General features: G+C 48.4%; 46 protein-coding genes (1 of these 46 running past the window's edge). 28 read left to right on the top strand and 18 right to left on the bottom strand.

Going from position 1 to position 50,221, the window contains the following annotated elements; all coding sequences use genetic code 11:
• Positions 1 to 233: 233 nt before the first annotated feature.
• Complete coding sequence (locus O9X78_RS13945; RefSeq protein ID WP_269620321.1) at positions 234 to 743, top strand: hypothetical protein; 510 nt, start codon at positions 234 to 236, stop codon at positions 741 to 743.
• A gap of 126 nt (positions 744 to 869) precedes the next feature.
• Entirely contained in the window at positions 870 to 2,678 is a 1,809-nt protein-coding gene (locus tag O9X78_RS13940; protein ID WP_269620320.1) for a hypothetical protein, read from the top strand.
• 261 nt (positions 2,679 to 2,939) lie between these two features.
• Here the strand turns inward: O9X78_RS13940 and O9X78_RS13935 are convergent, their stop codons facing one another.
• Positions 2,940 to 4,439 carry a succinylglutamate desuccinylase/aspartoacylase family protein gene (locus O9X78_RS13935; RefSeq protein ID WP_269620319.1) on the bottom strand — a complete coding sequence of 500 codons (1,500 nt, stop codon included), beginning with the start codon at positions 4,437 to 4,439 and terminating at the stop codon, positions 2,940 to 2,942.
• A gap of 374 nt (positions 4,440 to 4,813) precedes the next feature.
• On the opposite strand from O9X78_RS13935, the gene O9X78_RS13930 reads away from it, so the two are divergent.
• From O9X78_RS13930 to O9X78_RS13890, 9 genes are all read left to right on the top strand, one after another.
• The gene (locus tag O9X78_RS13930; RefSeq protein ID WP_269620318.1) at positions 4,814 to 6,358 is read left to right on the top strand and encodes a 2-isopropylmalate synthase; all 1,545 of its coding nucleotides are present in this window, start codon (positions 4,814 to 4,816) and stop codon (positions 6,356 to 6,358) included.
• Complete coding sequence (locus O9X78_RS13925; RefSeq protein WP_269620317.1) at positions 6,359 to 7,252, top strand: hypothetical protein; 894 nt, start codon at positions 6,359 to 6,361, stop codon at positions 7,250 to 7,252. It abuts the gene before it with no gap.
• Positions 7,249 to 7,698: a ribosomal protein S18-alanine N-acetyltransferase gene (gene rimI, locus O9X78_RS13920; protein WP_269620316.1), complete on the top strand. Its 450-nt coding sequence runs from the start codon at positions 7,249 to 7,251 to the stop codon at positions 7,696 to 7,698. Before O9X78_RS13925 ends, rimI begins: the two co-directional genes overlap by 4 nt.
• A gap of 42 nt (positions 7,699 to 7,740) precedes the next feature.
• On the top strand, positions 7,741 to 8,148 hold the full coding sequence (locus tag O9X78_RS13915; protein WP_269620315.1) for a hypothetical protein: 408 nt from the start codon (positions 7,741 to 7,743) through the stop codon (positions 8,146 to 8,148).
• Positions 8,149 to 8,240: 92 nt separating this feature from the next.
• Complete coding sequence (pbpG, locus tag O9X78_RS13910) at positions 8,241 to 9,152, top strand: D-alanyl-D-alanine endopeptidase (protein ID WP_269620314.1); 912 nt, start codon at positions 8,241 to 8,243, stop codon at positions 9,150 to 9,152.
• Positions 9,153 to 9,205: 53 nt separating this feature from the next.
• Entirely contained in the window at positions 9,206 to 9,706 is a 501-nt protein-coding gene (locus tag O9X78_RS13905) for a hypothetical protein (protein WP_269620313.1), read from the top strand.
• A gap of 212 nt (positions 9,707 to 9,918) precedes the next feature.
• The gene (locus O9X78_RS13900) at positions 9,919 to 10,554 is read left to right on the top strand and encodes an MOSC domain-containing protein (protein ID WP_269620312.1); all 636 of its coding nucleotides are present in this window, start codon (positions 9,919 to 9,921) and stop codon (positions 10,552 to 10,554) included.
• A gap of 70 nt (positions 10,555 to 10,624) precedes the next feature.
• Complete coding sequence (gene ylqF, locus O9X78_RS13895; protein WP_269620311.1) at positions 10,625 to 11,560, top strand: ribosome biogenesis GTPase YlqF; 936 nt, start codon at positions 10,625 to 10,627, stop codon at positions 11,558 to 11,560.
• Between the two features lie 31 nt (positions 11,561 to 11,591).
• Positions 11,592 to 12,065 (top strand): YehS family protein, encoded by a 474-nt coding sequence (locus O9X78_RS13890; protein WP_269620310.1) that lies wholly within the window; start codon positions 11,592 to 11,594, stop codon positions 12,063 to 12,065.
• 40 nt (positions 12,066 to 12,105) lie between these two features.
• Here the strand turns inward: O9X78_RS13890 and O9X78_RS13885 are convergent, their stop codons facing one another.
• Together O9X78_RS13885 and O9X78_RS13880 are read right to left on the bottom strand one after the other, a co-directional pair.
• Entirely contained in the window at positions 12,106 to 12,786 is a 681-nt protein-coding gene (locus O9X78_RS13885) for a Fe2+-dependent dioxygenase (RefSeq protein WP_269620309.1), read from the bottom strand.
• Between the two features lie 104 nt (positions 12,787 to 12,890).
• Positions 12,891 to 15,041, bottom strand: coding sequence for a TonB-dependent receptor (locus O9X78_RS13880; protein ID WP_269620308.1), 2,151 nt, complete (start codon positions 15,039 to 15,041; stop codon positions 12,891 to 12,893).
• A gap of 538 nt (positions 15,042 to 15,579) precedes the next feature.
• On the opposite strand from O9X78_RS13880, the gene O9X78_RS13875 reads away from it, so the two are divergent.
• The 4 genes from O9X78_RS13875 (at position 15,580) to efp (ending at position 18,794) form a co-directional block, all read left to right on the top strand.
• Positions 15,580 to 16,389, top strand: coding sequence for an enoyl-CoA hydratase-related protein (locus O9X78_RS13875; RefSeq protein WP_269620307.1), 810 nt, complete (start codon positions 15,580 to 15,582; stop codon positions 16,387 to 16,389).
• 154 nt (positions 16,390 to 16,543) lie between these two features.
• Positions 16,544 to 16,993, top strand: coding sequence for a PaaI family thioesterase (locus O9X78_RS13870; protein WP_269620306.1), 450 nt, complete (start codon positions 16,544 to 16,546; stop codon positions 16,991 to 16,993).
• A gap of 35 nt (positions 16,994 to 17,028) precedes the next feature.
• Positions 17,029 to 18,168, top strand: a complete 1,140-nt coding sequence (gene earP / locus O9X78_RS13865; RefSeq protein ID WP_269620305.1) for an elongation factor P maturation arginine rhamnosyltransferase EarP — start codon at positions 17,029 to 17,031, stop codon at positions 18,166 to 18,168.
• A gap of 53 nt (positions 18,169 to 18,221) precedes the next feature.
• Positions 18,222 to 18,794 (top strand): elongation factor P, encoded by a 573-nt coding sequence (gene efp, locus O9X78_RS13860; RefSeq protein ID WP_269620304.1) that lies wholly within the window; start codon positions 18,222 to 18,224, stop codon positions 18,792 to 18,794.
• A 115-nt stretch (positions 18,795 to 18,909) separates the two neighbouring features.
• Here efp and O9X78_RS13855 read toward each other — a convergent pair whose 3' ends face one another.
• Positions 18,910 to 19,443, bottom strand: coding sequence for a hypothetical protein (locus O9X78_RS13855; protein WP_269620303.1), 534 nt, complete (start codon positions 19,441 to 19,443; stop codon positions 18,910 to 18,912).
• 507 nt (positions 19,444 to 19,950) lie between these two features.
• Between O9X78_RS13855 and O9X78_RS13850 the strand changes: the two genes are divergently transcribed.
• Positions 19,951 to 20,604 (top strand): class I SAM-dependent methyltransferase, encoded by a 654-nt coding sequence (locus tag O9X78_RS13850; RefSeq protein ID WP_269620302.1) that lies wholly within the window; start codon positions 19,951 to 19,953, stop codon positions 20,602 to 20,604.
• A gap of 102 nt (positions 20,605 to 20,706) precedes the next feature.
• Here the strand turns inward: O9X78_RS13850 and O9X78_RS13845 are convergent, their stop codons facing one another.
• The 3 genes from O9X78_RS13845 to O9X78_RS13835 all read right to left on the bottom strand — a co-directional run bounded on the left by O9X78_RS13845 (position 20,707) and on the right by O9X78_RS13835 (position 24,504).
• Positions 20,707 to 22,989 (bottom strand): TonB-dependent receptor, encoded by a 2,283-nt coding sequence (locus tag O9X78_RS13845; protein ID WP_269620301.1) that lies wholly within the window; start codon positions 22,987 to 22,989, stop codon positions 20,707 to 20,709.
• Between the two features lie 149 nt (positions 22,990 to 23,138).
• Entirely contained in the window at positions 23,139 to 24,053 is a 915-nt protein-coding gene (locus tag O9X78_RS13840; RefSeq protein WP_269620300.1) for an NAD-dependent epimerase/dehydratase family protein, read from the bottom strand.
• A 40-nt stretch (positions 24,054 to 24,093) separates the two neighbouring features.
• The gene (locus tag O9X78_RS13835) at positions 24,094 to 24,504 is read right to left on the bottom strand and encodes a nuclear transport factor 2 family protein (protein ID WP_269620299.1); all 411 of its coding nucleotides are present in this window, start codon (positions 24,502 to 24,504) and stop codon (positions 24,094 to 24,096) included.
• Positions 24,505 to 24,603: 99 nt separating this feature from the next.
• Between O9X78_RS13835 and O9X78_RS13830 the strand changes: the two genes are divergently transcribed.
• Positions 24,604 to 25,452, top strand: coding sequence for a LysR family transcriptional regulator (locus tag O9X78_RS13830; protein WP_269620298.1), 849 nt, complete (start codon positions 24,604 to 24,606; stop codon positions 25,450 to 25,452).
• 64 nt (positions 25,453 to 25,516) lie between these two features.
• On the opposite strand, the gene O9X78_RS13825 is transcribed toward O9X78_RS13830, so the two are convergent.
• A complete protein-coding gene (locus tag O9X78_RS13825) occupies positions 25,517 to 26,032 on the bottom strand; it encodes a MarR family winged helix-turn-helix transcriptional regulator (protein ID WP_269620297.1) in 516 nt (171 codons plus the stop codon).
• Positions 26,033 to 26,372: 340 nt separating this feature from the next.
• Between O9X78_RS13825 and O9X78_RS13820 the strand changes: the two genes are divergently transcribed.
• Positions 26,373 to 26,606 carry a hypothetical protein gene (locus tag O9X78_RS13820; protein ID WP_269620296.1) on the top strand — a complete coding sequence of 78 codons (234 nt, stop codon included), beginning with the start codon at positions 26,373 to 26,375 and terminating at the stop codon, positions 26,604 to 26,606.
• An 87-nt stretch (positions 26,607 to 26,693) separates the two neighbouring features.
• On the opposite strand, the gene O9X78_RS13815 is transcribed toward O9X78_RS13820, so the two are convergent.
• From O9X78_RS13815 to O9X78_RS13770, 10 genes are all read right to left on the bottom strand, one after another.
• Complete coding sequence (locus O9X78_RS13815; protein WP_269620295.1) at positions 26,694 to 27,467, bottom strand: hypothetical protein; 774 nt, start codon at positions 27,465 to 27,467, stop codon at positions 26,694 to 26,696.
• 112 nt (positions 27,468 to 27,579) lie between these two features.
• On the bottom strand, positions 27,580 to 29,409 hold the full coding sequence (locus O9X78_RS13810) for an alkaline phosphatase family protein (RefSeq protein WP_269620294.1): 1,830 nt from the start codon (positions 29,407 to 29,409) through the stop codon (positions 27,580 to 27,582).
• Between the two features lie 11 nt (positions 29,410 to 29,420).
• Complete coding sequence (locus O9X78_RS13805; RefSeq protein ID WP_269620293.1) at positions 29,421 to 31,007, bottom strand: alkaline phosphatase; 1,587 nt, start codon at positions 31,005 to 31,007, stop codon at positions 29,421 to 29,423.
• A gap of 291 nt (positions 31,008 to 31,298) precedes the next feature.
• Positions 31,299 to 31,757 (bottom strand): Rv1443c family protein, encoded by a 459-nt coding sequence (locus O9X78_RS13800; protein ID WP_269620292.1) that lies wholly within the window; start codon positions 31,755 to 31,757, stop codon positions 31,299 to 31,301.
• A gap of 90 nt (positions 31,758 to 31,847) precedes the next feature.
• Positions 31,848 to 32,246 carry a GFA family protein gene (locus tag O9X78_RS13795; RefSeq protein WP_269620291.1) on the bottom strand — a complete coding sequence of 133 codons (399 nt, stop codon included), beginning with the start codon at positions 32,244 to 32,246 and terminating at the stop codon, positions 31,848 to 31,850.
• A gap of 271 nt (positions 32,247 to 32,517) precedes the next feature.
• Entirely contained in the window at positions 32,518 to 32,760 is a 243-nt protein-coding gene (locus O9X78_RS13790; protein ID WP_269620290.1) for a hypothetical protein, read from the bottom strand.
• Positions 32,761 to 32,788: 28 nt separating this feature from the next.
• Entirely contained in the window at positions 32,789 to 33,385 is a 597-nt protein-coding gene (locus O9X78_RS13785) for a hypothetical protein (protein WP_269620289.1), read from the bottom strand.
• A gap of 64 nt (positions 33,386 to 33,449) precedes the next feature.
• Positions 33,450 to 34,934, bottom strand: a complete 1,485-nt coding sequence (locus O9X78_RS13780; protein WP_269620288.1) for a DUF4034 domain-containing protein — start codon at positions 34,932 to 34,934, stop codon at positions 33,450 to 33,452.
• A 136-nt stretch (positions 34,935 to 35,070) separates the two neighbouring features.
• Entirely contained in the window at positions 35,071 to 35,430 is a 360-nt protein-coding gene (locus O9X78_RS13775; RefSeq protein ID WP_269620287.1) for a hypothetical protein, read from the bottom strand.
• Positions 35,431 to 36,632: 1,202 nt separating this feature from the next.
• A complete protein-coding gene (locus O9X78_RS13770) occupies positions 36,633 to 38,093 on the bottom strand; it encodes a flavin-containing monooxygenase (RefSeq protein WP_269620286.1) in 1,461 nt (486 codons plus the stop codon).
• Between the two features lie 489 nt (positions 38,094 to 38,582).
• Between O9X78_RS13770 and O9X78_RS13765 the strand changes: the two genes are divergently transcribed.
• The 10 genes from O9X78_RS13765 to O9X78_RS13720 all read left to right on the top strand — a co-directional run.
• A complete protein-coding gene (locus tag O9X78_RS13765; RefSeq protein ID WP_269620285.1) occupies positions 38,583 to 39,281 on the top strand; it encodes an energy transducer TonB in 699 nt (232 codons plus the stop codon).
• Between the two features lie 84 nt (positions 39,282 to 39,365).
• Positions 39,366 to 40,106: a MotA/TolQ/ExbB proton channel family protein gene (locus O9X78_RS13760; protein WP_269620284.1), complete on the top strand. Its 741-nt coding sequence runs from the start codon at positions 39,366 to 39,368 to the stop codon at positions 40,104 to 40,106.
• Between the two features lies 1 nt (position 40,107).
• Complete coding sequence (locus tag O9X78_RS13755; RefSeq protein WP_269620283.1) at positions 40,108 to 40,521, top strand: ExbD/TolR family protein; 414 nt, start codon at positions 40,108 to 40,110, stop codon at positions 40,519 to 40,521.
• 55 nt (positions 40,522 to 40,576) lie between these two features.
• On the top strand, positions 40,577 to 41,197 hold the full coding sequence (locus O9X78_RS13750) for a PepSY-associated TM helix domain-containing protein (RefSeq protein WP_269620282.1): 621 nt from the start codon (positions 40,577 to 40,579) through the stop codon (positions 41,195 to 41,197).
• A gap of 88 nt (positions 41,198 to 41,285) precedes the next feature.
• Positions 41,286 to 41,795, top strand: a complete 510-nt coding sequence (locus O9X78_RS13745) for a DUF2271 domain-containing protein (protein WP_269620281.1) — start codon at positions 41,286 to 41,288, stop codon at positions 41,793 to 41,795.
• A gap of 86 nt (positions 41,796 to 41,881) precedes the next feature.
• Positions 41,882 to 42,706, top strand: a complete 825-nt coding sequence (locus O9X78_RS13740; protein ID WP_269620280.1) for a DUF4198 domain-containing protein — start codon at positions 41,882 to 41,884, stop codon at positions 42,704 to 42,706.
• Positions 42,707 to 42,737: 31 nt separating this feature from the next.
• Positions 42,738 to 44,324, top strand: coding sequence for a sulfite reductase subunit alpha (locus tag O9X78_RS13735; protein ID WP_269620279.1), 1,587 nt, complete (start codon positions 42,738 to 42,740; stop codon positions 44,322 to 44,324).
• Between the two features lie 211 nt (positions 44,325 to 44,535).
• Positions 44,536 to 45,840, top strand: coding sequence for an efflux RND transporter periplasmic adaptor subunit (locus O9X78_RS13730; protein WP_269620278.1), 1,305 nt, complete (start codon positions 44,536 to 44,538; stop codon positions 45,838 to 45,840).
• A gap of 8 nt (positions 45,841 to 45,848) precedes the next feature.
• Positions 45,849 to 48,959, top strand: coding sequence for a multidrug efflux RND transporter permease subunit (locus tag O9X78_RS13725; protein WP_269620277.1), 3,111 nt, complete (start codon positions 45,849 to 45,851; stop codon positions 48,957 to 48,959).
• Positions 48,956 to 50,221: the 5' portion of an efflux RND transporter permease subunit gene (locus O9X78_RS13720; RefSeq protein ID WP_269620276.1), read on the top strand. 1,881 nt of this gene lie beyond the right edge of the window; 1,266 of the gene's 3,147 nt are visible here — the first part of the coding sequence; the start codon lies at positions 48,956 to 48,958; its stop codon lies off the right edge, out of view. Before O9X78_RS13725 ends, O9X78_RS13720 begins: the two co-directional genes overlap by 4 nt.

Here is a 50,221-nt window from a genome sequence, read left to right as displayed (position 1 = left end):
TCGCGGTCAAGCCCTTGCCATTCGCTAGTAGTTAACATCTAATAACGATCATAAATCGCTAAGGATGGTGACCTTCCTACAGAGGACTTTCACCTCATTAGTTCATGCCCATGCTGGGCGTACACAAGGTGTTCCTGTTGAAATTTTTTCCATTGCTCCTTTTGTGTTTGGTAACACAAAAGCATCCACTCCAAAAATTCAACAGAACACGGCGTTAAGCCTTAAGGGATGTCATGCAGCAAGAACCTGAAATGCGAGATCTGTCTGAATTTTTGAATGAGTTCAACAAAGAAAGTGACAGAGGTGCAGCCCTTAATGCCGCAGCTGTTTTGGATGATTGGCTGGAGAATATTCTTAGGTCTTTCCTTGCTGATAACAAATCAGGAAAAGAGCTTATCAGCGGGTTTAATGCACCCCTTGGTACATTTGCAGCGAAAGCAGCCGCCGCTCATGCGCTCGGACTTTTGCAAGATAATGAATTTCGGGAAATTACTTTAATCCGAAAAATTAGAAACGAATTCGGTCATAGCTGGAAAGGTGTCAGTTTTGAGTCAGAAAAAGTAGCTGGCCTTGTCAATCAGCTTCCTTGGTGCGGCCCAGTTGAGCTTGAGGAAGGATCAACGCTGAGGGCACGCTTTAATTTTTCCATTGCAATTTTATTAACAGATTTAATGTGGCGCGCCCGACTGGCAGCCAAAGAAAAGAGAGCTACTAAAACGTGGCCAAACAAATCAAGAGCTTAAGGTTTAACAAGGCCAGCCGCGGCGACGTCTTTTCCGTTGCGGCTTCCTGGGCGATAAAGCCGCGCAGCGACCATTAGCTCTAGGTCATAGCAATCTCGCAAAGTTGTAAAATTGAGGAAAATAAAATTGGCAAAGTTTAGGCGGAGAACTCTTCACGTATTAATTATATTCTTGCTTTCAGCTTTAGCCGCTTGCGGTGGCGGTGGCGGTGGTGGCGGTGGCGATAGTCAGGTTCCAGTTGTTTCGGCTATTGATCCATCGGATGTCAATTTTATTCCACATCTATCTTTTAGAGAAAAAATCGCACTAGTATTTCCTGAAGCATGGAATAGGCAGGATTCTTTATCTCTTGGTGAGCCTGATGTGATAGCTGCTTTTTCAGAGCCTTCAGAGGGGGAATCTGATCAGTTTTTAGAAAACGTTTTGCTTGTCAAATTAGACAGTATGGCAGAGGTAACAGGAGTAGATGTAAGCAATATACAAGAAATCTCGAGTAGACAAATTGAAGTGGCGGGATTTTCAGGAGAAGAATCCATATTTGATGCAGATGTGGAAGGCGTTGAGCAGTTGGATCTAAGGTTTATGTTGATTGCCTTTGAGTTCGATGACGCAGTTTACGGTTTACTCTACAGTGCGGAAAGGAGAGTATTTGAAAGGAATGTAGAGATAGTTCGACATATGGCATCTTCACTAAATATTGGCCAGGTTGTATTTGAAAATTTGAATCTAAATTCAGATTTATCTCAGCCAGCCAAACCCGCCGTAGCCAGTGATGGCTCGAACTTTCTTACTGTTTCATGCAGAGAATCTGAAGTTTTCCCTTACCCTTCCGAACTTATTGGCAGGATCGTATATGGCAACAGGACAATGGGGCCAGAATTCCAAATTCATGGCAAAGTAGATACAGGTAATACAGGTTGTAGATTCACTCGCTATAACGCAATTTTTGATGGCATGAATTACCTGGTTACCTATATGACAAGTTTGAACGGTGAGCGAAGTATAGTAGGGAAAAGAATAGCACCCGATGGGAATGTCGTAGACGACCTGCCGATTGATATTTCTCAAACTGTCGGAATATCAGCCTTCGAGCCAGATATGGTTTTTGATGGCACTCGAACCCTAGTTGTTTGGCATGAGTCAGGAGCAACTCATAGAATTAAGGGAGCCTTTGTTGATCAGCTGGGAGGAGTAACAAACAGTTTTATAGTTGTTGACAACCTTTCAGATACTTACCCAGATCCTAATAATCATGTGTATTCTCCCAGCGTTGCTTATGGAGAAAACGAATTTATGGTTATATGGAGCCCATATTTTTTTGAAGATACTCGAAGAAGTGTTGGAATGCCTATTTTCGGGCAGTTATTGGATCTAGAAGGAAATGTACTTCTATCTAACGCTGTGCAGATTAGAAGTGATAATGGCGATAATCCGCGTTACCCTCAAATTGCTTCAGATGGAAATAACTACGTTGTTGGATGGATAGAAGGGCTATTAGAAACAAATACGATAATGTCTGGTAGTTTTACAGTTTATGCTCGCCAAATAAACTCTTCAGGGGAATTGGTGGATGCTGCTGCATCTGATATTGGGATTATAATATCTCCACCAATCTTTGTTGGTGGCAACTCATCAGAAGAGGTTCCAAAAGACTTTCTCGATTTATCCTATGAAGACGGGAACTATCTATTTCTTTGGTCTTCATCAAACTTCGACCCAGAAACAGGAGTATATGGTGTTAAAGTATCGCGGGAATTAGAGAGTATATCCGCAGCCATACCTATATCGGGTCTTAATCGCGACACATTAAGAGATGATTTAGCTAGGCCATCGCAAGCCAATGTAGCATATTCTGATACAGCGAACTTTGTTCTTTGGCCATCACGGAGCGGTGTAGTAGAAGGCTGGTTTATGGATAAGGAGAAATTTGACTGAGCAAGGTAGTATTTGATTAGTTTTGCTATAACAAAAAAACGCAAGCGGACGGCTATGCCGCCGCTTCGCTTGGTGTTGAGATTGTAAAAACCCACCTGTTTCGGCCCGATTCGGGGTTTTTAACTGTTCGCTTATTACCAACATCAGCCATCAAGTTCCATGGCCCCAGAACTGCAAGCCCATAAACTGTCCAGCGATCATTGTTATCTTCAATTAGCCGTTTCGGACAGTTTAGGGATGAAACAATCTTTTTAGGTGCACTTACTCTGGGTGTTCCTCTAACTCATCATTCGGGCGGGGTTGGCTAATAGACTCTGGTGACTCTGCGCTTCCTTGTTCTGGCGGTGTATCGTCCGTTCTTTCGTTATTGAGCTTTTCAGCTTTTGGCTTATCTACCAGTTGAGTGGCATTTTGAGTCGCATCTTTTACCGCTTTGCGCGCTGCAGCAGCGACCGTTGCTGGGTCATCACTGGTTTTGGCTGCGGTTTGTGCGGCTTCTCTAGCAACTTCTTTCATGTTCTCGGCAACCGGTTCAAGTGCTTCTGCTACGACGTTATCCGCCATTTTGTCAGCGGCTACTTTTTTCTGGTCGGTGGCGATACCAACGTGGTACGCGGCGAAACCCGGCATGACCATTTGGTTGAGGGCAAGGCCAATAATCTGGCCGTCAACGTTACTTCGTATCACCGAGCTGCGGTTGGTAATTGGATCGGTTACGGTGCCCAAAATATCGCCTTTTTTGACTCGCTGGCCGAGCTTGGCTTCTGTTAGGAATACCCCGCTTTGGTCGGCACGTAGCCACGTCGATTTATAAAACACGTTTTGGTTGGGTGCTCGGCTCGGTTTTGAGCCAATCATGCCCATGTGGTACATGACGGCTTTAATACCGTTCACACTCTGGATGACCTCTTTTAGCTGGAGGCGCAGTGGTTCGCCAGCTTCTAGCGTGACGGCCGGGATACCCGCGTCAACGGCTGCGCGGCGGAGGGTTCCCGGCGCGCCAGCGCCGTCTAATACGGTCACGTCATGAAACATTTTGCTGAATTGCATTACGCTTTCTTTGCCGAGATTACCGCGCAATTGGGTGAGGTTGGTGCGGTGGAACGAGCCGGTATGTATATCGATCAGGCGGTCGCAGTGGGTAATGACTTCATTGAAGAAACTGTGGGCTATTCTACCCGCAGAGCTACCTTTTGGATCGCCGGGGAAATAGCGGTTGAGATCGCGGCGGTCGGGGAGGTAGCGTGAGGTACGACGGAAGCCATGCATATTTACAATCGGTACGCCGATGACGACGCCGTTTAATTTGTCGCTTTCGAGGCTAAACATCACGCGACGTATCGCTTCGACACCATTTAACTCGTCGCCGTGAACCGCAGCGGTCAGGCAGAGGGTGGGGCCGGGTTTATTACCTGCCGCTACCAGTATTGGGGTTGGCATAGCGAGCCCGGCGATGGCTTGCCCTGCGGTCCAATACAAACGCTCAAAACTGCCCCTTAAAATATCTTGGCCGAGTAGGGTAAAGGCGACTTCTGGCGTATCCGTGGCGACGGTGCTTTTATCAAAATCGCTATTTAGTACTGCGTTTCTGTGCCGGTTTGAGCTGAATGTTGTGCCTTCTTCATTGACCGTTTCGCTAGGGGTTGAGGCATTAAGGGCGTGTGACTCGTTCAGCGACTTTGGCGATTGTTCGTTCGCTGAGGCGGCCTGAGTGAGCAATTGAAAGCTCAGTGCTATGCAAAAAATGACGATGCGTCGCATGATACAGCGGATTACTCCGTTAATTGTGGTAAGCAAGTTGTAGTCTTGCCGGTGTGTTTGTGCTGCCTATTACATCCTATCAGGCCACAGCTGTGCGTAAATTGTATACAAAATCGCCAGTTTAAACGCCTTTAAAAGGATATTTCGTAAAATTCCTTTACCGTGACCGTTCCCAGTTTGACGTTTAAAAAGGCGTTAGTTCATTAGGCGCTGTTGGCATTTTTACCGAGTTTGAGCTGCGGTACGCATAAAAATCCATGGCGGATGATGAAAAGAGCCAAGAAGTCTCGCTCATGTCCGACTATAATTGCGGCATTGATTAGGCCGTCCGCAATAAACAGGATGGCAGATAATGATAATGGCGGGAGTTTGGCATGACTAAAGATAGGCTGATTATTTTTGATACGACCCTTCGTGACGGTGAGCAAAGCCCGGGCGCGTCTATGACGCGTGACGAAAAGGTGCGTATTGCTAAAATGCTCGAAAAAATGGGCGTAGATGTCATTGAAGCGGGTTTTGCCATCGCCAGCGTCGGCGACTTCGAATCGGTTAAAGCCGTAGCCGAAGCAGTGAGAGGCAGCACCATTTGCAGCTTAGCTCGCACTGGGTCTGAAGATATTGATCGGGCGGCAGAAGCATTGCGACCAGCGGAGTCAGGACGTATTCATACCTTTATAGCCACTTCGCCGATTCACATGGAATACAAATTGCGAATGACCCCAGATAATGTGGTCGAGCGCGCCGTGGCGGCGGTGAAGTATGCCCGTAACTTAATAGGCGATGTTGAGTTTTCCTGTGAAGACGCATCGCGTTCTGAATACGATTTCTTATGCCGGATTATTGAGCAGGTCATTGACGCTGGTGCGCGCACCATCAACTTGCCCGATACCGTTGGCTATGGTGAGCCGGGTGAATACGGTGCAATGGTCGCTCGGCTGATGAACACTATTCCCAATGCCGACAAGGCGATTTTCTCCGTTCATTGCCACAATGATCTTGGCCTGGCGGTGGCGAACTCGCTGTCCGCCGTTATGCACGGTGCTAGGCAGGTAGAATGTACAATTAATGGCTTGGGTGAGCGCGCGGGTAATGCCTCATTAGAAGAGTTGGTGATGGCCGTTCGCACCCGCGCGGACATATTCCCTGTTCAAGTGAGCGTAGACGCTACACAGATCGTGCCTACCTCGCGGCTTGTTTCTTCAATAACGGGCTTTCCGGTTCAGCCGAATAAGGCGATTGTGGGTGCGAATGCTTTCGCGCACGAGTCTGGTATTCATCAGGACGGTGTTCTAAAACACCGCGAAACCTACGAAATTATGCGTGCGCAGGATGTGGGTTGGAATGCCAATAAACTCGTACTGGGTAAGCATTCTGGCCGTGCGGCCTTTAAAGCACGCTTAGAAGAGCTGGGTATTACCCTAGATAACCAAGCAGCGTTGAATTTGGCATTTACCCGCTTTAAAGAGCTGGCAGATAAAAAGCATGAAATCTTTGACGAAGATTTGCAGGCACTGATGAGTGATGTGCAACCGGCAGAGTATGAAAAACGTTATCACTTTGTTGGCTTGGAAGCTGTGTCGCGAACTGGCTCTAAGCCCCGCGCAGATGTTCAGCTGACAATCGACGGTGAGGCCAAAGAAGCCAATGCCGAAGGCGATGGGCCAGTAGATGCGGCATTTAAAGCAGTAGAGTTATTGGTTGATAGCGGCGCCAAACTTTTACTCTATTCTGTGAATGCGATTACCCGTGGCACCGATTCTCAGGGCGAAGTGCAAGTACGCCTAGAAAAGCAGGGCACTATTGTGAATGGCAATGGCGCAGACACCGACATTATTGTGGCGTCGGTGAAGGCCTATCTTGATGCCTTAAATCTCTTGGATGCAGGTGTTTTAAAAGCGCACCCTCAGCGGGGCGTGTAAGTGAACGAAGCACTGCGCTTAGACTATTTGCAGGCAATGGGCGTGGACAGTTATGTGCCGCGCTTTGTGCTTGACGGTGCGGCGAGTTCGCCACTTTGCGACATTGATTTTGCACCACTGGATGATGGTGACGAGGAATCAATCGCGGCAGATGGCTATGAAAACGGTGCGCCGTATACAGACGACCGTGACGCAGACAGTCACGATATTCAAAACGAGTATCAGAATCTAAGTGCCGAGCGAGATCGTGATAGCGCATCCGGCCGACCTGCCTCAAGCGCAAGCCAGCAAGTACCTAGTGAGAGTAGGGCGCGTATTGCCTCTGATTTAGATGCTTTAAACCTTGATGGCAAGGCATCTAAACGTCCGCCGGTTTCGTCGACCACTACGCCAACTGCGGCTGAAGGTGAAAACGCGACGCCAGTGGCAAATCCTGCATTCAACGTTGAAATAGTTGGCACCGGTATAGGCGTTCTGTTTGTGGTAGACACCACTCATCAGCCACTTAATCCGGCTGAAAAACGCCTGCTGGCCAATATCGCAATCGCGATTACATCCCATCATAAACTTGAACTAGCGCCGTCTTTTTCCAGTGCACGTTTTCAGTGGCCGGTATTGAAAACGCCGAGTTTTGCACGAGACGCTGATGCGGCAAAAGATGCCCTATTAGGGAATGTGATGGCGCATGCAGAACGTCAAAATGCGCACTGCGTGATTGTGCTGGGGGATAACATAAACAGCTATTTTGATCGCGATTTGTTGGCATCGTCGGGTTTAACCGCCATTTTTAGCGTGCAGCCAGCGCTAATGCTGGAAGACGGAAGTAAAAAAGCCGAGCTATGGGCGCAGTTGCGCGGCGTTTCCTTTTTGACGAAGGGCACCGACGAAGCATGACACGCATTGCAATGCTAGGCATTCATCATCTAGAACAATGCCTGTTAATAGAAACTCGCTCTGACCCCCATCCGTGGGGGCGGGTAAATTGGCTGCGCAGTCTTCGCGATGATCACTGCCTTGGTTACTGGCAAGGCGATGAATTGCTAGCAATCAGCGCCTACACCCTAGTATTAGACGACGTTAGTTTGTTGAATATTGTTGTTGATAACGACTGTCGTGGCAGCGGAGTGGGACGGCGTTTACTGACCGAAGGTTTGGAGTGGATGCAGCAATTTGGTGGTGCCCGCTGTTTGCTAGAAGTGCGGGTATCCAATACAGTAGCGCGGGCCTTGTACAGCAAGTTGGGTTTTGTCGAAGACGGCATCCGTAAAAAATATTATCCCCTAGGCGATGGTCATGAAGATGCGATATTAATGTCGGCGGATCTTCCTTTATTGGTTTAAAAATAAATTCCAGCGCTTAGCTAAATTACTGAGATAGATGTTATGCAAGAAGTTGAGTCTGACTGGTGGTTTATCGGTTTACCTGAAGAATGGCGTACCGAGCAGGATGAGGACAGTATTCTGATCTTTGATCAGGACGAATTAGGCTGTATCAGTTTAAGCAGTTTGCAGGCAGAGCATGGCAAACCAGCGAGCGAGCAAGACGTAAAATCCCTAATAAAAGAAGTTGGTATGGCTATTGCTGACGGCAAAGTATGCAAAATAGGCGACGATTATCGTGGTTGGGAATTTGAAACTGTCGAAGAAGGGGATTATATTCGCGAATGGTTTCTACACGGTGGTGGTCACTTACTGTTAGTGAGCTATGCTTGCGCGGAGGATGATCGCGATATGGACCGCGCCGCCGTTGATCAAATTTTAGATACATTGCGCTTAAAGATTAGTGAATAGTTCGCTGTTTGCTTAAAAATTGAACAAGTTGGCAGTTTCGCTGTAAAAGCCATGATAGCCTCCACATAGTTTGTTAGTTAGACGGTGAGTTAATGAAAAAAATAATGATTGCACTGCTTGCTTCACTTGTTTTTTCGCCGGTTATGGCGGCCGAAGTGAAACGTAATCCTGCAAATTTGCAGTTGGCCTCGGTCAGTGCGATTGTGCTCGACGCGAACAGTGGTGAAGTGGTTTATCAAAAATATGCTGATATTGTTAAACCAATTGCATCATTGACCAAGGTCATGACAGCGATGGTGGTATTGGACGCACGGCTGCCATTGCGTGAAGAAATCCGTTTTTCACAAGCAGACCGTAAAGCAGTTAATAACTATTACTCACGTATTCGTATGGATTCGGCATTGCCACGGGGTGAAGCACTGCGTTTGGCTCTGATGTCCTCAGAAAATCTCGCAGCGGCGGCATTGGGGCGCAACTATCCCGGTGGTATGACCGCCTTTGTCGCCAAAATGAATGCGAAGGCGCGCGCTCTTGGTATGAAAAACACCCATTTTGACGACAGCAGCGGCCTGTCACATAAAAACGTGTCTACCGCTGCGGATATGGCTAAGTTAGTTGCCGCGGCGGCGAAGTATCCAGAAATTTCTGAATACTCAACGACGGCAACGCACACCGCTAATTTCAAATATCCGGCTTATCGTTTAGCCTATGTGAATACCAACGCACTAGTTCGTTACAATCGTTGGGACGTAGCCATGAGTAAAACGGGCTATCTCAATGAAGCTGGTCGCTGTCTTGTAATGAAGGCAAAAGTTGACGGTAAGGATCTATTGTTCGTTATGCTCGATTCTTTCGGGAAAACTAGCCCTGTTGGCGATGCCGGTCGTATTAAGCGCTGGTTAGAGTCTGGCAAGGGTGGCAGTGTTGCCACCGCGGCGCAGGTTTACCAAAAGAAGAAAGTGTCTGAATATCTTGCTGCGAGAACGACCGCAAGTATTCGTTAGACGCTAAATATATTGGAAACGTGAGGGCCTTCCTGTTCGCAGGGAGGCCCTTCTTGTTTCTGCTCTCCGTAAATAAACATGATGATAAGGGCGTTGTTTTAATGAATGTGAATTGGCAGCCAGATACTGGAACTGGAACTGAAACCAGAATCTCAGCTGAATATTGTTATGTGGCGGCAAGCTTGGCCAAAGCTGAGTCTGATTTTGATCCGCTGATCGTTGCCTGTGTTGATAAAGCGGTGAGTCAATTAGCCGACAATATTAACGATGAGTCCCGCTATTTGATCTTTGAGTTTGGTGACGGCGATATATTAAAGATTGTCGTAAGCGACGACAGTAAGACTCAGGACTCTGCCCATAGCGTGGTCTGTGATATGTCGGCAATGAGGCAATGCTTAGCGGAATCGACACACTGGAAGTTTAAAGATGAATCCTTTGCTGAGATTGTTAAGCACGGCATTCGCGACTATTTGACGACCTGTAGCGGGTTCATGCGCTATTCATTGGTTGCAATATTCTGTGAGACCGACCGGACGAAAACAGAGCTCATTTAAAAATCTAGGACCGAGTCGGCGCTGCGGATACTGCTAGGTAATTCACGGCGAGTAGGTGCTCCGGCCTGATAAACGGCAAGCTAAGGCCCGCGCTTCGGCTAGATATGTTGACTGACGTATATCATCCATGGCGCGACCTTTGGCATGCTTAGTCCTCACATTTGATCATTGTAAATGATTGAGTATAGGAAATTGTGAGGTGAGGGACGTGGATGAAGATTGTATCTATCAATCGAGCGCAATATAGGCAGCTGGAGTTCGACGGTAAATTAGTTGATACCGGTCTTTATAAGGAGCCAATAGATACCTCAGTATATGTAAGCAGCGCAGGTATTGAAGGCGACACCATCGCCGACTTGAGCGTTCATGGTGGCGCTGATCAAGCGGTATATCTTTACTCAACAGAAGATTATCAGTGGTGGTCTGAGGAATTGGAGCGACCATTAAGCCCGGGTACTTTTGGCGAAAATATCACCACCGAGGGCATTGAGCTGCGGGATCTGCTGATTGGCGATCGCTTGATGATCGACAATACCATTCTCGAAATTTCTGCCCCGCGTACACCCTGTTTCAAATTGGCGGTGCGTATGGGTGATACTGGGTTTGCCAAACAGTTTGTTCGTGCGTCTAGGCCCGGTGCCTATGTACGGGTGCTGAGACACGGCAATATTCGAGCGGAAGATCCGATTGTGTTGGTGAAAACTATCGAGGATTACGCGGGCGTCGTAGACGTGTTCGATCTGTGGCATGCAAAGGAGCGGTCGCGGCTATTAATCGACAAAGCGCTGTCATCGCCGATCTCGAATTATCACCGCAGTGTAATTGAGGGCTGGTCAATTACTGAGTGATTGCGCAGCGGTTACCCAAAGTCGCTCAGCTTAACGTACAATAGCGTCTTTCTTAAAAAAGGCGCGCTCGATGGCGATTCAGTGGTACCCGGGACATATGCACAAAGCACAAAAGGCGATTGCCGATGTGCTGCCTCAGGTTGATCTGCTGATAGAGGTATTGGACGCTCGGATTCCAAGTTCTAGCGAAAACCCAGCCATTGCAAAACTGCGCGGCGCCAAGCCCTGTATTAAAGTGTTGAGCAAAGCGGATTTGGCCGACCCCAAGGTGACCGCCGAGTGGCAGGAATACCTGGATCGCGACCGTGGTGTAAAGTCGTTTACCACTACTACTGATGAGCCCGCAAAAATTAAGCAGCTTATCGACCTCTGCCGAAAAATGTTCCCTGCCAAAGACGCCAGTTTAAAAACCATTAATACCATGATCGTCGGTATTCCCAATGTCGGTAAATCGACGCTGATTAATATTTTGGCTGATCGCATTATCGCAAAAACCGGCAATGAGCCAGCGGTCACAAAGAGTCAGCAGCGGATTAATTTGGGCAGCGGTATCGTCTTGTTCGACACTCCCGGTATTCTTTGGCCAAAAATTGAAAACCCCCATAGTAGTTACCGCTTAGCGGTAACCGGTGCTATTAAAAATACCGCGATGGAATTCGATGACGTCGGATTTTACGCTGCTGAGTATTTAATTAAGGCCTACCCCGATCTACTCAAGGCTCGCTTCCAACTAGAGAGTATTCCCGACACCGAGCTGGCATTTTTAGAGGCGGCAGCACGTCGGCGTGGCGCGCTTACGGCGGGTGGTCGCATCAATCTACATAAGATATGCGAATTATTGATTAATGAATTGCGTGCTGGCACCGTGGGGCGAATCAGCCTTGAAACACCCGCGATGCTGGAACGAGAAAATTTGGCCGTTGCGGAAGCAAAGGCTATTAAAGAGGCAGAAAATCAGGCTCGTAAGCAGCGCTTTAAAGATGGTTCGCGCCGTTCTGATGACTGAGTTAAGACCGTAATCGTAATAGGAAAGTAAAATGGTAAATAATGATGTGTTGCGCCGAGTGCGCTACATCTTTGATTTTAATGATTCAAAAATGATAGCAATTTACGGTTTGGCTGATCATCACGTCTCGCGTGAAGAAGTTAGCGCGTGGCTAAAAAAGGAAGGTGATGAGGGCTATGAAGACTGTAGCGATCTTCTTATGGCTGCCTTTTTAAATGGCTTAATTGTCGATAAGCGCGGTGCAAAAGACGGCCAAAAGCCGGTTGCAGAAAAACGTCTAACGAACAATATGATTTTTATGAAGTTGAAAATTGCATTAAGTCTGAAGGCTGAAGACGTAATGGCAATTTTGGAATTAGCAGACTTTAAAATTAGTAAGCATGAGCTGAGTGCGTTTTTTCGCAAGACAGATCACAAACATTATCGCGAATGTAAAGACCAAATTTTGCGTAATTTTCTAAAAGGCTTGCAAATAAAATATCGCAATACCAGTGATGAGTCATAGGCTCATCATTGCATAACAGTAGATGGGTGCCTCGCCTGTATTAGGTTTGCGCCCATTGTCGCAGTAGGTTGTGGTACACGCCGGTGAGTTGAATGATGGCAGGGTGATCTTCATTGCCCTGACTTAAATTTTGAATGCTCATATCCATGTCGTATAGTAGGGTGCGTTTCTCATCGCTGGCGACCATACTTTGTAGCCAGAAAAACGAAGCCAAGCGACGCCCTCTCGTCACCGGTGTAACACGGTGCAAACTGGTCGATGGATATAAGATCATATCCCCCGCCGCCAGCTTAACGCTCTGTGTACCGTAGGTATCTTCAATCACCAATTCCCCGCCGTCATACTCTTCGGGCTCTGAGAAGAACAGCGTCATCGATAGATCGGTTCTCACCTTTACCGCAGTGCCTTTGACTTGCCGAATGGCATTGTCGACATGTACGCCAAAGGAGTGGCCGCCTTGATAGCAGTTAAACAGCGGTGGGAATATTTTTAAAGGTAGGGCGGCAGACATGAATAAATTGTTCTTCGCCAGCGCTGCTAAAATAATATCGCCCAACTGTTTTGCGGCGTCAGAATTTTCTTCTAGCTGAATATTGTTCTTGGTTTTTGCTGACTGGTAGCCCGCCGTCACCTTACCGTCGACCCAGTTTGCAGCCTCCATTATGCCTCGGCAGTGCCGGATTTCTGTTTTACTGAGTAGTGCGGGTATTTTTACTAACATACAAATAGACCTTTAACGAAAATGCCCCGCGTAGTGCGGGGCGATATTGTCTTCAGCGTTTCTCAAAAACGTGTCATTAAAACGATAGCATCGCGTCTATCAAATTAGAACTCCAGACTGGCAGTAAGCGTGACGCTTTTACCAGGCCCTGGAACGCCTCGGCTACCACGGGGCTTAAGCAGATATTTTTCGTCTGTTAAGTTGTTGGCGTTGAGTTGTAATTTAACGTTATCCGTCGCTTGGAAAGAGGCGGTTGCGTTTAGCAATGTGACTGCGTCTAGTTCAGTAGTGTCGCCATTCTCGTATTCGCCAATGTACTGCAGACCACCGCCCACTTGCCATGCGCGATCAATTTCGTAGGTGGTCCATAGGCTGGCGCTGTGCTCAGGTGTATTGAAAATAACCACGCCAACTTCTGCTGGATCGCCAGAATCTTTGATTTCGCTATCGGTATAGGTGTAGTTGGCGATGATCGCCCACTTCGATGTGATGGTGCCGTTAATGCCTAGCTCTATGCCTTGTACTACTTGCTCACCGTCGAGTACTAGCGCGTCGTCGTTGTCGACGTCGTTGGTTGCTGCGTTTGTTTTAACCGAGCGGAATAGTGCTGCATTGGCAAGAACCTTGGCATCGAACAGTTCCCACTTGGTGCCGAGTTCTAAGATTTGATCCTCTTCAGCATCTAGGTTTTGTTCATCCGATGACAGTGTTAGGTTGCTGCCCAGAGGCGTTTGCGCATTGCCGACACCGAGATAAATGCTGCCATTTTCTACTGGCTTATACGTAACCGCAGCGTTCCAGCTAATTAAGGTATCACTAGATTTATACTTGAATGGGTCGGTGATAACACCACCGCGACCAGTTGAAGAATAGTCTTGCGAATACTCTTGCTCGTAGTCCTCAACTCGCACGCCCAGATTGACTGACCACTTCGGTGTAAAGGTGAGCGTGTCACTGACAAATAGTGATATCGCGTCGTATGTCCCTTTACGCTTGCCGCCGGCGCGGGTAATAGAGCCGCCATATGGATCGTCGGTGACAGGGTTGTATAGGTCAACATTGGGCGGATTGTCGTTGGTGGGCCGCAGCTCGTAGTTAATATATTCTTCTTGCGTAATGTCGATACCAGTGACCAAATTGTGGTCAACGCTGCCGCTGCTGAAGTCGCTGCGCAGTGTGGTTTGGTTAGAAATGATATCGCGATCTTCGTCGCGGCCTTTTACGCCACCGCGTCGCACATTACCCGCCGTAGAGTCAAAGCTTGGTCGGGTGAATGCGGCAGAGGTTTCTGTGGTGCCGATAAAGGTCTGATTGCGTAGGCTTAGCGTGTCGTTGAAGCGGTGATCAACGGCGAGTTTGACGGTGCTTATTTCATTTTTGTCGTAGTCGCGATTTTCAACGCCGTAGTAGTTTTCAGCAGTATCTTTATCTAAGTAGCGCTCGCCATTTGCGTTGGTCAGTAAAGGCACACCGCCGTCGGGTATATTGTCTTGGTCTAAGTAGCTAATACCGCCTGTCAGTGTTGTTTTTTCTGACAATAAATACGTTAGTGCACCTGCAAATCCACTACCTTTATTCTCTGTAACATCACGTCCGGGTACGCCGCTGTCCTGGGTCATGATGTTAATTCGGCCAGCTAAATTATTACTTAACACGCCATTGATGTCGGCGGTGGCGCGCAACTGGTTGTCGTTGCCAACCATAACGGTGCCGCGTTTAAAGTCTTCGAATTTTGCCGCTTTGCTTACCATGTTAACGGAGCCGCCCGCTGAGCCGCGTCCGCTGACAGTAGATGATGGACCTTTGGTCACTTCTAGCTGTTCTAGGTTAAACGTGTCGCGGCTGTAGGCGCCGATATCTCTAACACCGTCTACATACAGGTCGTTGGTGGCATCAAATCCACGAATACTGAGATTGTCGCCTGCGGCAGCGCCGCCTTCGCCTGCCTGCATTGTTATTCCAGAAACATTGCGAAGAGCGTCACGAAGACTGCTTACGGCCTGATCGCGGAGTACCTGCTCGGGCACAACGGTAATTGTTTTAGGCGTATCGGCAAGTTTTTGTGTGTACTGGGGTGATGACGCTTTTTCTGCTTTGTAGGGTGTAATTACCGAAGACTCGATTTTTACAGCGGGTAGGGTTTGCTGCGCTTCTTCAGCGGCCAGTGCTGGCAGTGCTGAGCTGGCAAGTGCTAATCCGATTGCCTGTGCAAGCCGCTTGCGTTGCGGCAGGTTTACTTGTACTTGGCCTTTCACGTCTATGTTCTCCTTTTCGTCTCTAAGGTCTACCGCGAGTCGCTGCCAGCGTAACGACAGCGCCGCGGTTAATTGCGTCTTGTTCTTGAAATGTGGTGCGGGCTACATCTTAATGAGAATTGTTATCAAATACAAATGGTTTGTATTTAGGTTTGTTGGATTACGATTTCCAGGCTGAACAGTGTCTATTCGGTTTCTTCACATTGCAGTGGATAGTGTGGCCGTGGCTAACTTGGCTGTAAAAAGCGTGGCCAGAGAATGATAGGATCTGGTCAAATTAGAAAATGGTGAACACATATTGGTTTTACGGGGGATCGATTTGTGTTCTTGCGCGATGTTTGCTCAGTATTAGTGCGTTTTCCAGAATTTTTACGGCGTAGCTTGTTAGATATAAAAGGAGTTATTTAATCCATTGTTTTTCTCTGTTTTGTGCCGTATTTTGTGGTTTACACCTTTGTTTAATGCGTAAGCGAAGTGTCCGTGCTAGTTTGAAAAACGCAGCGATATGCTGCTGTTAGTAGTTAAAAGGATAAAAATAATGATTAATGAGATTGGTCCTGTTCATTCCCGTCGAGATGGCCGTGTTTTACACATTATATTGAGTCGTCCTGCCTTGAAAAATGCGATAAATGAAGAGATGGTGACCTCTTTATACCGCTGCCTTAGGGATGCCGCTCAGGATGATACTGTTGGTGCGGTGGTGCTTGAGGGTGCCGGTGACGCATTTTGTGCAGGCGCAGACATCAAAAATCTAGCCCTTGGTGTGGAGCATACCCGTAAGTATTCCACCGAAGTGTTGCTGAGAGTGGGTGCCGAAGCCGCCATGCTGTTGCATGAAATGCCCAAGCCCACCATCGCTAAGATTCGCGGCCCTGCCGTGGGCGGCGGTTTATCGCTGGCATTGGCCTGCGATTTTCGTTTAGCGGATGACACCGCAACCTTGGGATACGCCCACACAAAAATCGCATTGTCTGGCGACTTTGCCGCAGCCTATTTTTTAAGCAAATGGATGGGCGCCGGAAAAGCCCGAGAGTTTTGTTTGTTGTGCCCGACCTACAGCGCCGAAGAAGCCTATCGAAGTGGTTTGCTGAGCAAGGTTTGTAGTGCAGATTCGTTAACCGGTGAGGTCGAAAAACTAGCGACTCGCCTGGCTAATGGCCCTACAAATGCATTGGGTTGCATCAAAAACAATCTCAAAAATGCAGAAGAGATGAGCTGCGAGAGCTATATTGCAGAAGAGATCAAGAACTTCCAGCGCTGTCGCAATAGCGATGAACATCGAGAAGCACTTGCCGCGTTTATAGAAAAGCGTGATCCCGTGCTGCCCCGCACAAAAGCGGCGAGATAGTCCGCCGCTCTGTGTCATTTACGGGTGCCGATCTTAGGGGATTCCGAGGCACCCATAAAAATTCCCGTCTTTTCGTTTCTGCTTAATTAGCCCGCGCAATGTTCGCTGTGATTGTGCTACCTTTCCGGTTTTGATACTGAGAACCTAAATAGCCATGAGTGGTGCGGATCCCATCTATTTCCCCAATGTCGAATCGTCCGATTGGATGGCGATGTCCATGCCAGAAGGCGACAGTTTCGATGCTCGACTGGACCCCTATCAATTTCGTAAAGTTGCCGCCGGCAAGGCCGAAGCGCTTTTTGAAACGAACTCTGGCAGTCAAAATGGCCAGAACGGGCTTCATGGCGGATTTCTGGCGGCTCGCGCTGAACAAGTTTTATATTTGCCGCTGTATGTTAATCGGAGTGTGGCACTGGGGCGGGTTGTCATCATTGATATGAACTTGCAGTATGTTGCCGGTGGTACGGTCGGCGTACCCCTGCTGGCGGAAGTAGAGTTAATTCAGGAAACTGGTCGTATGGGATTTACGCGAGGGCTGCTAAAACAAGAGGGCCGTGTTTTAACTAGCTTTACCTCAACTATACGGAAATTACCTGAGGCCTAAAGCATACTTACCATCACTCTGTATCGGACACTCATTTGCGTACACGTTGGGATATATTCTGTCACGTTGTCGACAACTACGGAGACGTAGGTGTGTGTTGGCGGCTGGCCAAACTATTGGTGGCTGAATACGACTGTAATCTGCGTTTGTGGGTCGACGATCTCGACACCTTTAATCGACTCTGCGCCGCTGATGGCATAACGCTGTCTAATTCTACGCCAACATTAATTCAGGGGGTGTCTGTCAATTATTGGCCGTCAATATGGCCAGAAGTCGCCCCAGCTGATGTGGTGTTAGAGACCTTTGGTTGCCAGTTGCCGCCGGCTTACATCGCTGCAATGGCGGCGAGGGAAGTAAAATCCTGTTGGCTGAATTTAGAATACCTAAGCGCAGAAGACTGGGTAGGTGGGTGTAATGGCCTGCCTTCGCCACAGCCCAATGGGCTGCAAAAATACTTCTTTTTTCCAGGTTTTAGGCCGGATACGGGTGGTCTCCTTCGCGAGGCAGGTTTAATCGCCAGACGCCGTTCATTTCAACAGTGCGATTCATCTCGGCACCAGTTTCTAGAACGTATTGGCGTCAATCCCGACCCCAATGCCGCGCTTCTGTCGCTATTCTGTTATGAAAATTCCGCCCTCGCGCTATGGTTAAATACACTTAGCGAAGGTGAGACGTCGTATCACATAGTGGTGCCAGAGGGACGTATTGGCGCTAGTGTCTGTGCCTGGCTGGGACGAGATGACTATGTTCTTGGTGTGGTCTATCGGCGTGGTCAAGTCAGCATCCAATTCATTCCCTTCCTCAGTCAGAATGACTATGACTTGCTGCTGTGGAGCTGCGATTTTAACGTGGTCAGGGGCGAAGACTCCTTTGTTCGCGCTCAATGGGCTGGCCGACCCTTTCTCTGGCATATCTATCCTCAGCAGGATGCTGCGCATTTAGTAAAGTTAGACGCCTTTTTAGAGGTATATTCCGCTGGCTTGAGTGCTCAGTGCCGCTCCGCCTTAGTTTCCTGCTGGCATGCGTGGAATAATGGGGAGCCGCCGGTCGGCAATTCTACCCTATTAAGCGGAGAGCTAGATTTGACGGGCCATGCGGAGCAGTGGTGCCGTCATATAGAAGGACAAAATAATCTTGCAGAATCGCTAGTGCAGTTTTACCTAAATTCGGTATGATACGCAGCCAAAAAAAGTTGCTGGCTTAACTCAATCTCCTTTCGGAAAAACCTATGAAAACTGCACAAGAAATGAAGCCCAATAGTGTGATTTTGATCGATGGCCAGCCTTGGATGGTTCAGAAAGCAGAATTTACTAAATCTGGTCGTAACAGCGCCATTGTTAAAATGAAGCTAAAGAACCTGTTGAGCGGTTCAACGACAGAAACCGTATACAAGACAGACGACAAGGTCGAGCCGGTTATCCTCGAACGTATCGCGGTTACCTATTCCTATGTTGCCGATTCCGTCTATGTATTTATGGACGAAGACTACAACCAGTACGAACTAAACGAAGACGACATTGAAAGTGTATTGCCTTACATCGTTGATGGCATGACCGACATTTGCGAAGCGGTATTCTTTGAAGGCAAAGTGATTTCAGTTGATTTGCCAACCATGATCGTTCGTCAAATTACTTACACCGAAGGCTCTGCCCGTGGCGACACCTCTGGCAAGGTTATGAAGCCCGCCAAATTGAGCAACGGTACCGAAATTAAAGTAGCCGACTTCTGCGAGATCGACGATTGGATCGAAATCGACACCCGTACCGGCGAATATAAATCACGTGCAAAAGCACCTGTTTGATAACGTTCGTGGTAACAAAAAACCCGACCTCGCGTCGGGTTTTTTTATGGGAAAAATAAGGTAGCGGTACGTTTAGCTGCCTACCCAGCTACAAGCTAAAAAGGATCTGAACCTATTATGAGCTTTTACTATTACAGCGGCTCATTGCTTTAGCGCGTGCTTCATTAAAACCAGCCAAGGAAAAGCGATCAGCGGGTGATGTAAAGTGGCGTGATGCATCACTAGAGGCTGGTATCAATACATTCACCGTATCGGAATGCTGCATTAAATCTAATAACTCAGAATTCGCAAAGACATGCCCCATCACCACTTCGTGGGTATTGCCCGACATCGGCTTAATGGCTACAACCTCTAGCGGTAGTGAAATAGCGACACCGTTAAATTCTGCGTCCATCGTGATGGTCTGACCAGCCAGCGACCAAATTTCTGCGCTGTCACTCGACCAGCTGACCATGAGCTCATCGCTACCACAGGTGTTGCTGTGCTTAACCAATCCGAAGTGATGACTTTTCTGGCTTTCACCGCTAGTTGTGTAGCCCGTCGAACTAGACAGCTCGTCGATATGCCACGCAGGCGATACGTTCGCCAATACACCAAATGATAAAAATGCGGAACTTAGGAGTAGGGAAGACGTAAGTCGCTTATTCATAACGGGCCACCTGATAAAGACGCAATGAGTTTGAGTTCGAAATCATCATGGCGCCTAATTCAGGTCGTCAGTATACGTAGTATCCGCGAATGAGAACGCAGTCACACATCTAACGTGTGTGATAAGTGTTTCGGTTTGTGGCGTTAAAATGTAGTTTTGAATGCAGCTTACGCTTAACTATTTTATTGCTGGCATATTCGCGGCTAGGGATGCTCCGGGAATTTGGAAACGATAGCGGCGCTAATAACCACCTTGATACATTTAGTATCTAGGTATTGGCGATGCAAAGGGTTTCCTCGATGTGTATGTCGCTATTACCGTGATGTATTTAAGCTAAGACTCATAAGAAAGACCGATAATAATTTTCCTTAAACATGGTTGGGCTATAGCTTAATCTACGAGTTACCACCGTGTGCAAGACTTCATGCATATAAGCGCCTATAGTGGCCTGTGCGTGTCTTGGGCTGTTTTGGCTTTGGGCTTACGCCAATGCTCTTGGAGCACTGTGTGGAATCTGTTCGTTTTCGTTACCAAACCATCGATATTCAAGGTTTTGATATCCACGTTCGCAGTCTTCGCGATAAACAACAGTTTTCCGATAACTTGGGTGAGGCCGACGCGCTGGGTATTTCATCTGCACAGTGGCCCTTGTTTGGTGTGGTGTGGGATTCTGGCGCGGTACTGGCAAATGAGATGGCGACGTTTGCCTTTGCGGACAAGCGTATTCTAGAAGTGGGCTGTGGAATGGCCTTGTCGAGTTTAGTGCTCAATGCCCGCCATGCAGATATTACCGCAACGGATATTCATCCTGAAGCAGGTGGTTTTCTTATTGAAAATGTGCGCTTAAACAGTGGGGAGAAAATTCCCTTTCTGCGCACGGGTTGGGCTGATTTGAGCGACGGTCTGGGTGAGTTTGATGTGATCATTGGCGCTGATGTGCTGTATGAGCGGGAACACATTGCATTGCTGTCTGGTTTTATCGAACGCCATGCAAAGCCGATATGTGAAGTTATTTTGGTTGATCCTGCTAGATTTAATCATGCCGCTTTCAGTAAAAAAATGGTTACCTTGGGTTATTCACATACTCAGCACAAGCCAGATACCAGCAAGTTTTTAACATCGGCATTTAAGGGGCAGGTGCTGCGTTATTTGCGAGCGTAAGGGATTATATTCTGCTGTTTGTGTGATTTATGATGGCCGTCTCTAAGGTAGTGACGGCCAAATTGTTATCTTTTTAAATACACTGAGTTATAAATTAGCTAACTACAGCATCGAGCCAAATCGGTAGGTCACATCAATACCAAAAGTACGAGGCTCTCCCCACTGGTTAGTACCAACGCGTGCGCCACCCCCTGCATCTACTTCAAAACCGCCGATTTTATATTCCTCGTCGGTGATATTTTTCCCCCAAATTGACACCGCCAGTATGCCGTCGCCAAGGGCAACATCGTCAAAGGTGATGCGAGTGTTTAGCAAGTTGTAGCTGTCTTGGTTGATATCGTCATTGCCGCTGATTTTTGGCGTGACGTATATTTTGCTGGTGCCGGACCAGTCTAAACGCGCTCGCAGTGTGCCAGCACTGGTAAAGCTTGGTACCGTATAGTTGAGCGAGAGGTTGTAGCTGTTCTTGGGGCTAAACTCAAAAGCGCGATCATCGGCAATGTCGCTCACCGAACCGGTGTTGATGTCGAAGGAGTTGAATGTATCGTATTGGGCATCGATGTAGCCGTAGCCCGCACTGATATCTAGGCCGTCAACGACGCGCAGAATCAGCTCAGCTTCGGCACCGGCGATGGTTGCTTCAGCCGCATTTTGGATGACGATGGAAAATCCACCTTGGGTATTGCCTGGGTCTACTGCGTTAACCTGGGCCTGCATGTCGCTTAGATTTTGGTGGAAGGCGGTCATATTAAATTGGACCCGATTTTTCAACCAGTTGGATTTCACGCCCAGTTCATAGCTATCAACCTGCATATCATCGTAGGGGCCCCATTGCAGGGGCGTATTTGCGCGGGCGTTAAAGCCACCACTTTTGAACCCTCTGGCGTAGGTGGCAAAGGTCATTAGGTTGTCATTCCACTGATAATTCGCCGACAGGCGTGGCGACACATTACTCTCTGTAATAGTGGTGGGGATTTGTTCTGGTGCGCCTAAATAGGTTTGGTTATAGGTGTCCATAACGACAAAACCAGAATTAAGATCGATGAGTGTGTGATTTTGTTCGCGGTCTTCTTCGGTGTAGCGAATGCCAACGCTTAAATCTAGTTTGTCTGTTAGATGAGCGGTAATTTCGCTAAACACCGCTTTGCTGGTGTTATCGATCTCCGTGTTAAGCACGACGTGCGAAGCGAATGCATCAATTTCTTGTTCGTTGCTATAGTCACCTTGTTCGTTAAAGTAGAATACGCCGACGACAAAATCGAAAAGGCCAGTAAAAGCCGTACCGGTTAATTGAACCTCTTGGGTCAGGGCGTTGTAGTCGAATATATCGTTGTTATATATAAACGGGCTGCTTGCGCCGGTCGCATTGTTGAGCAAATCGTTTTCTACTTTACGATAGCCGGAGATCGATTTGACCGCGAGATCTTCAAACGTGCCGGTGTTGTTGAGTTCGTATTCTATGGTTAAACCGTGGGCGCTTAGGTCAACGTTACTGTGTGAAGCGCCAAAGGTGCTTACATTGTCTTCCCGATTGGGGCGAACATCTTGGCCATACATTGCCGCCAGCCAACCTGATGCGGATGTCAGTTGCGATGCCATTGGTTGCTCTTGTTTCTTCTGCCAGTCATAGGCGTAGTTAACGCTTAATTTCTCTGATGGTGTCCAGTACATTGCGCCATGAAGTGCCTGATTGTCTTCGTCCCAGCGATCATCGCTAAGGCTATTCCTTACGAAGGGGTCGCGGTTTTTAGTGAGAAAGGAGACGTTGGCGGCCAGTTGGTCGTTCGCGGGAAATTCAACATAACCCTTGGTATCAAGACGATTATAGTTGCCGACGGTCACGGTGGCTTTGCCGCCTAGCTCGCCTGAGGGTTTGCGGGTGTGCAGAATTACCGCGCCACCCAAGGTGTTTTTGCCGTACAGCGTTCCCTGGGGGCCACGGAGTACTTCTACGCGCTCAAGCTCGGCAACATCGAAGAGTGAGCCGATGGATTTGCCCACATAGATGCCGTCAACATATACACCGACCATCGGATCTTCGGTGATCGTAAAGTCGGTGCGGCACAGCCCGCGCATACAGATAAGCGCACCATCATTGCCGCCGGAGTTTGGCAGAATAAGTAGGTTAGGCGTTAACTCGCTAATGTGAGAGATGTCACTTATGCCAATTTCAGCAATATCTGAGGACGTAAACGCGGTAACGGACACCGGTATTTCCTGCATGTTTTCAGATCGTCGCCTCGCGGTCACCATCACCTCTTCAATGGCGGCGCTTATTTTACGGGTATTGTCTTGCTGTGCATAAACGTGACTACTAACTAAGCCGCTTAATATGGTAAGTGATATTGCGGCGCAAAGGGGTTTTAACAATATATGGTGTTTCATGGTGAGCGTCCTCTTATTATATGTGCAAAACCTAGATTGTTGGGGCGAGTTAAAAGAGCGACAGAGTTCTAACAATGTCGTTGATTGATAAGTTGGTATTTAAACGAGCCACATGTCAGTGGCTCTTATAGGCGTGTCTGAGAAGCTATTTAGGCAGTGGACTGCGCGTGATATTCCGCTGAGATCTCTTTCACTAATTTGCGAATTTGCTGCCGATCATAAGCAAGAAGTTTGGCATCTTCCGATTCGTAGTTTACGGTTGCGCCGGCGCCTGCAAACATAATGATATTGGGTAGCAATGGGTGATCTTTTTCAGATACCTCAAGGTTTTGCGGGTTGCCCGTGGCGTTAAACCACAATTCTAAATATTCCTTCCAACTGTAATTTTCATCCCCGAGAAGATAGGCCTTGCCGGATTGGCCCTTAGTCAGCGCCTCTAGCGTTGCCTGTGCAACTGAGCGAGAGCTGATGTGGTTGGTGCCGCCCTTAGGTGAAAATACAGGCAGATCCGGCAGCGCGCCGCTCGCATAGGCCACTAAAGCACCGATGTGAGGTATGTCTAAACCGGGAATATGACCTAACACAAAGGGTAGATCCAAACTGCACACACTAAAGTTCTCGGTGCTCAATGCGCGTACGGCCTTATCGGTGTTACTGCGTGACGTAACATAGGGGCACACGCCAATTTGTTGTGGCGCAACTTGCGGGTAAAACGTGCCGATGTACACCGCACGCTTTACACCGGCATCGCGGGCGGCGGCAAAAAAGCGTGGCACCGCTTGGTCATTCACTTTGCGGTAAAAGTTTTCGGGACTGATACTGCCATCAAAAGGAAGCTGACGAATGTCCGCAGCAGCGGCAAACACAAGCCAATCAAACCCTGCCAAGCGACCATCGCTAACATCATCATTAACGTAGTCGCAGGGTAAGAAGGGCATTGCCGCTAGAATCGGTGCTACAGGCTTTTTACGCGCCATAATCGTTACGTCATGACCTTGGTTTTTTAGATAGATGGCAGCGTCGCCGCCCACCAAGCCTGAGCCGCCAACAATAAGTACTTTCATGTTTTTATCCTTGATTAATCTTTGTATGAGTTGCTGCGATCTAGTTATTCAAAGTCCGGTCACTGCTCCAAACAATGTTCACATCGCGACGGGTATAGCAGTAGCGGCCATCGATGTATTCCACGCGTTCTTGATAGCGAATCGCCATCTCTAGCTTTCGGCCCTGACCATCCTTTTCATATATATGGGACGCGATACTGTAGGTTTCGCCTTCGTAGTGGTCTTCATGCCACTGGCCCAGTTGATTGCCTACCATATGTAATGTGGCGCTGTAGGTCTGTTCTAAAAACTTAAGCATCTCGACAAATCCGCTGGCGTTCTCGCATTGCCAGCTAGGTCCCTGCTGCTTGAAATCGTCGCTGATAATCCCGCGCATTTTTTCAAAATCCCGGTCATCGACAATCTGCGCATAGCGCAGCGCCAGATTCTGGGCGTCAGATATGCTGTGCATGGCGTTTTACCCTTATAAGTATTATTTGTCACAGTGTACAAAATTAGATCTGTTATAGTTAGTTCAATAAAAGCACACCAACTGTGAGGAAATGTACAGATGGATTGGGATGATATTCGTTATTTCTTAGCACTGGCGCGTACCGGATCGCTTAGTAGTGCCGCTAGAATGCTCGGTGTAACTCATGTCACCGTATCCCGGCGCATCACTCGGCTTGAAAACCAGCGCAAGGTGAAGCTATTTGATCGGCGACAGAAAGGCTATCGACTGAGTACCGCTGGTGAGCGTCTTTTGGCGGAGGGCGAGGCGGTGGAAAGTAGCTGCTTAGATTTTGAGCGCAAGATACGAGGTCAGTCCGATGTGTTGTCTGGGCCGCTGACAGTGTCCATTCCCGAAACTACCTTGTTGGATCTCTCTGCTCCGATTGCGGCGTTTATGCGCGCATATCCCGATATCGAACTCACGGTGTTGGCGACATCGGAACAACTTAATTTAAATCAGCTGCAGGCGGATGTGTTGATTCGTATGACGGATCATCCTCCAGAGCTGTTGGTAGGGCGTTGTCTGGGTCAAATTCCGCTCTACGTCTACGGCACAAAGGATTACGTGGCAAAGATTAACGGCGATATTGATCATGCAAACTGGGTGGTTTGGCAGGCGGTGTTTGGGAAACGTGATGGGGATAAATATTTTCGTAGCCTTGTCCCGAATCCTCGCATCACCCTGCGAACAAACTGCAATAGCCAATTATTGTCGGTGGTGCGTAAAGGGGGCTTGCTTGGGCTAATGACAGAAGCAACCGCCAGTGAATACCCGGAGCTGGCGGCTGTTTCAAAAACACCCATAGTGTCTACAGGCTTGTGGTTGCTAACCCACGGTGATTTGCGTGACTCAGCGCGTGTGCGATGTTTTATGCAGTTTATTGTTGAGCAGAAAATCGTTAGCTGAGCAGTTGGCCTATCAGATTAACAGTGCAATAAAGACGGATGCCAGAAAGCTAGCGTGTCTGCCCTCAGTTACCTATTTTTGCAACCTCTTCTTCTAAACGTCTGAACATAAAGATTGTCATTTTACTTTCTTCAGTCGAAAGATTGCCGACGACATCTTTGATGACTTTACGGCCAGTTACCATCATTTCCACACAATGTTGTTGGCCTTTAGGGGTGAGTGTAATCATTTTTTCACGGCCAGAATTTGGTGATTCTTCTATGCTGATGTAATTCAGTGGGTCCTTAGATAATGCTCTAAGTGCCCGTGATACACCGCTATTGGTAATGTCATACCAAACAGTCATTAGCCTAACAACATCCTTACGACTGACTGACAACTCACCACTACGTAAGGTTTCTGAACGCAAAATCCACATGATGACGGTTTGATGCCGGTCCAAGTTGCCGGGTTCCATCAACCCAGACGCAATTCTCATCCCGATAGAAAAGTAGATGGGATAGAAATAATCCAAAAAATAATCTGGTGCGGTCTCTTGTGTAAGAGGCACGTCGTCAAATGTTTCCCAATTATCGCTCAAGATTGCTCCTAATTTTTTGATCTATAAGTAAATTTAGTTCTTTTTTGGTCGCTGCCAACATCATATGAAAATGGGAATGTTCCAAAGTAAGACACTTGCAAAATAAGAGTGTTGTATTTAACAATTGTTCTATAGTGTTATATTTTAAAATGGTTACATACTGATAGTGTTTTTGCGAGGAAATAATCTCGCCGAAACAAAAATGAGAAGGAAGATGGGAGTACAGGTGAAAAACCTTCACTTGTAGTCGCAGTTCAATGCCCTGCGTAATACACATAAGGCAGAGCCTTTTCCGACATTAGCCATTCGACTTGATCGCCTACGTCGGATTGAAGTTCTGTTGCTTGAAAATGAGACGCCCCCTGTAAAGCGCTCTCGTTTGATTACCAACGCCCACGGTGTCGAGGCGAGTTTGCGGTATACGGCGGCGTGGCAGTCCGGCGCATTTCCCGGCGACGACATAGATCTGTGCTTCGACGCGAAACGCCAAAAGATCTCGCCGTCACATCAGCCGATGGTCGATGATCGGAATCTATATGGTATTGATGATGACGGGCGCCGGGAGATATTTTAATCAACGCCCTTCATACCATTAGTCTCTTATATTTTTAGTTTACACACCATTTGGCCGGGATCTTCCCGGTCTTTTTTTGCATTCATTTTAGTGGTGATGCTCGCCGCCGATGTCATTGCCTTGGGCGTCGTACATGCCGGAACTGCCGTGCTCGATAAAGCCTATATTAATCATTTTCCGAATAAACGGATCAGATTCACTGTCGCCAATATCGGCGTAGTCTGTTGTTGGATAGTTCAGGTGCTTGTCAAAAAACGCGTTTACCATTTTGCTGTCAGTGCTTTTTTCGGTAAGCGACCAAATTGATGTGTGACCGTTCGCTTCCCTTTGATATTCCTTCACTAGCTTGTAGGCGGGCAGCCAGGTGACGGTAACGGTTTGGCTCTTATCTTTTAATGTGTAGGTTTCTTCGCGCTCGCAGGCTTTGCCGGTTTTCTTGTTGAGTGTCATTTTAGCGAGCAGTGAATCGGCGATAAGCTGGGTCTTCATACTCCAGTCGTCGTCGCTTTTTACGCCTTTGATGTCGCTTGGTGCGTATTCGATGCCACGCTCATAGGCGTCGAAATAGCGGTTTAATTTAATAGCCGAGGCATGGTTACGTTCCCACAACTCGGTGATGCCCTTTTCAGGATACTGTTCAGCGACACTATTCGCACGACGCCATAGCACCATATTAGCTAGTGTTTTTGGTTTAGCATTTTCAGCGCGCTCGCTGACTTGGTAGTGCGCGTTAATTGCCTCGCCTGCCTCACAATTCATGGCGTAAGCCGCGGTGCTAGAAAAGATACATGCAGCGGCGATGACGGCGATGCGGCAGATGGCACTGCCTAGCGTGTTCCTAATGGATTTGCTCGTGTTCAATTTTTAATCTCCAAACCTTGCTAAACATAGATCGGAATGATCGTATTCTATTCAATAATAATGGCGCCGCCCGCAAGCGACGCCACAAGCTAGATCTAGTTATTATTGATTTTTATGGCGCGACTTGATTGCTATTAGCTTTATTAACAAGGTCTGCCGCGTAGTCCATTACATGAAAAATCACGTTTTGCTCATTGGTGCCGCTCACTAACGCTGCACCTGGGCCCTTCGCATAAATACCAACGTCTTCACCCGCGTGGGTTTCTGAACCAAGTGGTATCAATGTTTCTTGGTGGAAGCCCGGTGATTGCGTATCGACTAGCAAAAGGTCTTGGCGACCAGCATCGATAGGGGAGTTGTAACCCTCGTCGGCGTCGGTCTCGTCACCAAGGTCGCGGAAGCCCAGACCATTGGTATAACCCAGTGTGGTGTAGGGCATGCCATCGGCAGCTAGAGCCGGAGAGTTAGACCCAATACCCACGACTTTACCCAAAATTGGGTTGCCGCGTTTTGGGTAACCCGCAATGGTAAACACGTGACTGTGGTCAGCGGTGACGATGATGAGCGTGTCGTCGCTATTGGTTAACTCAACCGCTTTGGCAACGGCCTCAGATAGCTCCACGGTGTCGGTAAGAGCGTTGTAGGCATTACCCGCATGGTGAGCATGGTCAATACGACCAGATTCAACCATTAAGAAAAAGCCCTTGTCGTTATTATCCAAGACCTTGATGGCTTTCTCTGTCATATCGCGTAGCGACGGTTCACCCGCAACGTCGTTTTTGCGATCTGCTTCGTACTGCATATGCGATTCATTAAATAAGCCCAGCACTTTTGTGGTGGTTTCAGTGTTAATCGCGTTGAAGCCAGTTTTATCAAAAATGTAGTTGCCGGCGGGGTAGCGGGTTTTCCATTCTGCGGTGAGGTCGCGACCATCGGTACGATCACCTTCAACACTACTCACTGCATCTGGGCTATTGAATGCGGCGTCTTTTGGTAAAAAGCTGCGACGACCGCCACCCATAACCACGTCGATACCATCAACATTGATGCCGCCAATACGGGCTTCAAGATTGGGCTCAAAGTTAATCAACTGAGAGGCAATATCTTCGCAACCAGCGGTTTTAGCGGCGGCGGGCATATCGCCGTCGTCTTCCCAATTACGGTCAGCAGATTTAGCATAGGTCGCCGCTGGCGTTGCGTGGGTGATACGTGCGGTAGAAAGTACGCCGGTAGATTTACCTGCAATTTCTGCCAGTTCAAGTGCGGTCACTAATTCATTGCCAGCAACGGTGGTGCAATCGCCGCGTACAATGTTTTCGTTTACGCCAATAACACCGACGTCGGTTTTAACACCGCTCATGATCGCGCTCATGGTGCCAGCAGAGTCTGGTGTTTGCGCATCTACGTTATAGGTTTTTGCCAAGCCGCTGTAGGGGAATAGATCGAAGCTCAGGTTATGCTCTTCACCGAGTTCGCCGTTGAGCTGGCCTTCTAATATACGTGCTGCGGTCACGGTGGAAATACCCATGCCGTCGCCAACAAACAAGATAACGTTCTTGGCTGCGCCGCGAGTCAAGTTAGGTTGCGTTGCTGTCGCGACCTTGGCTTGTGCATCGGCGAACCAGGTATTGTTCTTGGTTTGGCCTATCAGGTCTGTCTGCGCTGGTGCAGTATAGGGTTCACAAACAAATTTGGTGTCGGTGATTTCACTGCTTTCTAAGTTGCCATTGCTGTTGGTGTCCGCGCCGCTATCGAACTGAATGCCGCCGCCGGGGCAATTGCTATCACCAGCCGCAAGTTGGGTTTGGTTGATCAGGCTATTTACACCGTTATTGCCGTTTGCACCATCAGTACCGTTTACGCCATTGCGGCCATCGTCGCCACCACAGGCTGTTAGGCCAGCTATCGCGGCGCTTAGTAATGCTATTTTAAATTGCTTCATTGTCGTTCTCCTTATTCGCTGGCCAACAGATCGAGGGCTTGATTGATCAGATGGAATACCACGTTCTGCTCGACAACGCCGTGAACAAATTGTGAGCCGGGGCCGCGTGCGTGAAGGCTGATATCTTCACCGGCATGGGTTTCAGATTCCAGTGGAATCAGCGCTTCTTGATGAAAACCGGATGATTCAGTGTCTACGCTGCTTAAATCTGCACGACCTGCTTGAATACCTGCAGAGTAAACCGCGTCAGCATCGGTTTCAGAGCCTAGGTCATGAAAGCCAAGACCATTTGCATAGCCAACGGTGGTGTAGGGCATGCCGTCTGCTGCGGTTGTGGGTGTATCTTCACCAACGTTAACCACTTTGCCTAGTATCGGGTTGCCGCGCTTAGGGTAGCCCGCAATGGTAAATACGTGGCTGTGATCGGCGGTGACCAGAATCAATGTTTCATCTGGGTTGGTTGCGTCAACGGCTGCTTTAACGGCGTTCGACAATTCAATGGTATCAGTAAGCGCGCTATACGCACTGCCAGCGTGATGGCCGTGATCAATGCGGCCTGACTCCACCACTAGTAAATAGCCGTTGCTATTGTTATCGAGGATGTCGATAGCTTTACTTGTCATCTCAGTCAGCGAAGGTTCGCCGGCAACGTCATTGCCACGATCTTTTTCGTACTGCATATGCGACTCATTGAACAGGCCAAACAGCTTACTTGTTGTGCTCGCGTTTACCGCATCGAAACTGCTTTGATCAAACACATAGCTGCCATTTGGGTAGCGCGTTTTCCATTCGGCGGTTAGATCGCGACCATCGGTGCGATCACCTTCTACCGAGCTAACCGCATCGTTGCTGTTAAACGCGGCATCTTTTGGCAAGAAGCTGCGACGACCGCCGCCCATCACCACGTCTAAACCGTCGACGTCTTTGCCTTCCATGCGCGCTTCTAGATTGGGTTCAAAATTAACGAGTTGAGACGCGATGTCTTCACAGCCAGCCGCTTTGGCAGCAGCAGGCATGTCGCCATCATCTTCCCAGTTGCGATCCGCTGATTTCGCATAAGCCGCAGCGGGTGTCGCGTGGGTAATCCTCGCGGTAGAGATAATGCCGGTAGACATACCCTTGATTTCGGCAAGCTCAATGGCGGTGATCAATTCGTTGCCGCTAACGGTGCTGCAGTCGCCGCGCTCAATATCCTCGGATACGCCAAGCACACCGGCGTCGCTTTTTACGCCAGACATCATTGCCGTCATGGTGCCGGCAGAATCTGGTGTTTGTGCGTCTACGTTATAAGTTTTAACTAAGGCTGTATGGGGAAAGGTTTCAAAGCTTAAATAGCCTTCTTCTCCGGGTTGGCCGTTTTGTTGGCCCTGTAAAATTCGCGCGGCGGTAAGGGTAGAAACCCCCATGCCATCACCCACAAACAAGATGACATTTTTTGCCTTAGTGGGTGTTGTAGCCGTGGCTTTGGAGTTGGTGCTTGTCGCCGCATCGGTATACCACGGACTGGTAGATTGATTAGCGGGTAGTACTGCAGCAACAGCGTGTGACGCTAGTGCGATTGGCAGTACTCCTGACAATATGGCGGTCTTTATACGCATTTGAAGGCTCCTGGTCTGGAAAATGAATTTTCCTATATAGGTATGTTGTGCTTGGGTGAGATCCCGGAAACAAAAGAGCAGTGGCACATAGATCCACTTACCGGCACAAAGACTAGAGCCTTAGCCTTACAGTTTGATTGCGCTTATATTGAAGTTTTAAGACGATAATGTGACAGCGCCAATAGCCACACGACATTTGCTTTTTTATTGTTAGTAGACTGCATTGCCAGCAGTCTAGCGCTGAATAGGGCGTATACACGCTTTGTGGGAAGCGCTGCTCACTGGGTGAAGCTATTTGCAAGCAGCGAGGTATTTACTTAAGCGGCGATGCCTGTGGTTAAAAAAGGCCGCTATTAGTTTACTGAGTATAGGCCCTGCGAACTTGGGCTCAAATGACACCTCATCCGTTAATACGCATCCCTCTTTATCCGGGCTTATGGTGCGCACATGCCGCCATGAGCGCATAGATCCCATTTTTGATTGCTCTACAAAGCCAAGGCCCTCATCAAGGCTTTGCAGAGTTAAGTCGGAGTAGTCAATTGGTAGGATCTTTAAGAAGCAAATCCAACTCCTAAACAGTCTTTTTCCCGGCGTAAAATCAATTGTCGCTAAACTCGTAACCCCGCGAGGTGAAGACATGCGCAAATACGGAGACATCTCTTTCGATATTCCGTCGATGGACGTAATCCACTGCCAAACATCGTTTTTGGACGCAGTAAGGTGAGTTGAATTTCGTATTGTGTACTTCATGTGTGTTCTTGGCTAATACGACCTTGCCACAGTTACTGCAGGATATCGCGGCGGTGACTGCGGCGACAGCAACGCCTTACTATGTAGGCTCTAAACGCCAAAGCTGTCGAAGACCTGCTGTTCAGTCAAATTTTCTGTTTGGTTTGAGAATTCGTAAGAACTCGGCTTCTGATCAATAAATATCTGCCGTTTAAAACTGATGCTCGATTCCTCGCTAAATAAACCTAGGGGGACAATATACTCATCAGTTGGCTTGAGGTGATAATACAAATGGGTGCCGCAATGACTACAAAAAGATCGCTCAGCCCACTCGGAAGATTCATAAACGCTGACTGAATCCTTGCCAGTAATACTGATATTCGAACCACAGTGCACCGCCAGAAGAGGGCCGCCTCCCCAGCGACGACACATGCTGCAATGGCATGCTTCAAATTCAGCTACATCGTCTGACTCTATGGTGACGGATTCGCAAAGGCATTTTCCTTTCATAATTTATCCTTTTTTGTGGGTTGGATTTTCATTTGCTTAATGTACTGGAGTTTCGGCAAGACGAGACCCTGTAGTTTGGTTAATCTTTAATTTTAGCTGAATGAAGTGATCTAGGTTCGTAGTGATTAGAGCTTAAATATTCTTAAAACTCTTTACTCAACGACTGTTCTAATATGCATAAGAGCATTACTTTATCCCTGAAACGCGTCCACTTTAAGTATTTGCGCAAAGCGTCGCGTGGATTAAACTGTTTTGCGCCGGTATCCCGGAATCAACCGGAACGTCCATAGATCTTACGGCTAGCAAAGAAGCCATATACTACAGCCATTGTTGTAAAGCCTATTACTGACAGAATCACATTAACTACTGGCTCACCCATAAAAAAGAACGCAACATTTACTATGATACTTGCAAGTAAGCCGGCTAATAAGCCGCAAGGTAATTGCTCCATACCTAGCTTTTTAAATAAATGGATTAATGCCCAACCTAAGCAAAGTATTATTCCTATCTTCATTCTCATACCCTATAACGGCTAGTTAGTATTAATCACGGAAGTATAGCCATGGCTCATTTAATTGAAATAGAGTAGATGGAGGAGTTAAATTGCTAAAAGTATATTTTAATTCTGGTGGCGCTAAGTGACCACCAAATGATTTAGCGTAAGCGCAGTGAATTTGATGATTTGACTGGATATTAAGCCAAAACAGCGCAGCAATCGCATTAAGGCAGTTCCCTAGATTTGCCAAATGAAAGTAGGTGTCTCGCTTATGCTTGATTTTATTATTTGCAGTCCACCAATCTGGGGCGTGAGACTTGGACCAACAAGAAAACGGTTTGAAATTTAACCTGTATCTAGGGGAAATTATCGTTGTTAAATTAAGTTCTGGGTAGTGATCAAAAATTATTCTTGTATAGTCAGTGATATTGTTTGCTGTCGATTCTGGGTTAATATACTGGCTTACCCCCTTAAAAATAACATCTATTTCAGCGCAAGACGCCATTAGCAATCTAGCCAGTTCAATAGAATACGTTTTAAAGTTATCTTCATTCAGCTCTATGTATCTAGCGACTCTTTCAATGTCGCCCTCAAGAGCTAAAAAATAATTCCAGCTAGTATTGTGGTGGGATCTTTCATTCATAGGTTTAACGTTAACCTCACAAGAAGGGCAGCATTCAGTGCTCTTCTTGCTTGACTTGATAGTGCTATATGGATTGAGATTTATCCTCTGTGTTTTTCTGGTCTTGCCTTATATTAATCTGATATTCAGCCATTTTTATTTTGTGAAGATAAATTGCCTTGTCTGATGATAGAATGGCGGCCTTTCTGTAACTTACCAAGGCATCTTCATATCTTCGCATTAAATAAAATATATTCCCTTTGGTTTCAAAGCTATTAGGGGACTGATTATTCATCGTTGTTAAATAAGATGACGCGATAAGTGCGCCAACAAAGTCGTTTTGTTTCAGGAAAATCCTAGTTAACGCTTCATAGGCGGAATCATTGTATGGGCTTAGATTTATTGCTTCTTTCAAGTCATTAACAGCGTCTACGTAGCGACTTAGATTTTCTAAAGTGGAAGCTCGATATGCGTATATTTGTGAGAAAGTTCCGATAGCTAGCGCCTTGTTATATTTTTCTAAGGCTTGGTCAAAATTATCTTTAAATCGAAGCTGGTCGCCCTCTTCAGCTAAGTACAGTGCTTCTAGGGCGCCAAATAATTCGTCATCCTTTTTTGATTTGTATATGAAGTTGGCCATTTCTGCATTTGATCCACTCCATCGTGGCAGTAAATATCTTAAATAAGCCTCTCGAACAGCTATCGATTTTGGGCATTCAGATTCTGCTGTTCTATAAATCTCTTCAAAGCCAGCCCCCTTTGCTGATTTTACAGTAGTATAAATTTGAAGTTTTAGCGTGTGCGCTGGGCAGAACTTAGGATTCAAGTTTAACGCCTTATCTAAGTCACGTATGGCTAGATCCCTATATTTTTTTAATCCAGCTCGTTGTTCTTCTGTAACATCATTCCACAACTTATTGCCGCGCTTGAACCACGAATAATGATGATAAAAGAGCGAGCGAGAATACAAGGCGATAAAAGAATCTGGCTGTGAATCAACCCATTCGCTTAGGTGGTCTTGGGCAATAGGGTTTATTCTCGAGAAGGTGTTTAGGATGCCAGAAATTTCATTTTCATTGAGTTGAGATAGAAGGTTATCAGTAATATTTTCTAACTCTTGATATTTATCATCAATTAAAAGATCCCATAATGGTGATATCTCTTTATAATTAAATATTTCATAGGGTAAATTTATATAATCTGTGAAATTTTCGTCTGGGTTTTGATTTCTAGTGTCAGTGATTTTGTTGTTGCAGTACGCCACCCCGTATATCGTTGGTGTTCCAATAGAGGACTCATTCCCAAAGCCGTCAATTCGTAATGATTTTGTATCCTTGTAAAAGTCATCGCCTCCACATAGCTCTTTTGCTCTCTTATTCCAGAGTGCGGACAAGCCATTGTCACTTGCTAGTGGACCCGCTAAAGGTGATCCGTCATACCTTATGAAATACGTGGTTTGATTTATCTGCTCGTCGGAATATCCGCCATTGATACTTTTCGGTCCATACTGGGAAGCACACCCCCCAAGCATAAATATAATCAAGGAGGTTTTAATTATTTTTACTATCATATTTAATTCTCGTTTAAAAATTGATTAGATTTTAGTTTCAATGGGTGGTGTGGAATTCAGCGTCAGTGTGCTTTGACTCGCATAAATATAGCGCGCTTTGAAAAGTGTGTCGGCTTGCCTGGTCTTGCATAAACCTTTATGCATTAGACACCCTTCTATAGTGATTTATAGCTACAAAGCCCGGCGCGTACAACACTATGATAAACGCAGCCATGATCAAACTATTCATTGAATTCCCCGTTCCAGCAAGAACGTAGACCCACCAAAATGCGCTGATGTAAAAAATTATCCCAGCGAGTTTCTTTGATACTAAAGTCTTGTCGAAAGCGAAGCAGAGCAGCGGGAACGCAAACGCCACAGAAAATGTAGTCTTGAGAATACATAGGAGCGTACCAGCGCCGCCAATGTTATCTATCCCTATCTCTGAAGAAACTAGCGACACATAAAACACAAAATAGAGCTTCCAGCCCATTTTATTGCTTAATCCCAGCGCCATAACATCACCATAGGTTTAACGCTAAACGCCACGGGCAGACAATAAGCATACCCGCAGCGCTTTTTAGCGGCAACTGCATGTACTGGTTATTAGGCTCTACCACCGCCATCCTGAAGCTATTCATTGGTAGCGCCTGAAAAGAGCCCTAGTAAACTCAACACAATTGGGATGAAGCAGACCACTGAAGTAACTAAAAGGATTGCACAAAATACCGGACTTTCTCCCAGATGGAAGGCCAGCCCCAAACAAATGAAAAGGACAAGCGAAAGAATTCCCATGCTTTCCAAGTCACTACCAATTGCACCTGCATCAGTAAGACGCCTGAAGTTCCGATACTTGACCTTCATGAGAACATTCTTCTCACTTGATTAGCCTCATAACGACTCGCAACACGCGCGATGTGGTACGCAGTGCCGCTTACAGTTTCACTGTGTTTGCGATTGTTATACGGCATTGCTACGGCGAAAAGTAAGGAAATATTCGCGATCTCTGCAATTAAGTGTATTGCCAACCTCGCAATCCAAATTGAACGGTTGCAATTCTCTTCCATTTTCACATTTACCTTGACTGAGGGAGATTGACAACTGTGAATCATTCCGTTTCGTAGCCACTCCAGCTTGCCTGCATATGGTTGATTGTCCGTTTTGCCCGGCCGATCTGTTCGGGTAATAAATTTCCATTCGTGCAATACCGTCACTTACGCATAGATGCAAGACATTCAGGATGCCAGGTACTTGCTCGGTAGTATATTGCCAGCAGCCTTGGTGCAAATATCGACTCATGCTGTTTTCGTTTGGCGTAACTGCACAGCCAAATAAGAAGGCGATTTTTAAGTAGAAGAGAGGTCTCATGCCGTATAACTACTTAGCGTTTATCTGTTGCGTGCAGCACGACATATAAATGTCTGTTGGACTGAGCCGCTTTGCGGTGGTGGCATCTATTATTGGGGATTGTTTTTAGAACACCTGTAACTAGTGTAGCCATTGAAGACCAACCATCCTTAGTCATCTGATCCATTTCCGGTATTTCCCTATTGTCGCGTGGTGATCACGTGCACCTTCCTGCCCCATTTAAGCATTTTTCCTGCAAATGTCCACACGCCATTTCAGCAGTGGCTCTATTGGCCGTATCTCTTCGTGGTGAGAGGATAAAGAATACTAACGAGGCATTATCACTATATAGCGTGGCGGTGAGGGGTGCTCTTAACCCCGCTCTTGCTGATACTCATCAAAATCAACCGTTTTCATTTCACGGCCAAAGCGCGTTGTGGTGTAGGGCCAGTTGTTGATGATTTTGCCGGATGCGTTTTTGTACCAGCTGCCGCAGTCGCCGCCCCAAACCGTATCAGCTAAGGCGCTTTGCATTCGCGTGTTAAACGCTTGCTGTGCGCCAGTTGTTGGCTGAAGGCTGCGCAGGTCTTCTTTGAGGGTTTTTGTAATGCATTGCATTAGGTAACCCACTTGCTTCTCTACCATATAGATAATGGAGCTGTGGCCTAGGTTGGTGTTGGGTCCATACAGCATATAAAAATTGGGGAAGCCCGCTAGGGCAACGCCGCGATGGGCTTCGGCGCCGCCTCGCCATACGGCATTGAGTTCCACGCCGTTTTCACCATGGACTATTAGTGGCACTAAAAAATCTGTGGCCTGAAAGCCGGTTGCATACACAATGACGTCGACGGGACGCTTAATGCTGTCGTTAGTGATTACTCCTTCTGAGTTCATGCCACTAATCGGTGATGTAACCACTTCTGCGCCGTCTTCTTCAAAGGCTTGATAAAAGTCGTCGCTGACCAATACTCGTTTACAGCCTAGGGGGTAGTCCGGGCGTAATACAGCACGTAGGTCTGGATTACTGATACTGGCGTTAAGGTATTGGCTTGTCATCCATTTTATAATTTTGCCCCGGAGCGAGCCTGCGAGCATAGCGCCGAAGGTGAAGTAATCTTGTCGCAGGTAGTAATACAGCCGCAGCACTTTTTGTGTCCACGGAAATTTTCTAAAAAGACGTTTTGCTGTCGCGGAGTAGGCTTTGTCACCTCGCGGAATGATGTAACTTGCGCTGCGCTGGTAGACGTATAGTTGTTCTGCTTGTTTTGCTAAGTGGGGGATTAGCTGAATAGCACTGGCTGCGCTGCCAATCACGGCAATGCGTTTGCCGTTTAAATCTAGGTCATGGTTCCATCGGGCTGAGTGGAAGGCTTCGCCTTTAAATTGCTCCGCGCCGTCAAAGTGGGGGATGTTGGGTCTGTTTAATTGGCCGATGCCAGAAATTAATATGCGGCTACACAATTGCTCGCCGTTTGCGAGGGTCACAATCCAGTGGCCGTCATCTTGTTGATAGTCAGCACTCACCGCCTCGCAATTAAAACGGATATGTGGGCGCAATGCATACGTGTCTGCACAGTGCTCAAAATAGCGTTTGATTTCTATTTGCGGCGAGTAGGTGCGGCTCCAGTCTGGATTGGGTTCGAAGGAAAAGCTGTAGAGCGTTGATGGCACATCGCAACATGCACCGGGGTAGGTGTTCTCGTGCCAAGTGCCACCGACGTCGCTGTTTTTCTCGATGATTTCAAAGCGATTAATTCCAGCTTCACGAAGCTTAATTGCCATGCATAAGCCGGACATACCCGCGCCTAAAATAACAACATCTAATCTCTTCATTGCCTTCCTTATTATTTTTTTATCGTTCGTGTGAGCGCTCACTTGTTGTGGTCATCTATTGAACGCTTTGTTTGTGAAGTGCTAACTGTCTTATTGCAAAGCCTTACGCCCCAAACTCAAGCCGTGAGCATAAGACGTGGTGGGACAAAAATACACTGAATAATCCTACGGTCTTGTAGCGTCTATTGGATGTATTGGTTATTCCGCAACATTGCTGGTCTTTCTTGATACTCAAAACGTAATAAAACTGTTTCTCATTAGTCTTTGATAATCATTATCGTTTAATGTAATCTTGCGCTTTGACGATGGCGCTGCTGGTTTTGTGCGCCGTTTCTGGATTAAAACCACGGAATTTAAGTGATACATGGGCATGGTGAACGGGCAATTTACTGTTGGAGACGCGTGTTTAGCGTATGGCTCCAGCTGTGTCTTGGTGATGGTGTCGTCTTCGTGCATTACTGAGGTCTCCTTAAGCCAAAGGTCGTGGCGATGAAAGGGCGGGAATCGTGGATTGGATTTTTATTGGTGCTTTCTCTTCACGGCGGCGCTATTGCCGCAGTGGTGTTGCTCCCGTCGCCTGACAATAAGCAATTGGTGATGCCCAGTATTCAGGGTGTCATTATTCCTGCGCCACCGGCCGAGGCGGTGCAAATACCGAGTGCGAAAAAAACGCCGCCGCCGGAAAAAACACCCGAACAGCCTCAGCCGCGCCCCAAGCCTTTACCCAAACCGCTGCCAAAGCCGTTACCAAAACCAAAGCAGAAACAGCCACCGCTGCCAAAGGCGCCGCCATCAGAGAAGGCGATCAGTCAGAAGCCGCTTGCAGAGGAGCACACTCCGCCGCCACCGGCGCCAAAATCTGCGCGGGTGGCGGAGGAGGACAATAGCGCATTGGGTGCGCCGATTACGCCGCCTAGGCACGATGCAAATCCGCTGAATAACCCGGCACCGGCGTACCCAACGATATCTCGGCGCTTGAAAGAAGAGGGTGTTGTGCTGTTGGAGTTACTGATTTTGCCGACGGGTGCCGTGGGTGAGGTGAGATTGAAGAAATCCAGTGGTTTTGAGCGCTTAGACAAAACCGCAATCAAGGCAGTAAAGCGCTGGCGCTATTTACCCGCCAAGCGAGGTGATGAGGCGATTCCTTACTGGTATGTGCAGCCTTTGGAATTCTCCTTGAATCAATAAGTAAATGTTCAATTGGCCGATTGATAGAAATCATTTTTAGCGCCGCTGTGGCGGTCGTGAATACGAAGTTGAGGAAGTTGTTTTATGGAAAACCCCTACGGTGTAGAAGCGCTCTGGATGCAGGGCGACGCGGTCATCAAGGTGGTGGCGCTGATGTTGTTAGCGATGTCAGTGGCCTCTTGGTATGTGATAGTTGTTCGCTCTTGGCGGCTATTTCGCTTACGTAAACCAGTGCGCGCCTTGGGCGATTTTTGGCATGCCAAGAGCTTTGCCGAAGGTTTGCACATGCTGGGCAACCAAGCTGATAACCCGTTTCGCTTGCTCGCGGAAGAGGGGCAGTCTGGCTTAGATCACCACGTAAATCACAAGGCCGATTTGCACGGCAATTTACCTTTGGCTGAATGGTTAACCGCCTGCCTAAAGGGTTCTATCGATGAGAGTCGAGAGGGTTTGCAAAGGGGATTGGCGGTGCTGGCATCGGTGGGTTCTACGGCACCGTTTGTGGGTTTGTTTGGCACTGTTTGGGGTATTTACCATGCCTTGGTTGGTATTGGTGTCTCCGGTCAGGCAGGTATCGACAAGGTGGCTGGCCCGGTGGGTGAAGCACTCATCATGACGGCCTTTGGTTTGGCGGTTGCGATACCTGCGGTGCTGGCTTACAACACCCTTGCTCGTGGCAATAAGGCGATTGTTAGCAAACTCCATCGCTTTGCTCACCAGTTGCACGCCTATTTAATTACCGGTGCCGCACCTGCAAATCGCAATAATGACAGCAGTGTGAGCAGTTTGCTTAAAGCTCAGCAAAAGCACAGCGAGGTCGTTTGACGTGTCATTTGGTGGCGGCTTGGATGAAGACGATGAGGTAATGAGTGAGATCAATATGACGCCGCTCGTTGACGTTATGTTGGTGTTGTTGATTATTTTTATTATTACAGTGCCGGTTATTACCAACTCGGTAAAAGTGGATTTACCCCGCGCCGACAACACGCCTAATGACATAAAACCCAATGCGGTAGTCCTGTCGATTGGTGCCGATGGTGTTATTCACTGGGATAAAACCGAATTGACCATGGACAGTCTTGAACAGCGTTTGCTCGTCGCGGCGGCTAGCCCTGTTCAGCCTGAAGTTCATATTCGTGGTGATCGTAGCGTCAGCTATGAGCACGTTTTAAAGGTGATGTCCGCCGTACAGCGCGCCGGTATTTTGAAGCTGGGTTTTGTTAGCGAACCGGAAAGTTAAAACAAATGGCATGTCGTAAACGTGAAATGAGTGCACTGCGCTTGGTGGTTGATCTATGTCGTTAATCCGTCGTCCTCGTCCGTGGCATATAGGTTCATTGCGTCAATGGCATTGGATAAGTTCTGCGTTGTGCCTGGTTGGAATGCTGTTGTTTGCCGCTACCGGTATCACCTTGAACCATGCGGCGATTATTCCAGCTACGCCGGTAGTCACGGAATTAGAGGCGGTATTACCGGCGGTGATGTTAGACGCCATTGAAATACCAATCACTGACAAGGCGCCATTGAGCGTTGAATTGCGCGGGTGGCTGCAAACCGAATTAGGTTTATATATTCCGGCGTCGTTGCGCGGCGAGTGGAGTGAAGATGATGTGTATCTCGCCCTACCACGGCCGGGTGGCGATGCATGGTTAAGTGTAGATCTTGCGAGCGGCCATGTGATTTACGAGCGCACTACTCGCGGCTGGATAGCTTACTTAAATGATCTTCATAAAGGCCGAGATACCGGCATGGCATGGAGCTTGTTTATCGACGGATTCGCTGTTGCATGTGTGGTGTTTTGTGTTTCCGGCTTGTTGCTATTGCAACGTCATGCAGGAAGTAGGCCGACGACGTGGCCGATGGTGGTCTTAGGATTGGTTATTCCGGTGATCTTACTTATTTTATTTGTTCATTAATTAATTTTATTTGGACGGATTCTATTGATGGCGCAGCCTTTGTTAATAGAGCCGCCGTTTATAGGAACCAGCAGTGGAGGTGATGTGAGTGATTAAAATATTAGCGGCAATAAGCTTGTCGGGCGTGGTGTTGGCGAGTGCGACGCAGGCCTCAGAGCTGGCGTTGTCAGTTGAGCTGCCACAAATAGACGTGGCGGAATATCATCGTCCCTATGTCGCTGCATGGTTGCAAAATGACGACAGTGGCGACGTGACTAATCTGGCGGTGTGGTATCAGCTAGATAAGGCTGATGACAAGGGTGAACAGTGGTTGAAGGACATGCGTCAGTGGTGGAGGCGCAGTGGCCGCAGTTTGGATATGCCGGTTGACGGCGTGACTGGGGCGACTCAGCAGCCCGGTGTTTACAGTATTGATACCAGCAAGGTGGCAAAGGATTTAGCCAGCGGTAATTACAAGTTATATGTTGAAGCTGCTCGCGAAGTGGGTGGCCGAGAATTGTTAAAAATTCCTTTTCAATGGCCGGCACATTCTGCGCAAACATTAGAAACGCAGGGTCATTCTGAGCTGGGGAAAATTGTCCTGCAGCTCGCGCCTTAGTGTGTCTCACGTGTTGACTGCGCAGTAATCCTAAACGTGTTTAAAAAAGATTGTTAAAAACTGAATTTTAAAAACGGGTGACCAATATGATGAAATCAAAATTCCCATTTATCGCAATATTAGCATTGTCACTTCCGCTGGCGGCGAATGCGCACCGCGCCTGGGTATTGCCCGCTGCTACTGTATTGTCAGGTGAAAATGCGTGGGTGACCTTTGACGCCGCGGTGTCTAATGACATTTTCTACACCGATCACGCGCCGATGCGTCTCAATGGTATGAAGGCAATCGGTCCCGATGGCAAAGAGGTCAGCTTGCAAAATCCGCACACGGGTAAATACCGCAGCAGTTTTGATTTGGAGCTGAACAAAGAAGGAACTTACAAGGTATTCAGTGCCAGTAGTGGTTTGCGAGCGCGTTGGGAAACAGAAGACGGTAAGCGTGGTTTTTGGCCTGGTCGCGGTGAAACGCCAGCGCCAGAAGAGTTTAAAAAAGCAGTACCTAAAAACGCCAAGAATTTGCAGGTTAGTCAGTCATCACGTCGCATGGAAACCTTCGTCACCGCTGGGCAGCCGAATAAAACCGTGTTTGCTTTGCAAAACGCCGGTCTGGAGCTACAGCCGATTACCCATCCCAATGATTTATTTGCGGGTGAAAAAGCAGAGTTTCGTTTTTTTATCGATGGCAAGCCCGCTGAGGGTGTTGAGGTTACGGTTATTCCAGATGGCTCGCGCTACCGCAACAGTCCCAACGAAATTAAAGTACAAAGTGATGGTAAAGGTGTGGTGAGTATTGAATGGCCGTCCGCAGGACGTTACTGGCTAGAAGCTGAATATCAAGATGATAAGGCGCCAGCACCGGCGACCACGCGTCAGGGTAGTTATTCGGCAACCTTAGAAGTGCTGCCTCAGTAAGCCGCTGTTAGCGTAAAACGGTAGCGCTGATATGACGCCTATTGAGCGATCTGTATTTGTCTTTGCTGTTACGGGCCTATACGCGCTGTTCTGCGTGTATTGCTTTTGGCAGTGCCGACGACGTAGTAGCGGTGAATCGACATTCATCGCTAGTTCGGTCAATGAGCGTGATTCTGGTGTTTCGCTGCTCGTCGCTTATGCGAGTCAGAGCGGTTTTGCCTTATCCTTGGCGCAGCAGAGTGCCAGTGCTTTGGCGGCGTCGGGTCGGGTGCGAATGCTACCTTTAGATCGGGTGAATGACGCGGTGTTAGCCACAACAGATCATGCGTTTTTTATTGCCAGCACCTACGGCGAAGGGGAGCCGCCAGACAATGGTGTTCGCTTCGCGAGAACGTATTTACATCATCAGTCCGTGCAGCTTTCGCATTTAAAATTTGCGGTGCTTGCCTTAGGCGACAGTGCCTACCAACATTTTTGTGCCTTTGGGCACAAGCTGCACAGTGGCTTATCTGCACTGGGCGCAGTGCCTATATGTGCGCCCCTAGAGTTGGATAGTCATTCTGCTCATAATCCCGCAGAAGTAATGCAGCGATGGAATCAGCAGTTAAGTGAATTTGGGGCAGACGCTATTCCTGTTGTCGAAACTGACTCGCTGGGTGAATTTCAAGCATGGCAATTAGATCACCGCCGTATTGTAAATCCCGGTAGCCTTGGCGAGCCCTTGGTGCATTTAACATTCACCCCATCACCAGAATCTGGCTTGTCTATTTTGCAAGCACCAGTACCGCTCTGGCGGGCGGGTGATATTGCCGAAATCATTCCACGTAATAGTGTGGAGCGTTGCGCGGCGTTTGCGGCGCGGTTCCAGTTAGATGCGAATATTGTCGTAGGCGTTGAAAACCAAGCCGGTAAATTAATTGATGAGTTGCGTAGTCGGGACTTACGCGCCGCTGATTTACGCGGCCCCGGCAGCGAAGATCCTCAGGCTATCGCTAATTGGGTTGATAATCTGCCGCGACTGAGCAAGCGTGAATACTCCATTGCGTCAACGCCGGAACGTGGCAGTTTAGATTTGTTGGTGAGAATGCAGTCTACGGATGGCGTGCCCGGCGTGGCGTCTCACTGGCTTGGGGCAGGCTTGAATACTGCAGATACGATCATGTTGCGGCTGCGCAGCAATCCCTTGTTTCATGCGCCGGCGTCGAATATCCCCATGATTTTGATTGGTAACGGATCGGGTTTCGCTGGTCTGCGCGCCCATCTGCAAGCGCGGGAGTTGGCGGGCAGTCGCAGCAACTGGTTATTGTTTGGCGAGCGCGGCCCAGATACAGATCGTATTTTTAGAGATGAAATATCCGCGTGGCAAAGCAGGGGATTTTTGAAGCGAGTGGATTTGACCTTTTCCCGTTGCTCGCGGCAGTCGGCCTATGTTCAAGACGCAATACCTGCGAACTCTGAAGCGATAAAAGCCTGGGTGGCGACGGGGGCGGCAATATACGTTTGTGGCAGTCGCCACGGTATGGCCGCAGGTGTAGATCAGCAATTGCGACGGGTTCTGGGCAGCCGTGAAGTAGATGCCTTAAACGATGCGGGTTTGTATCGCCGAGACGTGTATTGAGGGTAGCGTAGAGCCCTCGCTTTCTGTCATCAGTTTGCCTAGGCATTGCGTAAATAAACCCGGCTAGTTTAGAGAGTATACTTATCCAGATTTTTGCACTTTCAGCGAGGGGTTTTTCCCGTAGCTGTGTTTAAACATACATACTGATTTTTCACTGCGCTGCGTTGCTCGTTTTATTCCTCGCCGTGGTATTCGCAATGGTTTTTGATACATGAATAGTTCCTCGCGTTTGAGTAGTTCCCAGAAGGCTATAGTCTGGGTCGTTTTATTGCTGATGTTTGTGGTCGGTATATGGTATTTGCTTGGCCGTACGCCGCCAGCGCAAGAACCCATGATGCGGCGGGGTTGGGGTGGTCAAACAACGTCGGTGCGCGTGGTTCCGGTTGAGAAGGGCGGTCTTGATGTGCAGCTTCGCTCCATCGGTACAGTCACGCCGCTGAATACGGTTATTGTCCGCAGCCGAGTTGCCGGTGTGCTGAATAGTATTAAATTTACTGAAGGGGCAGAGGTTGCCAAGGGAGACCTACTGGCAGAAATCGACCCAGCACCCTATCGCGCGCAGCTTGATCAGGCTCAGGGACAGCTGCAACAAAATCAAGCCCAGCTCGCCAATGCGGAAGTGGATTTGGATTTGTATCAGGGACTGTATGCCGAAGATTCGATTGCTCGTCAGAAGCTCGATAGCCAGGCTGCATTGGTTCGCGAACTCAAGGGCGCCAACAAAAGTCAGCAGGCGCAAGTTGATGACGCGCGGCTGCAATTGTCATGGACACGAATTGAAGCGCCGATTTCCGGTCGCTTAGGTTTGCGTCGGGTTGATGCGGGTAATTTAATTGCCGCCAACGATACCGACGGCATAGTGACGATTACTCAAACCCAGCCGATAGCAGTGTTGTTTACCGTGTCCGAGGTGGAGGTGCCCGCTTTGCTGAAGGCGTTTAACAGCGGTGAAGTCTTGCGGGTTGAAGCCTTAAATCGCAATGAACAATCGGTGATCGCCACCGGAAAGCTGCTTACGTTGGACAATCAGATCGACACCACCACTGGTACGCTCCGAGTAAAAGCTGAGTTTGAAAACCAAGATAACGCACTATTCCCCAATCAATTTGTAAACGTTCGCCTGCGCTTAAATAGCATTGATGATGTATTAACGGTGCCTGCCGATGCGGTTCAGCATGGCTCGCAGGGAAGCTACGTTTATGTGGTTGAAGACAGTAAGGCCTTCATTCGTCAGGTGACCACTGGCATTATTGATGGTGATCGCGTTGCGGTAACTGATGGTTTGCAAACTGGTGACCGGGTGGTGCTGGAGGGATTGGATCGTCTTCGCGATGGTCGTGAAGTCATTGTTGAGGGTGACGCATCCGTCGCGGAGAAACGATTTCCGCCAGAGGGATTGCCAAAGCCTGACGGTATGCCCACACGCGAGGGCGCAAAAGGATCTGATGGTAAGCCAATTGGGCCGCGTCCGAATCGTGATGGCACGCCAGTGCCCCCGCCAAAACCACATAACTAGGCGCAGTAATGAACAATATCTCGCGCCCTTTTATTTTACGCCCGGTCGCCACCTCGCTGCTGATGCTCGCGCTATTGGCCGCAGGTATTTTGGCGTGGCGTTTATTGCCGGTGTCGGCACTGCCGCAGGTGGAATACCCAATTATTCAGGTGTACACCTTTCATCCCGGCGCGGGGCCAGACGTCACCGCGCGCACCATTACCGCCCCACTAGAAAGACAGTTGGGGCAAATTCCCGGCCTTAAACAAATGGCGTCCACCAGTTCCGGTGGCGCTTCGGTGATTACCTTACAGTTTGCGCTGGAAGTTGATTTGGGTGTGGCTGAACAAGAAGTGCAAGCCGCCTTGAATGCGGCGGACAGTTTGCTGCCGAATGATTTGCCCACGCCGCCCATTTATCGAAAAGTAAATCCCGCCGACGCGCCTATTATGACTTTGGCGATAAGCTCAGAAAGTTTGCCGCTGCCAGAAGTGCACGATTTAGTTGACACCCGCATGGCGCAAAAGCTGGCGCAGTTGCAGGGTGTGGGGTTGGTGAGTTTGGCTGGTGGTCAGCGCCCAGCACTGCGTATACAGGTTAATCCAACGGCGGTTGCCGCTTATGGTTTGAGTCTAAATGAAATTCGCTCGGCTATCGCGGCGACCAATGTTAACCAACCCAAGGGCAGTTTTGATGGCCCTAATCGCACTACTTTGCTCGATGCGAACGATCAAATTCGCTCCGTTGAAGATTATGAAAAACTCATTATTGCTTATCAGGGTGGCGCGCCCCTGCGTTTAGGCGATGTGGCAAAAATCAGCAACGGTGCCGAAGATCGCTTTTTGGCGGCGTGGGCGAATAGTCAGGCGGCGGTGTTGCTGAATATTCAAAAGCAACCCGGCGCCAATGTGATTGAGGTGGCAGACCGTGTGCGTGCGCTGTTACCGCAGTTGTCCGCCACTATGCCCACGGCGGTTGACGTAAATGTGCTCACGGACCGAACTGATAGTATTCGCGCTTCGGTTAAAGACGTGCAAAAGGAATTGTTGTTCGCCATAGGTTTGGTGGTCTTGGTCACCTTTGCATTTTTACGCAGTGTGCCCGCCACCATTATTCCCAGTATTGCCGTACCCCTTTCTTTAGTTGGCACCTTCGCCTTTATGTATTTGGCGGAATTCTCGATTAATAATTTAAGCCTTATGGCGCTGACAATCGCTACCGGCTTTGTGGTCGATGACGCCATCGTGATGTTAGAAAATATTGCCCGTCATCGCGAGAACGGTGACAGCCCGATGGCAGCAGCACTAAAGGGCGCAAAGGAAATTGGCTTTACCTTAATCTCCTTAACACTGTCATTGATTGCTGTGCTAATTCCCCTGTTATTTATGGCCGATGTTGTTGGTCGGATGTTCCATGAGTTTGCGGTGACATTAGCGGTAGCCATCGCAATTTCTTTGCTGGTCTCTTTAACGCTAACGCCGATGATGTGTGCCCGTATGTTGCGCGACTCGTCTGGAACGCAAGATCATCAAGAGCAGGGCGCGATGGATAAATTTATCGTTCGCTACGGAGACATGCTCGACTGGGTTTTGGCTAGACAGCCAGCGGCAATGTTGGTGATGTTGGCGACGATTGCGCTCACGGTGCTGTTGTATTTTGCCGTCGATAAAGATTTCTTTCCGGTTCAAGACAGCGGCGTGATTCAGGTAGTCACTGAGGCGCCGCAAAACTCATCCTTTGCGGCTATGTCGCGTCGCCAACAAGCCTTGGCGGCAGCGTTGCTCGAAGACGAGGGGGTATCGAGTCTGTCGTCATTTATTGGTGTTGACGGCACAAATACCACTTTGAACAGCGGTCGCATGTTTATCAATTTACCGGCCCATCATTTGCGCAGCGAATCGGTATTCGACGTAATTTCCCGCCTACGCGAACGCGCCGAAAAGGTGGATGGTATAGATGCGTGGTTTCAGCCGGTACAAGAACTGAGTATTGAAGATAAAGTAAGTCGTACCCAGTATCGTTTCACCCTGACTGCGGCGAGCACTGCTGAGCTCGCCGAATGGGTACCTAAATTGATGGCGGCCTTGCAACAGCGAACAGAGCTGGTCGACGTTGCGAGCGATCTGCAGCAACAGGGCGAAGAGGCGTATATTAATATCGATCGCGATGCGGCGGCTAGGCTTGGTGTGAGTGTGTCGTCGATCGCCGACACGCTACAAAACGCCTATGGCCAGCGCCAAATCGCCACCTTGTTTACCCAGTCGAATCAGTACCGGGTGGTGTTAGAGGTTGATCCGGTGCAGAGCAGTGGCTTAGCGGCCCTGAAAAATTTATACGTGCCAACAGCTTCGGGTGTGCCTGCACCACTAAGCAGTGTGGCAACGGTTGAGCAGCGTTCTGCAGCTTTGCTGATTAATCATCAGGGGCAATTTCCTGCAGCGACTTTGTCTTTTAATTTGGCCGAGGGCGCATCCTTGGGCGACGCGGTAAATGCGATAGAGAAGGCTGAGCTGGAGATTGGATTACCACTGGGTATAGAAAGCCGGTTCCAAGGCGCTGCGGAGGCGTTTAGAGCCTCCCTCTCGAATACTCTTTGGTTGGTGTTGGCGGCGGTGGCCACCATGTACGTGGTACTCGGCGTTTTGTATGAAAGCACGATCCACCCAATTACTATTCTGTCGACCTTGCCGTCGGCAACCGTTGGTGCCTTACTCGCGCTGCTTATCACCGGACGCTCCCTGGATATGATCGCGGTCATTGGCGTGGTATTGCTGATCGGCTTGGTAAAGAAAAATGGCATTATGATGGTGGACTTTGCCTTAGACGCGCAGCGCAATCATGGCATGACGCCACGGGAAGCGATTCATCGCGCCGCCTTATTACGATTCCGTCCTATTTTAATGACCACCTTGGCAGCGTTGTTCGGCGCCTTGCCGCTGATGTTGGCGGGCGGTTCCGGTGCCGAATTGCGTCAGCCTTTGGGCTTGGTCATGGTCGGTGGATTGATGGTGAGTCAGGTACTCACCTTGTTCACCACACCGGTGGTGTATTTATTTTTTGATCGTTTTAGTGGCAAGGAGTATTCCAGCGCAGATCACGAACTCAGTGATGACGCTACTACATCGAGTATTAAGGAATGAACCTTTCCCGGCCGTTTATTTATCGACCGGTCGCGACGGGTTTATTGTCGGTGGCACTGGTACTTGTTGGTTTACTAGCGTGGCGACTATTGCCGGTGGCGCCGCTACCGCAGGTCGACTTCCCCGTTATAAGCGTGACCGCCAGTCTGCCGGGAGCAAGTCCAGAGAGTATGGCGAGTACCGTGGCTACGCCATTGGAAAGGGCGCTGGGCAGTATTAGTGGCATCAGCGCAATTTCGTCTTCAAGTAGTCAGGGTTCCACTCAGGTTGTGTTGACCTTTGATTTAGATCGCAACTTAGATGACGCCGCCCGTGACGTGCAAGCGGCTATTAATGTTGTGCGGGGTGAGCTACCTGCGGGTATGCCGGGTAATCCAGAATTTCAAAAAATAGATCCGTCCCAGGCGCCCATTATGGGCTTGGCGCTGAGCTCACCAAATCTATCGCCAAGCCAGTTATACGATGCATCCTCCACCATTCTCTCCCAGCGCTTGGCGCAAATAGTTGGCGTGGGTGAGGTTGGCGTGAGCGGCGCATCATTGCCTGCGGTGCGTGTTCAACTTGATCCCGGCGCCTTGTTACACCGGGGAATTGCTTTAGACGAAGTGCGCAATGCCATTAGTCAGGCAAATGCGCTAAGACCTCTTGGCGTGATCGAAGACAGTCACTATCGCTGGCGAGTGAGCACCAGTGATCCGCTGCGTAAGGCCAGTGAATATCGCGAACTCATTATTCGTCACAACAATGGCGCAGTGGTGCGTTTGGGCGATGTGGCAGAGGTGTCGGAGTCGGTAGAAAACCGTTATAGCAGTGGTTTTCACAACGACCGTCCCGCCGTTATTCTCATGATTAGTCGTCAGAGTGGCGCCAATATTGTTGAAACTATTGACGCCGTTTATAAAGAATTACCGCGCCTACGCGCATTGATGCCTGCGGATAGTGAGTTGTCGGTCATCATGGATCGCTCGCCGGGTATTCGCGCCACGCTTAGCGAAGCTCAGCTTAGTTTGCTGATATCCGTTGTATTAGTCATGTTGGTGGTCTGGTTATTTTTGGGCAGTTTCCGAACGGCGTTGATTCCTTCAATCGCCATTCCGGTATCCCTTGTTGGCGCGTTTGTGGCCATGTATTTTTACGGATTTTCACTCAATAATTTATCGCTCATGGCCTTGGTTGTTGCCTGCGGTTTGGTGGTCGATGACGCGATTGTGGTGCTTGAAAATATTGAGCGTCATATCGAGGCGGGCTTGTCGCCGCTGCAA

The sequence above is a fragment of the Zhongshania aquatica genome (genome assembly GCF_027257955.1).
Lineage (GTDB): Bacteria > Pseudomonadota > Gammaproteobacteria > Pseudomonadales > Spongiibacteraceae > Spongiibacter > Spongiibacter aquatica.
Note: the sequence above shows the minus strand (reverse complement) of the source record. Positions and strands in the feature narration are given on the sequence as shown.

Excerpts from the sequence above, each read along its gene's own strand:
- O9X78_RS13845 (WP_269620301.1), bottom strand. The coding sequence starts at position 22,989 with ATGAAACACCATATATTGTTAAAACCCCTTTGCGCCGCAATATCACTT.
- O9X78_RS13740 (WP_269620280.1), top strand. The coding sequence starts at position 41,882 with ATGATGAAATCAAAATTCCCATTTATCGCAATATTAGCATTGTCACTT.
- O9X78_RS13885 (WP_269620309.1), bottom strand. The coding sequence starts at position 12,786 with ATGTTAGTAAAAATACCCGCACTACTCAGTAAAACAGAAATCCGGCAC.
- O9X78_RS13830 (WP_269620298.1), top strand. The coding sequence starts at position 24,604 with ATGGATTGGGATGATATTCGTTATTTCTTAGCACTGGCGCGTACCGGA.
- efp (WP_269620304.1), top strand. The coding sequence starts at position 18,222 with ATGAAAACTGCACAAGAAATGAAGCCCAATAGTGTGATTTTGATCGAT.
- O9X78_RS13930 (WP_269620318.1), top strand. The coding sequence starts at position 4,814 with ATGACTAAAGATAGGCTGATTATTTTTGATACGACCCTTCGTGACGGT.
- O9X78_RS13765 (WP_269620285.1), top strand. The coding sequence starts at position 38,583 with ATGAAAGGGCGGGAATCGTGGATTGGATTTTTATTGGTGCTTTCTCTT.
- O9X78_RS13725 (WP_269620277.1), top strand. The coding sequence starts at position 45,849 with ATGAACAATATCTCGCGCCCTTTTATTTTACGCCCGGTCGCCACCTCG.
- O9X78_RS13945 (WP_269620321.1), top strand. The coding sequence starts at position 234 with ATGCAGCAAGAACCTGAAATGCGAGATCTGTCTGAATTTTTGAATGAG.
- ylqF (WP_269620311.1), top strand. The coding sequence starts at position 10,625 with ATGGCGATTCAGTGGTACCCGGGACATATGCACAAAGCACAAAAGGCG.
- O9X78_RS13935 (WP_269620319.1), bottom strand. The coding sequence starts at position 4,439 with ATGCGACGCATCGTCATTTTTTGCATAGCACTGAGCTTTCAATTGCTC.
- O9X78_RS13735 (WP_269620279.1), top strand. The coding sequence starts at position 42,738 with ATGACGCCTATTGAGCGATCTGTATTTGTCTTTGCTGTTACGGGCCTA.
- O9X78_RS13795 (WP_269620291.1), bottom strand. The coding sequence starts at position 32,246 with ATGAAAGGAAAATGCCTTTGCGAATCCGTCACCATAGAGTCAGACGAT.
- O9X78_RS13760 (WP_269620284.1), top strand. The coding sequence starts at position 39,366 with ATGGAAAACCCCTACGGTGTAGAAGCGCTCTGGATGCAGGGCGACGCG.
- O9X78_RS13790 (WP_269620290.1), bottom strand. The coding sequence starts at position 32,760 with ATGAAGATAGGAATAATACTTTGCTTAGGTTGGGCATTAATCCATTTA.
- O9X78_RS13730 (WP_269620278.1), top strand. The coding sequence starts at position 44,536 with ATGAATAGTTCCTCGCGTTTGAGTAGTTCCCAGAAGGCTATAGTCTGG.
- pbpG (WP_269620314.1), top strand. The coding sequence starts at position 8,241 with ATGAAAAAAATAATGATTGCACTGCTTGCTTCACTTGTTTTTTCGCCG.
- O9X78_RS13770 (WP_269620286.1), bottom strand. The coding sequence starts at position 38,093 with ATGAAGAGATTAGATGTTGTTATTTTAGGCGCGGGTATGTCCGGCTTA.
- O9X78_RS13835 (WP_269620299.1), bottom strand. The coding sequence starts at position 24,504 with ATGCACAGCATATCTGACGCCCAGAATCTGGCGCTGCGCTATGCGCAG.
- O9X78_RS13775 (WP_269620287.1), bottom strand. The coding sequence starts at position 35,430 with ATGGCGCTGGGATTAAGCAATAAAATGGGCTGGAAGCTCTATTTTGTG.
- O9X78_RS13785 (WP_269620289.1), bottom strand. The coding sequence starts at position 33,385 with ATGAATGAAAGATCCCACCACAATACTAGCTGGAATTATTTTTTAGCT.
- rimI (WP_269620316.1), top strand. The coding sequence starts at position 7,249 with ATGACACGCATTGCAATGCTAGGCATTCATCATCTAGAACAATGCCTG.
- O9X78_RS13805 (WP_269620293.1), bottom strand. The coding sequence starts at position 31,007 with ATGCGTATAAAGACCGCCATATTGTCAGGAGTACTGCCAATCGCACTA.
- O9X78_RS13840 (WP_269620300.1), bottom strand. The coding sequence starts at position 24,053 with ATGAAAGTACTTATTGTTGGCGGCTCAGGCTTGGTGGGCGGCGACGCT.
- O9X78_RS13800 (WP_269620292.1), bottom strand. The coding sequence starts at position 31,757 with ATGAAGTACACAATACGAAATTCAACTCACCTTACTGCGTCCAAAAAC.
- O9X78_RS13810 (WP_269620294.1), bottom strand. The coding sequence starts at position 29,409 with ATGAAGCAATTTAAAATAGCATTACTAAGCGCCGCGATAGCTGGCCTA.
- O9X78_RS13750 (WP_269620282.1), top strand. The coding sequence starts at position 40,577 with ATGTCGTTAATCCGTCGTCCTCGTCCGTGGCATATAGGTTCATTGCGT.
- O9X78_RS13870 (WP_269620306.1), top strand. The coding sequence starts at position 16,544 with ATGAGTGGTGCGGATCCCATCTATTTCCCCAATGTCGAATCGTCCGAT.
- O9X78_RS13855 (WP_269620303.1), bottom strand. The coding sequence starts at position 19,443 with ATGAATAAGCGACTTACGTCTTCCCTACTCCTAAGTTCCGCATTTTTA.
- O9X78_RS13900 (WP_269620312.1), top strand. The coding sequence starts at position 9,919 with ATGAAGATTGTATCTATCAATCGAGCGCAATATAGGCAGCTGGAGTTC.
- O9X78_RS13915 (WP_269620315.1), top strand. The coding sequence starts at position 7,741 with ATGCAAGAAGTTGAGTCTGACTGGTGGTTTATCGGTTTACCTGAAGAA.
- O9X78_RS13780 (WP_269620288.1), bottom strand. The coding sequence starts at position 34,934 with ATGATAGTAAAAATAATTAAAACCTCCTTGATTATATTTATGCTTGGG.
- O9X78_RS13875 (WP_269620307.1), top strand. The coding sequence starts at position 15,580 with ATGATTAATGAGATTGGTCCTGTTCATTCCCGTCGAGATGGCCGTGTT.
- O9X78_RS13890 (WP_269620310.1), top strand. The coding sequence starts at position 11,592 with ATGGTAAATAATGATGTGTTGCGCCGAGTGCGCTACATCTTTGATTTT.